Genomic DNA, 54,704 nt, shown 5'->3' with positions numbered 1-54,704 from the left:
GCGCCCTGTTTCTGGCAATGGCCGCAACGGTCGGGCGCGGCGACAAGGTCGCCATTGTGCAGCCGGACTATTTCGCCAACCGCAAGCTGGTGCAGTTTTTCGATGGCGAAATGATACCCATCCAGATGCATTATGCGGACGCCGACGAAACAGAAGCTGGCCTTGACCTTACCGAACTGGAAGACGCCTTCAAGGCAGGGGCAAAACTGTTCCTCTTCTCGAACCCCAACAACCCGGCTGGCGTTGTCTATTCCAAGCAGGAAATCGCCACCATCGCCGCACTCGCCGAGCAATATGGTGCAACGGTGATTGTCGACCAGCTCTATTCGCGCCTGCGCTACAGCGGAGCAGCCTACACCCATTTGCGGGCAGAGCCGGTCAATCCCGAGAATGTCATCACGATCATGGGGCCATCCAAAACCGAATCTCTTTCCGGCTTCCGCCTTGGCGTTGCTTTTGGCTCCAGTAAGATTATCACCCGCATGGAAAAGCTGCAGGCAATTGTCAGTCTGAGGGCCGCTGGATATAGTCAGGCAATTCTGCGCGGCTGGTTCCATGAACCGGCGGGCTGGATGGAGGATCGCATCCGTCAGCACCAGGCCATCCGGGACGATCTTCTTGCCCTTTTCCGTGCCGTTGATGGCGTGAGCGCGCGCACCCCGCAAGCTGGCAGCTATCTGTTTCCCTCTCTTCCCGAACTCGCCATTTCCTACGGCGACTTTGTAAAGATCCTGCGGCTTCAGGCGGGTGTTGTCGTCACGCCGGGAACGGAATTCAGCCCCCACACAGCAAACAGTGTCCGGCTCAACTTCTCGCAGGACCACGCAGCCTCGGTTGCGGCAGTGCAGCGCATGGCAACCCTCATTGAAAGATACAGAGCATGACAACTGAAAAAACAGTCGCAATCGCTGGCCTTGGCACAATCGGCCTTCCTGCCGCACGCTGGCTTGATGAGGGCGTTCCGGGATTGAAACTGGTCGCCGCCTCTTCTTCCAGCCTCGAGAAGGTGCGCGACCTCACCGCCGGGTTTCGCAATCCACCCAAGCCAATGCTCAACAGCGAGTTGGCGTCCGTGGCTGACATCGTCGTCGAGGCCCTGCCACCAGCCTGCTTCCTTGAAGTGGCAAAGCCCGCGATAGAGCAGGGCCGGACACTTGTGATCGTCACATTGACCCAGCTACTGGCGAATTACGAACTCGTGGACCGCGCCCGCGAGACCGGGGCACATATCATCGGCGCCACCGGCGCGCTTGTCGGCTTTGATTCTGTTCGTGCTGCGGCCAAAGGGACGGTGCATGAGATCGTGATGAAAACCCGGAAGCCTCCCAAGGGTCTCGCCAATGCCCCCTTCGTCAAGGAGCAGGGGATTGATTTGCTCTCGTTGACCGAGCCCCTTTGCCTCTATCGCGGCTCCGTTCGCGAAGCGGCACAGAAATTTCCATCCAATGTCAACGTCGCGGTGGCTCTGTCACTGGCGGGCGTAGGGCCGGATCGCACGGACTACGAAGTCTGGGCCGATCCGACCATTGATCGCAACACACACACGGTCGTGGTGGACGCAGATTCGACTCACTTCGAGATGTCCATCGCCAATGTGCCGAGTGAAAACAACCCGATAACGGGAAAGCTCACGCCTCTCTCCGTTATCGCCACGCTGGAACGCTTTGTGGCAACGCTTACCGTTGGTTCATAACAGGCAGGGCTCTCCAGATCTGTAGGGGCCGTGAGCCCTGACATTGGCAACCTGCCGGGGACAATCGCACGATCAGGTGCCTGTTTGCGGCAAGACGGATACTGTCTCAAGGCCCTCGCATCACTCCGGTGCGAGGGCCTTGATATGTCGGGTTATCAAACCCGGAAACAGGGAATCTTTACCCCCTGTCCCAAGCATGCAATCCCCGCTGTTTGCGCTTCCGAATTCTCTCTCTTTTTTCTCCGGTTTTGAGCTCTTCGTGCACGCAATTTGCTTCCTCTTGTGAGTGGCTCTCCCGCATCGGTTTGTGTTCCCATAAAAAAATAGACAGTGCGAAAGCCCTTGGTACAAATTCCATTCACTGCCGCATCTTGTATTGAGAAATATTCTTAAATATTTGAAATAAAGGCATTAATTTTGATAACTTACAAAAGTTACTTTTGATTTGACAAATGAACAATTCCGATGGTATCCCTAAAGACGGGAAAGGCGAGTGGAGGCTCGCTGGAGGATTGGAGGAATTTATGACCCAGACTCTTTTGGAGGTTATGGGGCTGAAGAAGCATTTCGGTGGGGTGGCCGCGTTGAGCGATGGCCGGTTCACCTTGAAGGCTGGTTCAGTTCACGCGCTTTGCGGAGGGAATGGAGCTGGCAAATCCACGTTTCTGACCATCGTAATGGGTATTCAGCAGCGCGACGCCGGTGTCATCAAGGTCCAGGGCAAGGAAGTCGTCTTTGACAAACCGTCGGATGCACTCGCCGCTGGTATCAGCATCATTGAACAGGAGCTGAGCCCCGTTCCGGCAATGACCGTTGCCGAAAACATGTTTCTTGGCCGCGAGCCTGTGGCCGCCTTCGGGCGCGTTGATTTCGCGACAATGAACCACAACGCTCAGGCCATTCTGGATGAGCTGCAGTTTGATATTTCGCCCAAAAGCCTGATGATGGACCTGACTGTAGCCGAGCTGCAACTGGTGGAAATCGCCAAGTCGCTGTCCTACGACGCCGAAGTCATCATCATGGACGAGCCGACATCTGCGCTGGGTGGCGCTGAGGTCGATCAGCTCTTCACTGCGATTGAGCGTTTGAAGGCCGCAGGCAAGGGCATCATCTATGTCAGCCACCGCCTCTCCGAGATTTTCGAGATTGCAGACAGCTACACGGTCTTCCGCGACGGGTGCTTCGTCGGGGAGGGGGAGATCTCCGATGTTTCCCGTCAGGACCTGATCCAGATGATCGTCGGTCGCCCCATGACCGAGGAGTTCGTCAAGGAAAATACCCCGACCGATGAAGTGACACTGACCGTAACCGGGCTCAATGCCAAGGACTGGGTCAAAGACGTCAGCTTCAATGTTCATCGCGGTGAAATCGTCGCGCTCTACGGCCTCATGGGCTCAGGGCGCAGCGAAATCTTCGAACGCCTGTTTGGATTGAGTGAGGACAAGGGAGGGGAGATCACGCTTTTTGGCGAAACCGTCCGGATCAATTCTCCCTCGGAGGCTATTGCCAAGGGTCTGGCCTTCGTAACGGAAGACCGCAAGGGCTCGGGTCTGGTGCTCTCCGGCGATGTCCGTTCCAATATCTGTCTGGCACAGCTTGACCTTTTGTCCACGGGCCCGGCAATGAACAGCTATCGTGAGGCGGCCGCTGCCTCCCGCATGATCGACATGTTCAAGATCAAGACAACCTCGGACCGGTTGCCCGTTTCCGGGTTGTCGGGCGGCAATCAGCAAAAGGTTGTTCTTGGCAAATGGTTTCTGACTGCCCCCAAGGTTCTGCTTCTGGATGAACCGACACGTGGTGTCGATGTGGGTGCAAAGCGCGAAATCTATCGGGTCATGTCGAATTTTGCGCAATCGGGTGGAACTGTCGTGATGATCAGTTCCGAAACAGATGAAGTTCTTGGGATGGCAGATCGGGTCGTCGTCATGCGCGATGGACGCGTCAGCGGTGAATTGGTTCGCTCCGAACTCAAGGCTGAAACCCTCTTACATTTGGCGGCCTAATCATGAATACCAAAGGAGACACCATTATGTTGGCAGCATCGGGCTCTTCCCGCGACTATAAGGCATTGGCCGCAAAATACGGCCAGAAATACGGCATTCTGTTGGCGCTGGTTCTGGTTTGTGTCGTGCTGACATTCGCAAACGAGTATTTCCTCACGACGCGCAATATTCTCAACGTCCTGAGGCAAACCTCGATCAACGGCATTCTCGCCATTGGCATGACCTTTGTCATTCTGACACGCGGTATCGACCTCTCGGTCGGATCTGTCGTGGCCTTGGCCGGTATTGTGGCCGCCTCTATGGCGACGACGTCCCAGGCTGCTGCCTTCATGGGCGCGCCATATCCGGCAGCAATTGCCTTCGCAGTCGGTATTGGTGTTGGGCTGATCTGCGGATGGGTCAACGGCATTGTCGTCGCCCGGTTCAATGTGCCTGCCTTCGTCACAACGCTGGGCATGTTGTCTGCAGCCCGTGGTCTGACTCTGCTCTATGCCGGAGGCCAGCCTGTTCCTGCCCTGACAGACAGCTTCCGCTTCATCGGACGGGATGACATTTTTGGTATTCCCATGCCTGTCGTTCTCTTCGCTCTTGTCTTTATCGTATCCTACTGGGTGCTGTCTTCCTCGCGGTTTGGCCGCAGGGTGTATGCAGTCGGTGGTAACCCGCATGCAGCGCGCGTATCCGGTATCAATGTCCGTCGCGTCATCATGACTGTCTACATCATCTCGGGTGGCCTTGCAGGTCTGGCTGGCATGATCCTGGCAGCCCGGACCGGCTCGGCTCTGACACAGGCAGGCATCGCCTACGAGCTGGATGCAATTGCTGCGGTCGTTATCGGCGGCACCTCCCTTCTTGGAGGGGTGGGACGTGTTACCGGTACTTTGATCGGCGCTCTGCTTATTGCTGTCGTCAACAACGGCCTCGATCTCATGGGTGTTGAATCCTACTACCAGCAAGTCATCAAGGGAGCTCTGATCGTCGCAGCTGTCATGCTCGACCAGGCTCGTCAGAAGAACGCTTAACTTACTAGAATATCCCGGAAATTTGGAACCCGAAGGTTCGGGTTATCAGATGAACTGTGCAAACTTTGGAGGAGAAGCACAATGTCTAAACTGATAAAATCCCTGGCAATTGCCGCCGCATTGATGTCCAGCACCGCAGCCGGTGCGAAGGACATGCCAAAGATCGGTGCGGCTGTTTACGGCCTCAACGCAGAATTCATGCAGATCTGGGCTCACGCACTGGAAGAACACCCGGCAGTTAAACAGAAACTCGTTGATCTGACCATCTTCGACGGCCGTTACGACGCCCTCGTACAGCAGGAACAGTTCGAAACAATGATCACGCAGAATTTTGACGCGATCATCTTCGTGCCAATCGACATTGAAGCCGGTGCTGCTGCCGTTCAAGCCGCCCATGATGCCGGTATCCCGGTCTTCGGCTCCAACACCCGCGTTAACAGCGACCTGCTGAATTCCTATGTGGGTTCCAATGACGTTGAATCCGGCTACATGGAAGCCAAATATGTGCTCGACAAGATCGGCTGCAAGGGCAATGTCGTCATTATTGAAGGCCCGATTGGCCAGTCCGCCCAGATCCAGCGCCTCGAAGGCAACGAAAAGGCACTCGCAGAATGCCCGGACGTAAAGGTTCTCGAAAAGAAAACCGCCAACTGGTCGCGTGCAGAAGCACAGAACCTGATGGAAAACTGGTTGACCGCACACCCGGGTGACATTGCCGGTGTCATCGGCCAGAACGACGAAATGGCACTGGGTGCCATCGAAGCGATCAAGTCCGCAAGCCTCAAGGTCGAAGACTTCGCCATTGCCGGTATCGATGGCGTGACCGACGCTCTGATGGCAGTCAAGAACAACGAAATGGCTTCCATCCTTCAGGACGGTGCCGCACAGGCTCAGGGTGCTCTCGATCTGGCCATCAAGGCTGTCCAGCCAGACTACGAACCGATGTCGGAAATTTGGAAACAGTATCCGGACATGCCTTGGAATGGCGGTAAAGACGCAGAATACAGCGTTCCCTGGACCCCGGTCACCCTCGACAATGCCGACGCCCTGCTGGCTAAACGTCAGTAGTCTGACCTGAACCATACGGAATAACGAAACCTGTCCGGAAAGAATAGGTCTTTCCGGACAGGGCCCAAACCCACAGGGCATAGAAATTACCAAAGGATATAGCCATGTCATCGGGACCTGAAACCCTCGATTTCGACTTCCCACTAGCCGGGAAAACCGCTTTCGTGACCGGAGCAGCCTCTGGTATCGGAGCTGCTATCGCCGATGCATTGAACGCAAAGGGCGTGCGCGTTGCCATTGTTGATCTGAAGGAAGAGGCGGCGTCAGCCAAGGCGAAGGAGCTCAAAGATGCCATCGCTGTATCCTGCAATGTCGCAGACGCTGCATCCGTTGAAGCTGCGGTCAAGACCGTTGTCGACGCCTTCGGACGCATTGACATTCTGGTCAATAGCGCCGGCATCGTTGCGCTGGCTCCGGCTGAAGAGCTGAGCCTTGACGCATGGAAGCGGACCATGGACGTCAACCTCACCGGCAGCTTCATCGTTGCCCAGACGGTTGGCAAAGTCATGATCAAGCAGGGCGGCGGACGCATCGTTAACATCGCATCGCAGGCCGGTTCTGTTGCTATTGACGAACATGTTGCCTACTGCGCCTCCAAATTTGCCATTCGCGGCATGACCAAGACGCTTGCCCTTGAATGGGGCAAATATGGAATCAACGTCAACAGCGTGTCCCCGACCATTGTCATGACCGAGCTGGGCAAATCGGCCTGGGCCGGACAGAAGGGCGTCGACGCCATCAAGCAGATCCCGGTTGGCCGGTTCGCCGAGCCTTGTGAAGTTGCTGCTGTTGCTGTCTTCCTTGCATCGGATGCAGGAGCCATGTTCAACGGCGCCGACCTCGTCATCGACGGCGGCTACACCATCAAGTAAGGGCAGTATCATGCAACGTTTTATCAATAACCCCGATGACATCGTTGACGAAACCGTCGCCGGATTTGTCCGGACACACAACGACGTTGTACGTCTTCACGAAGGAAACAACAGGGTCGTGGTTTCCAATTTTGCTGCTGAAAAGGGGCGTGTCGGTATCGTTACCGGCGGCGGTTCCGGTCACGAACCGGCCTTCATCGGCTACACTGGCAAGAACATGCTTGATGCCGTGGCTGTTGGTGAGCTGTTCTCGTCTCCAACCGCGAAGAGCTTCCTTGACGCCATCAAGGCGGCAGACGGTGGCGCTGGTGTGGCCGTGCTCTACGGCAACTATGCTGGTGACAACATGAATGTCAAAATGGCCAGCAAGATGATCAAGAAGGACGGCATTGAGGTGGCAACCGTTGTTGCCAACGACGACGTCTGCTCGGCTTCTGCGGAAGAACGCGAAAAGCGGCGCGGTGTGGCCGGTGAAATCTTCATGTGGAAGATCGGCGGCGCCAAGGCAGCAACCGGCGCCTCTCTGCAAGAGGTGATTGCCTCCGCTCAAAAGGCCATCGACAATTGCCGCTCCATCGGCCTTGGTCTTGGCCCGTGCACCTTGCCAGCCGTCGGCCATCCGAACTTCCTGATCGAACCGGGCAAGATGGAAGTTGGCATCGGCCACCATGGCGAGCCTGGCGTCCGCGTGGAAGACCTCAAGTCAGCCAACGAGATTGCCGATGACATGGTGAAGGTCGTTCTTGATGACCACAACCTGCGTGCTGGCACCGAAGTGGCCGTTCTTGTTTCCGGCCTCGGCGCCACCCCTATCAATGAGCTGTATGTGCTCTATGATCGCATGGCGACCAAGATCGAAGAACGGGGCCTCAAGATCCACAAGGCTTTCGTGGGCAACTATTTCACATCGCTCGAGATGGTCGGTGCCACGCTGACGGTCATGGCGCTCGATGATGAGCTCAAACCGCTGCTGGATACCGAGACCAACTGTCCGGGCTTTTAAGGGAGACGATAGGATGCAGGGAATTCCGAACAAGGGTGCAGGCAAGATCGTTGCAGACATTGCCGAAGTGATTGTGTCCAACAAGGCTTATCTGTCAGAGATCGACGGGAAGATCGGGGATGGCGACCATGGCATCAACATGGCCAAGGGCTTTGGCCGTGCAGCCGAACGTCTGGATCCTGATGGGACACTGACCGAGGCCATGGAGATTCTCTCCGATGTACTCATGTCCGAGATCGGAGGTTCCATGGGTCCCCTTTACGGCATGATGTTCTCGGATATGGCCGAGGCGCTCGGCGACTCCGAGACCATCGATGCGGAAAGCTTCACCGCCATGCTGCAGGCTGGTCTTGATGGTATTCAGGGCATCGGCAACGCAAAGGTTGGTGACAAGACGCTGATGGATGCCTTGTCTCCGGCACTGGATGCCCTCAAGGCCGCCAACGCCGGGGGCAAAAGCTTCCCCGAAGCGCTGGACGCCATGAAGGCAGCCGCTGCGGTTGGCCGGGACAGCACAATCGACATGGTCGCCAAACTCGGGCGGTCCGCCCGCCTTGGTGAGCGGTCCCGAGGTGTACTCGATGCTGGGGCAACATCCTGCTGCATGATCCTGACAGCGTTTGCCGACAGCATCACGGCCCGCCTTGATTGAACCGGAAGGCAACCGGCTTCCGTAACACCCTCAGGCGTCGCGCTTGACGCGGCGTCTCTTTCCACCTGTTTTGTCTGAGAGATCTGGTGCAAATCTGCACGCCCGGACGCAGTTTTGGGTCGTGTGTCTGTTGCGGAGCAGACGCCCTTGGGATATAAAATCTTGCATGAAACAGGTGGAAATTGACGATATCGTTGCGTTTCTCAGAGAAGCGGCGACGCGCATGAAAGAGGCGGCCGATTATCTCGGTCAGCTCGACGGAGAGATCGGCGATGGCGATCATGGCTACACCATGTCGCGCGGCTTTTCCGCCATTGTCAGAGCATTGAATGAAATCGATGTTCAGTCCCATGACATGTCGACGCTCTTCAGGTCCTGCGCGGAGAGCTTTCTGGAAGCGGTTGGTGCCACTCCCGGCCCCCTTTATGCTTCCGGCCTGATAGCAGCCGGGGATTTCGCGGGCAATCGTTCGGCGCTGGATGCAGACGAAGCGTTGATGCTTCTGGTTGCCATCTCTGACGGGATCGGTGCGCGTGGCAAGGCAATTGCGGGCGACAAGACCATGATGGATGTATGGCTTCCTGTAGTACAGACAATCAAGAACCTCAGGCAGGAGAATGCGCCGCTTGAGGTCATTCTGTCTGAGATCCGGGCTTCGGCCAGCCGTGGCGTGGAGAGTACCCGGTCCATGGTCGCCATGCGCGGACGCGCGGCGCGCCTCGGCGGGCGCAGTCTGGGTCATATTGATCCGGGCGCGGCTTCTGCCGCCATCCTCATTGAGAGCTTTGCAAATACACTTGAGCAGAGGGCGCTATAATGCCCCCAAAGAAGCGGCTGAGTGCCGCTCGCCCCGAAAAGACCGGCGCCGAGCCCGAACTGGTCATGCCATTGCGATTTGGCAATGATCCGTTGCTGTGGGCCAGCTGGCTCTATTATGAAGAGGGCATGACGCAAGGCGATATCGCGCGGACCATTGGCGTTTCCCGCGCCACGGTGATTTCCTATCTCGCCGACGCCCGGACGCGTGGTCTGGTCAACATCTCCATTGAAACCGAACACCTCAAGACCCTCTCGATCTCCAAGGCGCTCAAGGAGCATTTCGGGCTAAGGGACTGTCTGGTCATTCCCGGTGAAGGTGGTGACCGGTCGCTGATTGACCGCCTTGGTGCCGCTGGGGCTCAGGTCTTGCAGGGCATTTTGAGGTCAGGCGACACGGTCGGTGTCGGCTGGGGGCGGACGGTTCTTGCATCTGCTCAGGCACTCAATATCGACAATCTTCAGGACGTGAGAGTTATTCAGGCTACAGGTACCACCTCCAGCCATGTGCCATTCACGCCCGCCGCCTGCGCAACAAAGATGGCAGCAGCCATTCGGGCTGAATGCGTACCGATTTCTGCTCCCGCGATTGTATCCAGTCCAGAATTGCGCGACATTTTGACCAGCGAACAGTTGGTAAAGGAACAGCTTGCAAGCCTTGACCAGTTGAACTGCATTGTCTTCGGCATTGCATCTCTGAGACCCAATTCCACGTTGCACAGCTCCGGTTTCTTCCATGATGACCCCAAGCTTCGGGATGCCTATTCGACCGCCGTCGGTGCCATTGCCGGGCGCTACATCAATGAACGCGGCAAGCTCGTCAAGGGGCCTCTGGAAGACCGCACGATCGGTATCACCCTTGACCAACTGGCAAGGGTCAAGCAGCGGATTGCCATAGCCGGAGGCACGGACAAGGTGCCGGCCATTCTGGCGACCCTGCACGGCGGATACGTCAACATTCTCATAACCGATGCAACGACCGGCCTTGGTATTCTGAGCGCCGATGGCAAGACAGGGTCGATCCGTCCTGAAAAGACAGTGACTGAACCGGCAGAATCCATCAAACGCACCCGGGTCAAGAAATTCCTCAACGAACCCGAAGATGCAGTTGACGAGTCACTGGAAGGGGCCGTTCTCGAATATGCCCAGTATCTGAAGCCTGCGCGCAAATCCAACCGCGCATTGGTGGCACAGGATGGCCCACGCGCTGGCAAGGTCGGTCTGGTCATCGGCGGTGGCGCCGGACACGATCCTTACTTCTATGGCTATGTTGGCAAGGGCCTTGCCGATGCCGTCGCAATCGGCAACATCTTCGCGTCGCCGCCGCCCATGCCCATTCTGGAATGCACCCGGGCAGCAAATGGCGGGGCAGGGGTCGTCTATCTGTTCGGCAACTATTCCGGCGACATCCTGAACTTTGAAATGGCCGCAGAGATGGCCAAACGAGAAGGTATTGACGTGCGCACGGTCATCACCACGGATGATATTGCGTCCTCTCGCAAGGAAGACCGCGAAAGCCGCCGCGGTGTCGCTGGCAACGTCTTTGTCTTCAAGATCGCCGGTGCCGCCTGCGATCAGATGCTACCCATCGAGAGGGTCGAGGAACTGGCACGCAAGGCCAACCGCGAAACCTATACCGTCGGCGTGGCGCTGGAACCCTGTTCCATGCCGGAGACGCGGCGCCCGACCTTCCTGATCGGCGAGAATGAAATGGAAGTCGGCGTGGGTGTTCATGGCGAACCCGGCATCGCTCGCCAGCCTCTCGTCAGCGCCAATGACACCGCCGACATCATGGTCGACCGCATTCTGGCAGAAATGGCCCCCGAGCGTGGCGATGAAGTGGCGCTGCTGGTCAATTCTCTGGGAGCGACACCAATGATGGAGCTGCTCATTATTGCCCGCCGCGTTCGTCAACGGTTGAAGGCGCGCAATGTCCAAGTCGCGCGGAGCTGGACCGGAAGCTACTGCACCTCCCTCGACATGTCCGGCGTGTCGATTTCCATGATGAAACTGGATGCAGAGCTGAAAGCCCTGCTGGACCATCCCTGCAACGCAGCTTCTTTCCAGATACGCTAAGACGCCAAATTCCCTCGTGCCTGAAGCGCTTTCATTGCATATGAAAAAGGAAGCCTCAAGTAAAGGCTTCCTCGTTTGTCGATCCATTCAGCACTCTCTGGCAAAGCCTGCGAACGGGGTGGCTACGAGCCTGCCATGCTACTTGCGTAGCGCCTTGGCAAGAGCCTCGCCCAACTGTCCCAAGCCTTCGCTTTTGCCCTTATCCTTGCCTTGTCGGTTTGGAGGCGTCTTTTGCTGCGAACGCTGCTCTGGCTTCCGGCCACGGAATGTTTCGCCAATTTCCGGTGCCGACTTCATGGACAGGCTGATGCGTTTGGCCTTCACATCGACAGACGTGACCACGACCTTGACCACCTGACCGGCCTTGACGACCTTGGACGGATCAGAGACATAGCTGTCGGACAATTGCGAGATATGCACCAGCCCGTCCTGATGGACGCCAATGTCGACAAACGCCCCAAAGGCGGCGACATTGGTCACTGTGCCCTCAAGCCGCATACCCGGCAGTAGGTCGGAAATCTCGTGAATGCCTTCCATGAATGTCGCCGTCTTGAACTGCGGACGCGGGTCGCGACCCGGCTTGCGCAATTCCTCGATGATGTCCTTGATCGTCGGAATGCCGAACTCTCCGCTGACAAATTTCGCTGGGTCGACATCCTTGAGGCTGTTGGCATCGCCCATGATGTCCCTGAGATCGCGACCGCAGTCGGCGACGATCTTTCGGGCCACCTTATAGGCTTCTGGATGGACAGCTGACGCATCAAGCGGTTCGGATCCTCCGATTACGCGCAGGAACCCGGCGCATTGCGAAAAGGTTCTGTCGCCAAGCCGCGGCACCGACTTCAGCTCGGACCGCTTGGAGAAGACGCCGTTGCTGTCCCGGTAGCTGACGATGGATTCGGCAAGCGACGGCCCGACACCGGCAACATAGGACAACAGGGCAGGGGATGCGGTGTTGACATCAACCCCGACGGCATTCACCACATCCTCGACGGCCCCAGCCAGAGCCCGCGCCAGTCGTGTCTGATCCACATCATGCTGATACTGCCCAACGCCGATGGCCTTGGGATCGATTTTCACCAGCTCGGCCAGCGGATCCTGCAACCGGCGTGCAATGGAAACCGCCCCGCGCAGGGATACATCCAGATCCGGAAACTCGCGCGAGGCAAATTCCGACGCCGAATAGACCGAAGCCCCGGCCTCGCTGACAACAACCTTGGTCGGCTTCTTGCCATCAATACCCTTCAGCAGTTCGGCCACCAGCGCATCGGTTTCCCGCGACGCCGTGCCGTTGCCGATCGCGATCAGCTCAACGCCGAACCGCCGGACGAGTGCTCCGAGCTCGCTAAGCGTCCCCCGCACGTCATTACGTGGCGCGTAAGGGTAGACGGTGCTGGTCGCCAGAAGTTTGCCCGTGGCATCGACAACAGCCACCTTCACGCCGGTACGAATACCCGGGTCAAGCCCCATCGTCGCCTTCATGCCCGCCGGTGCGGCCATCAGCAGGGCCTTGAGGTTGGTGACGAAAACATCAATGGCTTCCTTCTCTGCCCGTTCCCGCATCTCTCCGGTCATTTCCGAGATAAGTCGTGTGGTAAATTTTACCTTCCAGGTCCAGTCTACAACCTTGTCAAGAAAGGCATTGCCAGAGGGAACCTTGTTGTCATTGACAATGGCCGACTTGGAAAAGGCAACCGCCTCATCGTCGAACTCGATATCAAGGGACAGGAAGCCAGCCTCCTGTCCGCGCATCATCGCCAGAATGCGGTGACTTGGTGCCTTGGTCCAGTTTTCTGTGTGGTCGAAATAGTCGGCAAACTTGTTGCCTTCCTCTTCCTTGCCACTCACAACCGAGGCTTTCAGACGAGCGGTCTTCTTGGCGACAGGGCGAATCTTTGCTGCGGTATCAGGATGGAGGGAAAACCGTTCAGACAGGATGTCACGGACGCCATCAAGAGCCGCCTTGATGTCGGCAACCTTCTCACCGATGAACGGTTTGGCGAGCGCTTCGGGGTCACTGGCGGGCTTTCCAAGAATAGCATCGGCAAGCGGCAGCAAGCCATTGTCGATTGCCTTCTGTGCTCTGGTCTTCACCTTGACGCGGAACGGAGCATTGATGTCCTCCAGCTCGGCCTTGGTCGTTGCCTTGGCAAGGCGGGCAACAATCTCGTCCGTCAGCTTGCCCTGTGCCTCGATTGCGCTACGGACAGCTTCCCGACGCTTTGAGAATTCACGGAGGTAAATGAGTCGCTCATCCAGCTTGCGCAACTGGATATCGTCAAGGCCACCGGTCACTTCCTTACGATATCGCGCAATGAATGGAATGGTGTCTCCATTGTCGATGAGCTCGACTGCTGCGATGACCTGTTTTGCCTGACAGCCGATTTCGGCTGCGATGACAGATGGGATGGACATTTCTTCGATCAAATTCATAATCCGTACCTTGTTTATCTCCGGCCAGATATTGCTGCATTTGGGCGCGATAGGAAAGGGCCATTCAGCATCACCCAAAACTTCTTGCCACCACTCTATCGCGCTGTGGGCTTTGCCTTACGGGGCTGCTGGCCGTGGTTCCCATCTGGTCCCATTTTGCATAGGCTGAGGTAATGTCTGATAATAAGGAATTGCGCCATGGATATGTCAAAGCTTGAGGAATGGATCGGAAAAACCGAAACCCGCGAAGAAGTTATTGCGTCCTTTCCCGCCAACGCGCTGGCCGCCACCCTTGATCGGGACGATCCGGACTACACGATCGGAACGGCCTTGCCGCCGCTCTGGCACTGGTTGCATTTCCTGCCGATTTTCAAGCTTTCGGAAGCTGGTTACGATGGACATGCTGCCCTTGGCGGCTTTTTGCCGCCGGTGGCCCTGCCACGCCGGATGTGGGCTGGTAGCCGTCTCAAATTCCTGGCGCCCATGCTCATCGGCAACCGGCTTCGCAAATCGTCGACCATTAAGGCCATCAAGGCCAAGTCTGGTCGCTCCGGTCAACTGGTTTTCGTGACAGTGGGCCATCAGGTGTTTGACGGCGACACCTTGGGCATAGATGAAGAGCATGACATCGTCTATCGCGAAGAGGTCACTCCCGGTGCAACTCCACCAGCACCGCCAAAGGCGCCGGTGAACAGTGCTTTCTCGCGAGAAATCAATCCGGACCCGGTGCTACTGTTCCGCTATTCAGCGCTCACCTTCAACGGCCACCGCATCCACTATGATCACCCTTTCTGCGTCCAGTCCGAGGGCTACAAGGGGTTGGTGGTGCATGGCCCGCTGATCGCGACCCTGCTGCTTGATTTGCTGAGAAGAGAATATCCGTCCGCTACGGTGCAGAGCTTCCGCTTCCGGGCTGTCTCAACCATTTTCGACTCAGAGCTATTCTCCGTGCATGGAAGCCCTCAAGGGAACTGCAAGAGTTTCAAGCTCTGGGCGAAAAGAGGGGACGGGGCGCTGGCAATGGAAGCAACGGCAGTCATTGCTTAGCGAAATTGTTGTCGGCAATCATGAGCCCCCGCCATCGCAAAAGGGGCGAAAACTGCCATTATGGCTTCGATCGAATACGTGAGGTGTTCGAAGCCCTCTCGACAGCATTATGTTTCGTTTTCGAGATATTGGATAAAAAATTCTCAAATATGAGAATTGTCTTGACCGGTCCCGATTTTGAGGGGTAAGCTCTCACCTTAGCAATACTGGAACTAGGAACAAGAGATGACTCTTCCCTTTTCGAGCTTTTGTCGCGGCGCCGGGCATCCGACGCATACAGTGCAGACTGTGCGGATCTGGTGTATCAAATCGATCCAGAAACAGAGCCTGATGCTTGCTTCCTCTCTTTCCATGCTTCCATCCATGGTCCGCCGCAAGGCTGACCGCATCGCATTGACCTGTCCATCTCGCTTGCACCTGCATCGAGCGAGCGAGCGCCGATGGTGCCTGGCTCTCCGTTTCTGATCGTCTGCCGATCATCCCATTCAAAACATGTCCCCATTGTCAGCTTTCTTCGTTTCAAACCCGGATTTGAAGCGAAGTGAGACCCGTTTTCTATTTCAGAGAGAAAAATGACCATCGATATTGGATTCAAGCGCATTTACGAGACATCCTGTGTTGTCAAAAGCAACATGGCGATCAATCGCGAATACCAGCTGATGGTACTCGATGCTCCCGCGCGAATCCTCGATTGCGAGCCGGGGCAGTTCTTTCATTTGCTCTGCCCGTCCAAGGGCGACCTGAATCCCTATTTTCGCCGCCCAATGAGCATCTATGGATACTATCCGGACGCCGGTGAGCTGCATTTCCTCTACAAGATCGCTGGCGAGGGCACTGCCGCCCTTGCGTCTCTGGAGCCGGGTGAAAACCTGAATGTTGTCGGCCCGCTTGGGCATGGTTTTGAAATTCGGGATGACTGGCAGAACTTGATGGTTGTTGCTCGTGGCGTCGGGCTGGCTACACTGGCGCCACTTGCCTTGAAAGCCCAACAGTTGGGGCGCAAACTGACCGCCATTTGCAGCGCCAGATCGCCCGAGGTGCTGATGTCGATCGATCATTTCCGTGAGCTCGGCGCGAAGGTCATCCCCGTCACGGACAGCGAAGGCACATCCAGCGTACAAAATCTTGAACGTCTGATCGAGCAGCAAATCACAAACGTGGGTGTAGACGCCTTCTATACCTGTGGCTCCAGCCGGATCCTTCATCTGTTGCAGTCCATGTGCGCCCGATACGACATCCCCGGCCAGATTGCCCTTGAGCAACAGATGGCCTGTGGCGTTGGCATGTGTCAATGCTGCGTCCGGTCGTTCCGCCGCAACGGCGGAATTGTCAATGAGCGGGTCTGCAAGGAAGGCCCGGTATTCGATCTTCAGGAGGCCATCGCATGACAAATCTTTCGGTAACCGTCGGTTCTTTGCGGCTCGAAAACCCGATCATGCCGGCCTCCGGAACCTTCTCGGAAGATCTGGCAAAGATTTTCGACATCGGTGTGCTAGGAGCACATGTGACCAAGACGATCACGCGCGACATTCGTGGAGGCAATCCAACGCCCCGTGTCTGCGAGGTACGGGGATCGATGTTGAATTCGATCGGCATTCCGAGCAAGGGCGTCGACTATTTCAAATCCGAAGTCATTCCCTTTTATAACCAGTATGACACCCCGCTGGTCGTAAGCATCTCGGCGGGCAGTGCCGACGAGTTTGCCCGCCTGTGCGAAGACGTCAGCGTTCCGGGTGTCGCCGCCATAGAGGTCAACATCTCGTGCCCCAACATTGAGGCCGATGGCAAGGCCTTCGCCATGCGCCCGTCAACCACCGAAGAGGTCATGAGAAAGCTCAGGTCTGCTACGGATCTGCCGCTATGGGCCAAGCTGTCACCGAACACTGGCGAGACGACCGAGGTCGCGCTCGCTGCGGAAGGGGCAGGGGCTGACGCCCTTGTCGTCGCCAATACGCTTCTGTCGATGGCCATCGATATCCGCTCCCGCAAACCGAAGCTCGGCAATCTGATGGGAGGCCTTTCCGGCCCCGGCCTAAAACCCATCACCCTTCGCATGACCTACCAGTGCGCAAAGGCCGTCGATATCCCGATCATCGGCTGTGGCGGCATTTCGACGGTCGAGGACGTCATTGAATATCTCATCGCTGGAGCATCTGCGGTTCAGGTCGGAACCGCAACCTTTATCCGCCCGACTGCCATGGTGCAGATCATTCGTGACCTTGCGGCCTATGTCGAAAGCCAGGGCCTTGCCAGTGTTTCGGACCTCACAGGCTCGATCCGCGACGAGGAAGCCTCGGACGGCATCGTATTTCTGGAGGCTGCACAATGACCGCATTGTCCCTGTCCATGACACCAAGCAACACCCGCACCGACTATCAGGCCATTGCGTCACATCTGTTTGACGAAATAGCAGCCTTTTCAGCGGATGTGCAGGGCATCAGCCGACCAGCCTTCTCGGCACTGGAAACACGCACGCTGGCTCATCTGGCGGATTTTGCCGAGAGCCATGGCCTTGATGTTTCCTATGATGCAGGCCAGAACGCCGTCTTTACACTACCATGCGACACAAACGCCGAGGCCTTCGTGATCATCGGCTCCCACGTCGACACAGTCCCACAAGGCGGAAACTTTGACGGGCTGGCCGGTGTCATCTCCGGCCTGATGTGTCTTGTTCGGGCGCAGGACGAGGGGGAGCGTTTCGCCCAGCCGGTAAAAGTTCTGGCCATGCGCGGCGAGGAAAGTGCCTGGTTCGGACCGTGCTACATCGCCTCAAAGGCATTGCTTGGTCGTCTGACGCCAGAGGAACTGCGAGCCCGTCACAAGGGCGACAGGAAAACGCTCGACGAACACATGGAAGCCGTCGGGATCGACATGGCTCCGGTTCGGAATGGCAAGCCGCTGCTCGATATCAACTCTGTGCGCGCCTATATCGAGCTTCACATCGAGCAAGGCCCGTTGCTGGTACAAAAGGACATGCCAGCCGCTGTAGTTTCCGGCATTCGCGGCAATTTCCGCCATCAGAAGATCCGCTGCGTTGGTGAGGCCGGGCATTCCGGTGCAGTGCCCCGGGCCTTTCGCCGAGACCCGGTTCTGGCACTGGCCGACCTTCTGACCCGCCTTGATGAAAGCTGGCTGACCATCCTTCAGAAGGGCGACGATCTGGTCCTGACAAGTGGCATTGTCTCAACCGACGTTGAACGCCACGCCCTGTCTCGCATACCCGACTGGGTGGATTTCAGCCTCGACATTCGCAGCCAGAGTTCTCATGTGCTTAAGGCCATGCAGGAGCTGCTGGCGCAGGAAATGCGGACGATCGAGCGCGAGCGCAGAGTAAGTTTCGAACTGGACGACACTCTGCTTACCGCGCCAGCACTCAGTGACCCGGCAATTGTCGAGGGGATGAAAACCGCCATGGAAACCATCGGTCTGGAGCCATTTGTGATGGCTTCGGGCGCAGGCCATGATGCCGCCGTTTTCGCCAATGCCGGCGTGCCGACGGCCATGATTTTCGTCAGGAACCGCAACGGCTCTCACAACCCCGCCGAAGCCATGGACATCCCGGATTTCATGATCGCAACGGAGATCATCTACACCTATCTCATGGAGGCAAAGAGTTGAAGAACAGCCAAAGTCTCCTGATTACGTCCCCGCAGTGCAGGGCCCGCCCTGCATCAATGGCCGCAAGGTCTCTCAATACTCAACAAACCGCACCCTAGAGCCACACATACGGAAAGGCAAAACAATGTTCAAAGAACTACTCGACATCCTTATCGAAGGAAGCAAGGGCGTCAGCGCCTACAAGAAATGTGCCAGCGTCGCCCGCGAAAGGGCCGTGTCAAACCCCGACCATGCCGTATGCTACTTCCTGTTCGGCATCATCGCACAGGATTTTGCTGACAAGTTCGACCGGGAACCCCTAAGCAGTGCTGTTGCCAAGGACCAGTTTGACCGTATCGAAAACTACGCCAAACTGCTTGGTGAAGCCTTTGGTTCCGGTACAGCCGAGGAACAGGTGGCAGCACTCAACAGTGTCGCCAAAGACATCGTTCCGCAGATTTCCTGATCAACAGATAACGTCTCTTCCCGGAGCCGTTTGGTGGCTGGAAGGCGATCCCCTTGCCAAGGATCGCCTCAACAGCGCCTTGCAACCTTCGCCAAGGCCAGGCCCGCCACGTTAGGCAAGCCTTTCAGGATCGCCTAGAGAAAACGATCCTCAACCCGTCGGCGGCCATAATCGAGGATGGCGAACAGCGCCCAGCCGACGAAGGACAACAGAATGACCATGCCCATCACCGTGGCGGTGTCGGCATTTTCCTGACCGGTTGCCAGAACAAATCCCATGCCCTTGTTTGCGCCCATCAACTCGCCAATGACGGCTGCTGTCATCGCCAGCGTGGTGGCGACGGTTGCTCCGGCGAAGAGCGTCGGAATGGCGGCTGGCAATTCGATGTGCCAGAAACGCTGCCATGGGGACAGTCTCAGAACAACGGATAGGTCTGAATAGGATTTGTTCATGTAACGAATGCCCGAGAGCATCGCGGTCATGACGGGAAAGAAGGTGACGACGGCCACAAGCGCAACTTTGGGCGAAGCACCAAGGCCAAGCCATAACAGCAGGAGTGGTGCAATTGCGATCTTGGGAATGGTCTGTAGCAGCAGGATGAGCGGCGTCAACACCCGCTCGACAATGGGAAAGCGCGAGAACACCAACGCGGCTGCGATACCGACGACGGCACCCAGAATGAACCCGCCAAAGACTTCCGAAAGCGTCACATAGATGTGCCACGCCAGATCACCCCTTTGAAACAGGAAGATGATCCGCTCAGCCACCTCAATGGGACCGGGAAGCAGATAGTGTGGCACATCGAAAATCGGAACCGCCACGCCCCAAAGCACGGCGATTCCAACGAGGCCTATGATGGCTTTCAAGAACATGATCGACTACTTGATATCGGAAGGATCGACAACAAAGTCAGCGGCTTTCGCACCACCGGAGATGACTTTGTACTCGGTCAGAATATCAATGTTCTTCTGCCATGCGTCTAGGTCAGCTGCGCCGAGGCCCTTTTCCTTGGTCAGAGCGCTCTGCCATACGGAAGCAACGAAGGTCTTTTCGAATGCCGTCGACAGCATGGCCTTCTGGTCGGTCCAGGTCGGAGTGTATTTGTCCATGGAAATCTGCAGCGCATCATCGATGTGGCCATCAATGACCCATGCATAGGATGCTGTAACAGCGTTGGTCATGCGCTTGACCAGATCGGGATTGTCAGCCAGCAACTTCGCGCTGGTGACGAGCACGTTGCCAAAGGACGGCAGGAAGTCGTTGGACAGGATCATGTTGACTTCGAAACCATTGGCTTCCAGAGCATATTTGCGCAGCTCGGAGAAGATGATGGCGTCGACATCGTCAGACTGCAGCGTCTGGACAATCGCACCGGAAGAAACCACTTCAACCTTGACGTCATCGAGGGTAAGGCCAGCTTTGGCAAGGCCGACCTGCAGCTGCAGATAGTTCGGGCTGCCCAGAGAGGTAACGGCAACAGTCTTGCCTTTCAGATCAGCGTAAGTCTCGATACCGCTCGAGCTTTTGGTAAGCAGGGCACCGATGCCGCGCTGATAGGTGGTGTGAACAACCTTGACCGGCAGGCCATTGGAAGCAGCGGCCACGACAGCGTCGCCGTTGGGGAAGCCGAAATCAACGTTGCCGGCAGCGATGTTGGTCAGAATGTCGGATGCGCCGCCATAGAGAAATTCAACTTCGATACCCTGATCTGCGAAGAAGCCGTTTTCAACGCCAGCATAGAGCGGTGCATAGAATGGTACAACGTTACCGTCGATCTGCAGAACGACCTTGTCCTCGGCAGAAGCGCCCGTGGTGAAGATGGATGTGGCAACCAGAGCAAGGGTTGCTGCAAGTCCTCTGATGGTGAAAGACATTATTGTTTTTCCTTTGCGGTTTGGTGATAGTCGGAAGTTCTGGCCAACGCGGTGCCAGCTATGTCGAGAAGTTTGCGTTGCGTGGGTTCGTAATCAACGAGCCAGTCATTGGTTGCCCGATTGCCGTGAACGCCCAGAAGGCAGGCGCCCTTGAGCCCGAGGCTGGCGGCAACAGACAGCACCGTCTGGCATTCCATATCGACACCGACGGCTCCCTGCGCCTGCAGCTCCTTGAGATAGCTGAACGTGGGAAGCTTGGCGGTGGATGTCGCCACTGAGCGGTCCTGACCGAAATAGTAACTGTCTGTGCTGCCGACCATGCCGGAATAGATCCGTGTATCGTCGCCAAGTTCAGTGGTCATCAGGGCCTCATGCAGATCCGGGTCGGCAAGCGCCAGCCCATCCTCACCACCGGAATAGAGCCGCGCCACGGAAGAATAGCCGGTTGCCTTGTCGACGCAGAGGAAGGAGCCGGTCGGGATTTCCTTGACGAGAGACGACATGCCACCAACGCGGATGACCCGTTTGGCGCCGAGCAATGACAGCTCGATAAGGGCAATCTCGGTTGACGACCCGCCGATGCCGGTGGAACATATGGTCAGCGGATGGCCGCGATATTTACCCGAAATTACCGCAAACTCGCGCTTGCGGCCAAAATCCTGAACATCATCCAGTTGATCCGCCAGCAGGGCCACACGATCCGGGTCGCCGGGTAGAAGCACATCGGGATAGACATCCCCGGGACCACAGGGCAAATGGGGCGGACGTCCATTGGTAAATGGATGTTCGGCGGTCGGGGTTGACTTACTGCTCATCAGGCGTGCTCCAGGCGAGATAACGCGCTTCGATTTCGTTCAAAATCGCGTGCATGGCGAGCCCAAGGAACGCAGTCATCAGGACCGCGCCAAAGAGCAAAGGGGTTTTGTAGGTGGCGGTTGCAAATGTCATCAGATAACCAAGCCCGTCAGACCCGGACATCCATTCGGCCAGAATGGCACCAACCAGCGCCTGAATGGCCCCGATCTTGATGCCGACAAAAATGCCGGGAAGGGCGGCTGGCAAATCAATGCGCAAAAAGCGTTGGGTACGGGACAGGTTCATCAGCAGCGCAAGGTCATGCAGACGGCTGTCGATGGATCGGAACCCGGCAAGCGCCCCGGCGAAAACTGGAAAGAAGACAAGGCTGAAGATCAGCACTATCTTTGCGGTGAGCCCCAGCCCGAACCAGATGATGATCAGCGGAGCGATCGCGATCTTCGGGGCAGTCTGAATGACCACCAGCGGGCCTTCCAGATAATCACTGAGGGATGGAGTCTTGAAAAACATGTAGGCCAGCAGGACACCAAAGACCGTCCCGACAATCAGACCAATCAGGATATTCTGAACCGTAAAGGCCAGATGGGGCCACAGCTTGCCACTGAGGATCATGTCCCACAGCAGCGAGCCAACCGACGCCGGGGAAGGCAACAGATAGGCGGGCATACCCATCGGACCGCTGACATACCACCACGCAGCAACCAGAACCAGAAGGGCACCGCTATACTCAAGTACGGGTTTGATGCGCCCCTTCATGAGGTCATCTCCCGCATGAGCGTCCTCAGCTCTGAGACAAGGTCGAGGAATTTCGGATCCCGCTTCGTGCATTCACCGCGCGGCAGAGGAAGATCGACTTCATAAGTTACCTTGAGCCTGCCTGGGCGCGGGCTCATCACCATCACGCGACTGCCGAGATAGGCGGCCTCTTCGACGGAGTGGGTCACAAGCAGAATGGTCTTGCCGGTCTTTTGCCAAATCCGGCTCAGTTCATCGTTGAGCGTTTCTCGCGTCAACAGATCAACAGCGGAGAAGGGCTCATCCATCAACAGGATGGGGGGATCATCGGCCAAAGCGCGGGCAATGGCAGCGCGCTGGCGCATGCCGCCGGACAACTGCTTGGGCAGGGACTTCTCGAACCCCTTGAGGCCAACCAGTTCGACCAGTTCCTTGACCTTCTCGTCGGCCAGCTTGCGCGGAACACCACTGGTATCGAGCGGGAAACGGATGTTATCAGCGACAGATTTCCATGGCAGCAGAACCGCATCCTGAAAGACAAAACCAACAGGACGTTTCAAGCCGGCAGTTTCGAGCGTAACGCGCCCGGAGGTTGGCGCTTCCAGATTGGCAATCAAGCGCAGAAGGGTTGATTTGCCACAGCCGGAAGGGCCGATGATGGAGACAAACTCACCTTCATTGATCGTCTGGTCCAGTGGTTCCAACGCCACAACCTGACCGTCACCCTGCCCATATGTCTTGCTGAGCTTTTCAATTTTAATCAATGCAGTTCTCCCGCGTTCGTTCTGGGTGCGACTGTTTTGAGTTGGAAGGCACCTTGCTAGAGAGGTCTTGCCACTTTGGCCATGTTTTCCATGATCCATTCTCCATGTCAAGAATATTCTCAATATTGAGAATTACTGTCAAAACATCTGGATTTATGCGAAATTTTGTGCAGATTTATAATGCGTGTTAGGGTTGTTTCTCGAAGATAGCTTTCACCCTACAATAAACCGCGAGCGGAGGACTTTTGGCATCTTCAGCTTGCAAATACGTCAGGCTGAGACTATTTCAGAAAAATCAGCAAGAAAGAAAGACCAGATGGCAAAGCAGTACGAAACGGCTCTCGATATAGGGGATCGCTTGAGATTGGTGCGCGTCGGCAAAGGCCTGACGCCAGAAGAAGTTGCCACAGCCACCGGGATCTCGCGAGCCGCAATCTATCGCTACGAGGCAGGCAACCCGATCCGGGTCGACGCTCTGGGCAAGATTGCCGATTTCTTCGACGTTTCAATTGCATCCCTGTTTGGTGTCGGTTCCGAATTCATTGCCTCTGCAAAAGACTTTTTCGAAAGGATGCGACAGATCGAGGCTGTAGCAGACCAGATCACAGCCTTGTTCGGCCCGGTTGCTTTCCTGCTCACCACGGACAACTTTGACAGGCTCCTCAAGCAGCTTCTCCATGAAAGTGTGCCAGAGGCCGCACCGAATCAGCAAAGCCTCGACAAGGAAATCGAACAGATCCTGAAGATCCTCTATGAGCGGAAATCGGCCTATCAGTATCGCAGGCCGAACATTGTCAGTCTGGTGTCTGCCGCCGAGCTGGAGCAGATGCTGTTGACCGGGCTCGTAGGGCGCTACGGCCTGTCGGAAGACATCGTCGCAGAGCGCAAGGAAGCCGCAATGATCGAGGCCGAGAATATCTTGCGCCTGATGACGGACCAGCCGATGGGCGTGCAAATCGGGCTGGTCGAGGATTCCTTGCCCGGGGCCAGTTTTCAGATATTGAAGAACGGCCCAAGTTCTGTTGTCGCCGTCAGCCCGTTCCGGCTTGGGCTCTACGCCAATATCCGGGTAGGGGTCGGCACAATCACGTCAGCTCATGAATCTGTCGAGCTGCATCAGAAAGTTACTGCCGACTTGTGGCATAACAGCAAAAAGAACGTCGACGCCGTCGAGCGTGTCAAGCAAATCATAAAACAGCACTCCAAATAGGCTTTCCGAAAAAGCGACAGGGAGTTGAAGGGAACATTCCGTTTCCACAGGTCCAGTCTGTGACTGAAAAAGACGCTAGTTTCATCTGACACCGATTATTCATGTGACATTTCAATCTGGGTGCGTATTCTAAAGAGACTACCCAGAATGGAATTTGTCAGATGTCGGCAATGACTGGTATTGAAACAACAATACAACGCATTCAAAGCGCAACGACCGTCGATGCGGCCTTTGAGGCATTCAAGACATATCTTGGTGATCTTGGTTACGACAATGCCGTCTACACGCTGCTGACTGATCATCCATCGATTGGCAAGCGTGCCCTTCATGGCGTCGCGACCGATTATCCGGACGACTGGATACGCTACTATATCGAGCAGGGCTATCAGCAGGTTGATCCGGTTTGCATATATTCCTTGAAACGCCCGGTGCCCTTCTTCTGGAAGGATGCGGTTGAAAGCCTTGAACGTGATCAGCATATCGACCCCGCGCTGTTGGCTCGCTCATCTCTGGTGATGGATCAGGGCGCCGAAGCCGGTGTCGCCGATGGCATCGGCATGTCGTTTATCAACCGGTATGGCGAGATTGCAGGCTTCGGTATTTCACGAGAGAGGGTTGAACGCAATCATGACTACCACGTGCTCAGTACGATCTATCTGGCTGCAGCCCTGTTTCACGACAAATTCCTGAGCCTGCATTCCAGCATTGTCACGCCGAGCATGACAGAGAGGGAGAAGGATATCTTGGCCTGGGCGGCGGAGGGAAAATCGGATTGGGAAATCGCAACGATACTGGGGATCAAGCATCCCACGGTGCGCTATCACTGGAGCAACATTTTCAAGAAACTGGATGCGACAAACAGATTGCTGGCAACGGCCATCGCCATCCAGAAGAAAATAGTCACCCCACAGTCCGTTCGGCTGTAGACATGAAAACGGGTGATCTGCACAAGACAGACCACCCGCATTTGGTGATAAAAAAGGTTTAAAAAAATCTCACCTATTCAAATCGGATGTTCGTTGCGGTCCCCACACACTTGAAAACCTGACATTGTCATCCTTGCTAAAACTTTAGCTGACCATGACCACCAGATCCACTATCAACTTTGATAGGGGAAGCCCCGGTTTGGTGCAAAACCGGAGGAATAGACACCAGTATAAGCATGGCTATGCGCCTGATCCTTCTTCTCGATCTGCGGATTGACATCACACAGTATCGATTAGCTCGAAGCTCAGGGCCTTATGGAAAACCATAGACAGGAATTCGGTTACAGAAGAGGGTGCCCAAATGCTCTGATACCTGAAAGCGGACTTTGTACTGAGTCAGAGCGATAGTGAGTCAGGGCGATAGGCTGACAACAAAAAACCCCGATGCGAACACCAGGGTTTCAATCGAATTTCAAAGCCATTAATGGATGTTAGATCGCTTTAACCAAGCACTTTCAGGTTATCGGCATTTTCCTTGCCATTGCGACCTTCAACCATTTCATATTCAACCTTCTGACCTTCGGTAAGGGTTGTTAGGCCGGAACGTTCAACCGCGGAGATATGCACGAATGCATCCTTGCCACCTTCAGCAGGCTCGATAAAGCCGTAGCCCTTGGTCGGGTTGAACCACTTAACAGTTCCGGTTGCCATTTCAAATTTCCTCTTGACTTAAGGGTCTTGTCCTTGGGTACCTCATATACTCCAAGGGGTTGTCATCATCATCGTCTGGCCCTGCGCAGTCATTTGAACCAAACGACAAACCAGACAGATCAGAAAAACCAACGGTGAAAGATTACATCAACAAAAACAAAACCGGAAGAATAGATTTTTATCTCTATGGAAATTTCACATTAATGTTACAAAACTTTATCTTCAACATCGTGTGATCTAGGCTAATGCAATGATATACATGATTAAATGAAATTTATTGAAGTCTTTCTTATTGGCTTGATTTAAAGAAATTTAAAAATTTTGCATATTTTAAATTTTTGGAAACGCCGATTTTGACGCATTTATCGCCACAAAATGACCGAATTTGCTCGAATTTCAAGCACAAAGCGGGTTTGGCATTTTTTACAATGATGTAGGCATGGTCCCCTCAGATCCGGCGCACGCAAAGTATACTTCAACTATTGTATATATAAATAAATATCTCCAGCCCACAGAATATCCATCGAACCACTTTAGCTGGTAGGTTTTACACGTAGAAACCGTTCATTTTGCCTGACCTCTTGAGCTTCCCAACCGGAGTCGACGAGATGCAAACCAGTCTGAAGTGGTCTTCAGATGTCAGGCTCATTTCCTTCCTGTCACGACCTTTGGTCTAACGTAGAACGTAGAGAGCATGTTGAACGCCTGCACCTAATCCGACGCAGTTTGAATTTCAGCTCTCCTCTATCATGGCGACGCGGGGGAAGCTGCCTCCTGCTGGCAAAGTTCGATCTGGCGGCGGCGCATTTCCAAATGCACTGCCACTCACATACGCCCAATCAGCTTTTGCAAACAAACCAGAATAGCTTGACATGCGGAAGATGTTGCAGTTCCCGCAAGGCGCGCAAACAGCAGCGTGGGACATCTCGCTTGTGTTGAACCGACTAGGCCAGAAATATTGAGTGTAGTATTTTCTTGGCATAAGAAATAATTATGCAAAGATAAAATAATGATTAGCTAAATATTAGGTGAAAACCGGTGGTAACCTCAAATACCCCAACAGCAATCACCACCGGTTCCAAAGCTCATGGTCTGATCGGCGCAGCCAGCATCATGCAATGGGAAGGGCGCAAAAGAAAACCCGCCGGATGGGGCGGGTTCATTCATTCTCGATTTATCGGCGGAGATTGCCAAAAACTATTCAGTATAGAATTTCCGGCGAGCATCCTGCTCAACACCCAAAACCATCTGCAGCTCAGCCAGTTTACGGAATTCCGCTTCTTTTTCTTCTTCCGTCTTTGCTTCGCTGAGCCGTTCGAACTGTTCGGCAATAGCCTTTTTCAATTCGATTTCACGAGGCATGGCGCCTGTCTCTTCCAGAATGCGATATCCAGCCTTCAAGAAGGTATCGTCACTCTGTTTGGGCGGCTTGGGTTTCCGAGCGCGTTGATAGCCCTCAAGCAAGCCTTCCGACTTGACTTTCGCAATTAGATATTCGGTGACGTCTTTGTTAGGCATCATTTACTCCATCAGACCGTTCAGGCCCTTTAAAGATAGGGTCAAATTCATGACTATTCAATCAGTAGAAGGTTTTGTGGACGGCATGTTGCTGTTGCATATCCGCCGCCCGTCCAACCACGATCAACCAAGAAGTGCCGCGTAATCGAGGTCTTCAAGTCCAGCGGCGCGGCGCGCGGCGGTAAGTGTGTTGGCCATAAGCAGGGCGATGGTCATCGGCCCGACGCCACCCGGCACCGGCGTAATGAAGGCCGCATTCTCGGCTGCGCTGTCATAATCGACATCACCGACAAGACGGGTCTTGCCTTCACCGCGCTCCGGGGCAGGAATGCGGTTGATACCAACGTCAATCACGCAGGCGCCTTTCTTGATCCAGTCGCCCTTGATCATCTGGGGGCGCCCAACAGCTGCCACAACGATATCCGCCGCCCGGACAACATCCGGAAGATCCTTGGTGCGGCTGTGCGCAATGGTAACCGTGCAGCTTTCCGCCAGCAAAAGGGCCGCCATCGGCTTGCCAACAATGTTGGATCGGCCAACAACCACGGCGGACTTGCCCGAAAGATCCCCAAGGCAGCGCTTGGCGAGAATGAGAGACCCGGCAGGTGTGCAGGGCACCATGGCCTTGTTGCGAGCACCGGCGGTCAGCAGGCCGACGTTGATCGGATGAAAGCCATCGACATCCTTGTCGGGCCGGATGAGTTCGAGCACCTTGGATTCGTCAATGTGGCCGGGCAGGGGAAGCTGCACCAGAATGCCATGAATGCTGTCGTCATCGTTAAGCTCACCAACCAGCGCTAGAAGCGCTTCCTCGCTGGTGTCTTCCGGCAAGGAATGCTCGACCGACTTGAAATTGCATTCCCTGGCGGCCTTGCCCTTTGAGGCGACATAAACCTTGCTGGCAGGATCCTCACCGACAATGACCACCGCAATACCGGGCACGACGCCAGTCTCATCGATCAGCTTTTTGCCTTCCAGGGCAATCTTTTCTCTAAGCGTGGCAGCGATCGCCTTGCCGTCTATGCGTGTTGCGGTCATGGGAAACTCTCTTTCAGAACGTGTGATTCTATACGCTTTCTGGCTGAATTTGCACCAGCTATAGACTCGTTAGAACAAGCCTTCAATCTCGCCTTTGTCATTAAGGTGGATAGATAGGGCCGCAGGATGCCTCGGCAAGCCCGGCATGGTCATGATCTCGCCGCAGATGGCGACGATGAAACCGGCACCAGCAGACAGCCGCACCTCTCGCACGGGCACGACGAAACCTTCCGGCGCACCGAGCAGCTCCGGATCGGTCGAGAAGCTGTATTGGGTCTTGGCCATACAGACGGGCAGATGGCCATAACCGCCATTCTGCCAACGCGCAAGACGCTCCCGTACCTTGCGATCAATGATGACGGTGTCGGCGCGATAGACCTCTTTTGCGACAACATTGATCTTCTCTATGAGCGTCAACTCGTCACCATAGAGCAGTTTGAACGGGGCTGGTGCTTCTTTGGTGATGGCAACAACAGCTTCCGCCAACGTCACAGCCCCCTTTGATCCGTCCGCCCAATGGGTGCAGACAATAGCCTTGCTGCCGAGAGCCTCGACATAGTCTTGGACCGTAGCCGTTTCCTCTGCCGTATCCGACGTGAAATGGTTGATGGCGACGATAACCGGCACGCCGAATTTGCGCACATTCTCGATATGCCGCCCAAGGTTGGCGCAACCTGCCAAAACGGCCGCGACGTCGGGTCGGTCAAGATCCTTTTTGGCCACGCCACCATTCATCTTGAGCGCCCGAACAGTGGCCACAATGACAGCAGCATCAGGCGTCAGACCGGCCTTGCGACATTTGATGTTGAAGAATTTCTCCGCCCCCAGATCAGCGCCAAACCCGGCTTCGGTAACCACATAGTCGGAGAGCTTGAGAGCGGCCTTGGTGGCAATCACCGAGTTGCAGCCATGGGCGATGTTGGCAAATGGTCCGCCATGCACGAGTGCGGGATTATTCTCGATGGTTTGCACCAGATTGGGCAGAATAGCCTGTTTCAACAGGACAGTCATGGCGCCATCCGCACCAAGATCGCGGCAGTAAACCGGGGTCAGGTCGCGCCGATAGGCAATGATGATATCGCCAAGCCGCCGCTGCAGGTCATCAAGATCTTCGGCCAGACAAAGAATGGCCATCACCTCGGAGGCAACCGTGATGTCGAACCCGGATTCCGCCGGAAAGCCATTGGCAACCCCACCCAATCCAGTGGTGATCTGGCGCAGGGCGCGGTCATTGAGGTCCACAACGCGCCGCCAATGGATGCGTCGCGTGTCAATGCCCAGCTCATTGCCCCAATAGATGTGGTTGTCGATCATCGCAGCAAGGAGATTATGTGCCGTGGTGACGGCATGCAGATCGCCGGTGAAATGCAGGTTCATCTCTTCCATCGGAACAACCTGCGCCATGCCACCACCGGCCGCGCCACCCTTGACGCCAAAGCAGGGACCCAGAGAGGCCTCGCGAATGCAGATAGTCGCCTTCTTGCCGATCGCGTTCAAGGCATCGCCAAGCCCGACCGTCGTCGTCGTCTTGCCTTCGCCTGCCGGTGTCGGGCTGATCGCCGTGACCAGAATGAGCTTGCCATCAGGCCGGTCTTTCAAATCCTCGATACAAGCTTGCGACAGCTTGGCCTTGTCATGGCCAAATGGGATCAGCTTGTCGGTGGGGATGCCCAGCCTGTCACCAATCTCGACGATGGGCTTGAGACTGGCGGCACGGGCAATATCAATATCGGCTGGCATCTATTAAACGGCTTTCTTGAATTCGATGGTAACCTGCGCAATGGCTGATGTTCTGATTTTGGTGCGCAGGAGATGATTTATTGCGAACACTGGACAAAAATCAAGCTTGCGCGACCACAAATGGCATACTTTCGACAAGTCATGCCCAATCACCTTGCGACTGTAAAAAATATCGGTATACCAATAGAAAACAATACATAAGGGAACAGCATAATGTCGCACATTCATTGGCTCGGCGCAGGTCTTTCTTCTGTGCCCGGTATTCGCCGACTCATTTCCAGAAAACACGAAATCACCCTTTGGAACCGTACAATATCAAAGGCAGAGGCCGCAACCGTCGGGCTGGAGGGCTCTTTTGACGTCAAGGCCTTCACTCTGGATGCCCTCAAGGCAAATCTCAAGGCTGGCGATGTGGTCGTCTCCATGCTGCCTGCCACCATGCATCTGGAAATCGCGCAAGCCTGTCTGGAAGCGGACTGTCACTTTGTTTCGTCATCCTACGTCAGCCCGGAAATGACAGCACTTGACGACAAAGCAAAAGCCAAGGGCCTGACCTTCGTCAATGAAGTGGGGCTCGATCCTGGCCTTGACCATCTTCTGGCTCACCTGCTGATGACCGACTACAAGGCCAGCGCCGTATATGATCCGAAGAACAGCCACGAATTCTGCTCCTTCTGCGGCGGCTTTCCAGCCATTGCCAACGATTTCAAATACAAGTTCAGCTGGTCACCACTGGGCGTACTGAAAGCGCTCAAAAGCCCGGCCAAGGCAATCCTTGGTGGTGAGGTTGTTGCCACGCAAAAGCCATGGGATGCGATTTCCGACTATTCCGCCAATCTTCCGGGCGGATCGGAAGTCTTCCAGTCCTATCCGAACCGCGATTCCCTGCCATTCATGGAAACCTACGGGTTTGGTTCCGACTGGAATGTTCACACCTTCGTGCGCGGAACCCTGCGGCTTGATGGCTGGTCCGATGCCTGGGCTGACATTTTCCATTTCGTTGAACATGAATTGGCTGGCCCCGACGGCGACGCCAAATTGGCAGCCATGAGCGAACAGCTCTGGACCGACTATGCCTACGACAAGGGCGAGCCGGATCGGGTGGTTCTGGTGGTTGATCTCAAGGTCAGCAAGGGCGGAAAGGTCGTGTGGCACAAGGACTATGCGCTTGATTCCAAGGGCGATGCCGAATTCTCGGCCATGTCGCGCCTTGTCTCCATTCCGGTCAGCCTCGCCGTCGAAACGGTCCTTGAAGGTCGCCTTGCTGCCGGGGTAATGGCAGCCCCGTCTGATCCGACGACCATTCATCGCTGGTTCGAGGAAATCAAGGCGCATGGCGACGAGTTCCATCTCAGCGAGCACGTCTCTTGAGTAGCTCTCCTGAACCGCAGGGTATTTTGAAATGAATACAGAAGGCCCGGATTCGTCCGGGCCTTTCTTTTGAGCCCGTCTCGTCCATTGGATAAGAGCTTTCGGGCAAGGCATGTCTTCAACTATCGAATAATGCACAGAGCACAAAAATTAGGCATGCCTATTTTGCCGTCATTTTAGCCAACTTGACGATAGAAGGGAGCATTGTGCCGAAATTGGCCGTCATTTTGCCGAAACAGCCAATTCATCCTCTTGCAGGCGCCTCCGGTTAGCGCAAAGGTCGTACAAAAGCCAGCATCAAACCGCCTGGCACCCTTCCGCTGGAGCAAAAAAATGAGCGCAGAAAGCAAGAAAATCCACTGGCTCGGAGCCGGTCTCGCCTCCGTCCCGGGTATCCGGAGACTGATCGCCAAGGATTATGAATTCCATCTCTGGGAGCAGGATCTCAACAAGGCGAAAGCCGCCACAAAAGGGCTTTCCGGTAATTTCGCGCTGCATCAGGCTGACACCAGGGCCATGGCCGAAATGATCGCTCCGGGCGACATTGTCGTGTCCATGTTGCCCGCCTCCATGCACCTTGCCATCGCCAAGCTCTGCCTTGAAAAGAACGCCAATTTCGTTTCTTCCTCCTACATCAGTCCGGAAATGGCTGCGCTCGATGACGAAGCCAAGAAAAAGGGCCTTGTCTTCATCAACGAAGTCGGACTCGACCCCGGCATCGACCATCTGCTCTCGCATCTGCTGGTGGAAGAATACAAGGCCAGTCCACAGTTCGACCCTGCCAACGAGCATGACTACCAGTCCTATTGCGGCGGCTTCCCGGCCATTGCCAACGACTTCACCTACAAGTTCAGCTGGTCACCGCTTGGGGTTCTGAAAGCGCTCAAGAACCCGGCCAAGGCAATCGTTGACGGCAAGGTCGTCGATATCGCCAAACCGTGGGAGGCCGTGAAAGACTATGACGTTGCCCTTGAAGACGGCATGGAAACCTTCCAGTCCTATCCAAACCGCAACTCCGTTGTCTTCATGCCGCATTATGGCATTTCCGAAGACTGGAACATGAAGCGCTTTGTGCGTGGCACCCTGCGTCTGGCGGGTTGGACTGAAGCATGGAAAGACATTTTCAACACCATCGAAATGACGCCTTCCGACATGGTGGATGCGGAGCTCGGTCCACTCAGTGACAAGCTCTGGGCTGACCATCGCTACGAAGAAGGTGAATTTGACCGCGTTGTCCTGACTGTCGAACTGAAGGTCATGCGCAACGGCATCACCATCTGGCACAAGGCAAAGAGCATCGATAGCCTCGGCACTCGCCACGCCAGCGCCATGGCGCGTCTGGTCTCCAACACGGTGAGCCTTGCCACGGAAGCCGCCTACAAGGGCCAACTGAAGCCGGGCGTACAGGCCGCGCCTGCCAATCCGTCCGTCATCCGTGAATGGCTCGAAACGATTGCCGAATTGGGCGACGCCGTGCATCACACCGACTATTGCGTCCAGTCCCGCATCATCGCGGCCGAATAGAACCGGACCGCGACGGCACAAACAGAAAGGGAGGATGGCATCCATCCTCCCTTTTCATATCTCATGAAACCTTTTTGATGACTTCCTGCCGCGCTTGCTGCTTGGTCAACAGCTTGCCCTGTTCATTCTTGGCAAGCAAATCTCGGGCCTTTTCATATTTCGGATCATTCCAGAAGATCGTGCAGCCGTTACAGCCACGACCACAGCAGCCCTCTGTGCCGAGGCGCGGGCTCTTGGTCGAGCGCTTGGTCTGGTCCGCATCAATCGCTGCCTGCAACTTGACATTCTTGCGCTCATAGAGCCCCTGATCGCCGGTGCCGAGTTCCAGCTCATGAGCTTCGGAATCGTGCTTGAGGCGAGCCCATTGTGCCGGCGTCAAGGCGCGTTCCTTGCGGACCACTGTCATCACGGGAACATGCTTGGCCAACAGGGCCGGGTCCTCATGATCGAACAGCGAGAAGGGCACGCGGATTTCCGGATTGGTGCCCGGGTTGACAACGTCCGTGATCTTTCCGGTCTTGGCATCCTCGAATTCGTAGAGACGGATCGGAATGGGCGAACGCAGGTGAGGAGAGACGAACTCGAAAACGTCGCCGGCTTCCAGCTTGTTCTTTACCAGCACGATGAACGCATCATCACGCACTTCCTTGACCATGCCGGCAAATTCCCATTCGGCAAAGGTCGACGTTTCTTCATAGCCATGGGCATAGTTGGTCAAACGGCCTTCATGGAACGCCAGCGTGTAGCCGCGGTTCGGCACCGTGGCCAGCTCTTCCATATAGGCCTCAGGGTCCCAGCTCTCCGGGTCGGCGTACCAGTCATCGATCGCCATGCGATAGGCGCGCGCCACGAGCGCCACATAGTAGGGACTTTTGCCTCGACCCTCGACCTTCAGACTGTCGATGCCGATTGACAGAAGGTCCGGCAGTTTCGGCATGATGCAAAGGTCGCGACTGTTGAGGATGTAGGAACCGCGCTCGTCTTCGACAATCTGCATCAGTTCACCGGGCCGCTGTTCTTCCTCGAGGAAGAAGTCGAACAGCTCCATGTTTTCTTCCGAAAGCTTCAGCTCGCGCACGGTGCCATCACGCATTTTCATGTGCACCTTGTATTTCCAGCGACAGCTGTTGGCGCAGGAGCCCTGATTGGCACCGCGCTCGGCCATGAAGTTGGACAGGAGACAACGACCGGAATAGGTCATGCACATGGAACCGTGAACGAAGGCTTCGAGCTTCACATCCGGGCATTTTTCACGCACCTCGGCAAGCTCCGGATAGGAAACCTCACGCCCCATGACCACCAGACTGGCGCCCTGGGTTTCCCAGAACTGAACCGACTGCCAGGAGCAGACGTTGGCCTGCGTCGACACATGCAGTTCCAGCTCCGGCGCCTGCGACTTGACGAACATGAACACACCAGGGTCAGCCACGATCAGCCCATCCGGCTTCACCTTGCGCACCGTTTCGACATACTGCGGCAGCTTGTCGATATCCTTGTTGTGCGAAAACAGGTTGAGCGTGAGATAGACCCGCTTGCCATGAGCATGGGCAAACTCGATCCCCTCAACGACATCGTCCAGTGTCATCTGCGACTTGGTTCTGAGACTCATGTCCGGCGTGCCCATGTAGATCGCATCGGCGCCATAGAGAACAGCCATCTTGAGCTTTTCCAGATTGCCTGCGGGCATCAAGAGTTCGGACCGTTCCGGTCTTTTTGCTTTCTGGTTGAGAGGCGACATCAGGAAACCCTTCATTATTAACGCCGGATCAGTTTGAGGGGTGACCAATAGCAAACAAAGACAGCGCATTCCAGTCTGTTAATCAGGCAAATTTCGTACTTTTTACCGACTACATCTGTACATATTCAGTTATTATGGGAATAACATCAGGATAAAGAACAAAAACCAACGCCTGTCGAGCAGAAACCAGCACAAATCAAACCTGCCGCGACAGATCTTCAGGACAGAACCATATGGCATTTTCAGGAGAATATCGCCTATCGGCCGACTATAGAGCCATCAAGAAAAAGCTCAAGGATCCCGTCTACATCCAGCACAGCCTGCAAAACTGCATTGAGACCGAACAACTTTCACAAGACACCGTTCTGGCTAAGATCGTGAGCTCAACCCTGGACGGCCAGATCGTTCACTACATTTTTCGTTTTATTGATCAAGACCCTGACTTGCCGTATCTTGAAGTAGACTGGCAGGGGACAGATCCCCATGCCCTTATGCCAAAGGGTCATCATCGGATCTGGTTCCGAAAGGAAGGCCGCACAACTATTATGAAGATAGAGAGCGAGCTGCACACGACATTGAATGGCAAACTGGTGTTCAATGATCCAGAAAAGACCAATGCCATCATGTCCGACTATTTTTCGCGTTTCGTCGATGAATTCAATCACCCGAAGGAGCGGACAATGAAAAACGACAAACCTGAACTGGACGAAGTACTCAACGAAGCCAAGAACGCCGTAGAGGAGCTGGAAGTCGAAGCCGAAAGCGCCGCAGCGAAGGGCTTCCTTGGCGGTGCCCAGATGTGGGCATGGATTGCGCTGGCGATCCTTGTCATTCTTCTGTTGGTCCTTTACTGATTAAAGTGATATTTCATATATCACTTTAATTCAGATAAGGTGCTATGATCCATGACCTCCTGCATTTCCGTGTTCAACGGCTCAACTTTTGTTGTGCGCGTCGTCCGACCGGTACTTTTGGGGCTGGCCGCGATGGCCTGTTTCCTGACCACAGAGACCTTTGCGGCAGAGCCGCTGGTGACACCGGACTGGTTGCAGGAGCACCTGTCCGATGACACGATCACCATCGTGGACCTGCAACCCGCAGCGGGCTATGCGCGTATCCATATTGCAGGCTCGGTCAACAGCGACTTCAACAAATGGCGCCAACCCAAGCCCGTCAAGGGTATGTCTTTGCCAGACGAGCGTTATCTCAAGGAACTGATCGGCTCTCTTGGCATCTCGCGCAACAGCCATGTGGTGCTGGCCCCGGTCGGCGTCAATGCAGGCGAAATTGCCGTTGCAACGCGCATTTACTGGACCTTCAAGGTCCTCGGTCACGACAACATCTCCATCCTTGACGGTGGCCTGATCGCCTACAGCCAGCTGAACGATGCCAAGTGGTCGGACCAGCCAACGACAATCACAAGGCAGAATTATCAGGCAAACGCCGACCTGAGCCTGGCACCGGAAGCAAGTGAAGTGCTTCAGGCATGGAAGGACGGCATTTCCTTTGTCGATTATCGTTCGGAAGGCGAATATTTCGGCAAAGCCGGTGGAGATCGCCCCGGAACGATCCCCAATGCAAAAAACCTGCCCTTTGAATTGCTGGTGGAGCCCGTCAAGGGTGGACGTTTCCTGCCGCTGGACAAGATAAAGGCGCTGTTCACCGCTCACAAGGTTCCAATGCAGGGCCAGCAGATTGCCTTCTGCAATTCCGGCCACAGAGCATCCCTTGGTTGGTTCGTTTCCCACGAGCTTCTCGGCAACAAGGATGTTCGCCTCTATGATGGCTCCATGGCCGAGTGGACAAAACTGCCGGATTACCCGATCGCCATACCACAGGCAAATTAGGCGCGCCTCGCTGAATAGTATCGCGGGCAGGGCGGACAGAGATTGCGCGGCTATTTGCTGACGGCAATCTTTTCGCTCGGCTTGCGAACTGGCTCGATGCGTGGCAGCGTGGGCTTGCCTTCGGCCACAAGCGCAGCATCACAGAGAATGCGTTCCAGATCCTGCTGACGCACCTCTCGCTCTATCTCGACAATGCGTTCCGTGGAAAGCCCCAATTGGTCAAGTGCCTCACGGCCAAAGGTGATGCCGCTTTCGAAGGTTTCACGAATGTGATAGTCGACCTCGCTCATAGCCAGTTGAATGGCGTGAGCCCGGTCGGTCGCCCGGCAGAAGATCTTGGCCTTGGGAAAACAATGCTTGATCAGCTCGATTGACTTGGCCATCACCAGTTCATTTTCGACACACAGAGCGATCAACAAGGCCTCTCCGGCGCCGGCTGCCCGCAGAACATCTTCCCGCGTCGCATCACCATAATAGACCGGCAGCCCCAATCGGCGTGCCTGAACAGCCCGGCGGGCATTGTTGTCGATCGCCACGACGCCAAGCCCGTTCGACATCAGCATCTGGGCAACGACCATGCCAAACCGCCCGAAGCCAACCACCAGAACCTGCGGCGCCTGGTCGTCGAATTTTTCCGGCACCACATCGGGCTCATGAGTCGCCTGTCTTCCCTTGCGCTTCTGCCAGGCAACATGTGCCTTGCCAACAAACGGGGTCATGATCATAGAAAGGATGACAACAGCGGACATGACCGTGAAGAGATCGCTTTCATGCCCGGCCGAGGTGGCGGCGGCAAACAGGACAAAGGTGAACTCCCCCGCCTGAGGCAGGGCGGCGGCGATGCTCACGGCATCGGAACTGGACGACCCGGTGAGCTTGGCCAGCAGCCACAAGATGAGGCCTTTCATGCTCATCACGACGACGACGCCAACGATGATCTGCCACAGATAGGCGAGCGTGACCGGCAAATTGAGCGTCATGCCGACAGTCATGAAAAACAGCCCCATCAGCAACGAGCGAAACGGAAAGATATCGGCTTCCAGCGTGTGTCGGTAGCTGGACTCGGCCAACATGATACCCGCCAGAAAAGCCCCCAGTGCCATCGACAGACCGGCCCAGTGCATAAGCGCCGCACTGCCAAGGGCAACCAACAAGGCAGCTGCAAGCATCATCTCGCGGGCCTGTGTATTGGCCAGAATGGCAAACAGGTGGGAAAGCAGATATCGCCCGATGACAATCACCAGCAACACGGCAACAACCGTGATCCCGATCTGCTCCCAGACCGTGCGGTCCGCTTGTGAAGCGCCATCCGAGACCAGAATGTCGACCATTGCCAACAGGGGAACGATGGCAATATCCTGCATCAACAATATGCCGAACGCCCGCTGGCCGTAGGCAGAGGAGAAATCGCCCCGATCCTTCAGGATCTGCACAGCGAAGGCCGTTGAGGAAAGGGCCATGCCAAACCCGCCGATTATGGCGACCGGCCGATCCAGTCCGATCATGGTCATGATCCCGGCAAGAACAAAGCCGGTCAGAAGGATCTGACTTGTGCCGAGCCCGAAAATGTCGCTTTTCATGCGCCAGAGCCGGTTGGGATTGAGTTCCAACCCGAGCACGAACAACAGCAATACGACCCCAAGCTCGGCAATCGGCTGGATTTTCTCAACCGAATGAATGGCTCCCAGACCAAACGGCCCAATCACCATCCCGGCGATCAGATAGCCGATAATGGCACCGACGCCGATCCTCTTGGCAATCGGAACCGCAACAACTGCCGCGCCCAGAAAGACAATGGCTTCGGAAAAGAACAGGGGTTCGGTAGGATTGGCCATGAGAAAACGAGATCCGCAACGAGGTGACGACGTCAGCTGCATACAAGAAAATACTGATTCTTCACCATTATAGACCGGGCGGGTTCAGTTTTATATCCGATGCCATCGAATTGGCCCTGCGACAGTTTGCTATGTAGGGGATCATGATGGTCAGCCGCATTGGCAATGGCATTCCTCCAAACAAAAAGCCCTCCCGCCGAGCGAAAGGGCCTTGTCTTTTGTTTCTGTCTCCGAACTACCGCAAAGCGGTTACCATTTGCCCGTATTCTGCATGGATGCCCATGGCTCTGCCGGGGGAAGCGGATCGCCCTTCTGCAAGAGTTCAATCGAGATATTGTCAGGAGACCGAACAAAGGCCATATTACCATCACGGGGAGGGCGGTTGATAACCACGCCCGCATCCATCAGCTTTTGACAAAATTCATAAATATTGTCTACTTCATAAGCCAGATGGCCAAAATTGCGGCCCTCACCATAGTCTTCAGGATCCCAATTGTAAGTCAGCTCAACGCAGTTTTCCAACTTGCCGTCAACCGAGAGGAAAATGAGAGTGTAGCGACCATTGGCATTCTCTGAACGGCGGACTTCTTTCAGACCGAGTTTGTTGCAATAGAAATCAAGAGATTCTTCAATGTTGCTGACACGCACCATCGTATGGAGATACTTCATATGAATGCTTCCCTGAGCTGAATGAATTATTCTGCCCAATAACTATAGGATCGATGAAATGGATTTCAATAGCCCAAAATTGATTGCCGATGAGCTCATGACCCTGATCGAGCACTCCGATCATATCGTCGCCTTTACCGGGGCAGGGATCAGCACGGAAAGCGGCATTCCGGATTTTCGTTCCCCGAAGGGTCTCTGGGCACAGATGGAACCGATCATGTTTGATGATTTCATTTCAAGTGAAGAAACGCGCCTTGAGGACTGGAGAAGACGTTTCATTCAAAATGAAGAGTTTTCAAAATCAGTGCCGAACGAAGGGCACAAGGCACTCGTCCGCCTCCAAAAGCGAGGGAAACTGAGCTGCACCATCACCCAGAATATCGATGGGCTCCACCAGCGTAGCGGTCTGCCGACCGACAGGATCATTGAAATCCACGGCAACGGAACCTTCGCCACATGCCTTGATTGCCACGCTGTCATGACGCTGGTCGAAGCGGAACACCACATCAAGGCGCACGGAACATCGCCCACCTGTCCCCATTGCGGAGGTCTCGTCAAAACCGCGATCATCAATTTTGGTCAGGCCATGCCGGAAGAGGAAATGCGGCAGGCCATGCATCAGGCTGGGGATTGCGACCTGTTCATCGTTCTGGGATCGTCGCTCGTCGTCTACCCGGCAGCCGGACTTCCCCAGATCGCCAAACAGCATGGCGCCAGGCTGGTGATCATCAATCGCGACCCGACTCCCCTTGATGAACTCGCCGACATCAGCATTCAGCACGAAATCGGTGATATCATGCAATACATTGCATGAGTGCCATCATTCCGACGCAGTTTAATTTCTGAGCATTGCCCTGTTCAACAAAACGGCAGATGCCCATCCTTTGGATTATCAAGGACATCGCACACCTGCAGATAGCCTCTCTCGCGGGGAATCGCTTTAAAAGTTAAAAATTTATTGATGCAGTCTCTGATCAAGATGATATCCTCAGGCCGAGAATCGACCAGTGTATTGAGTCGGGAACGAGGCTACGAATAGCATTGAGGCAAGGCTATGGGGGTGAAGTTAGTACCAGAGCAGCAACCTTTGGAGATCGCCGCATCGGACGATGCTGCTTTGGATGTCACGCAGATTGCGGGCAAGATCAAATGGTTTGATGTCGCCAAAGGCTTCGGCTTTATTGTGCCGGACGATAACAGCTCTGATGTTTTGTTGCACGTGACCTGCCTCCGCCGAGATGGGTATCGCACTGCCTATGAGGGCGCGCGCGTTGTTTGTGAAGTGCTTCAGGGGCCACGTGGCCTGCAGGCCTTGCGTATCCTTTCCATGGATGAAAGCACCGCAATCCATCCCTCCCAACTGCCTCCTGCCAACACCCACGTAAAAGTCAACCCGACCAGCGAGCTGGAAAAGGCCTGGGTCAAGTGGTTCAATCGGGAAAAGGGCTTTGGCTTCCTGACACAAGGAGAGGGGTCCGAGGACATTTTCATTCACATGGAAACCCTGCGCATCTATGGCCTTACCGAGCTGCGGCCACATCAGGAAGTGATGGTACGTTATGGCCCGAGCCCCAAAGGCAAGATGGCAACGGAAATCCGTCCTTCCACCGGCGCTCACATCCCGTCTTCCCATTGATGGATTGAAGTTGAGGTGCGGCAGGAGTTGTTCTGCCTTGCCAAGGTTTACTTTGTTGATCTCCGCGGGCAACCGATATGTCCGTCGCCAAGTCGTTTCCGATATTTGCTTAACTGCCCGAATATCTGCTCGGGCTTCTATTTCGTCTACATATCCGCGTCTTTTCCAATGTCTTTGCCGCTGAGGCCACACGATTGCCACAGCGCCAGACGAAAAAGCGCTTGGAAAGCTTCCCTGCAATAGCCGTTTTCTGGCCATGTGAGGTATCTGATGCCATTCATCCGACACGCGAAAGCCGCTTTGGCGTTCATTCTTCTCACGGTCAGCTTCAGTCTGATCGGAGTGCATGCGACTTTGGCAGTTGAGCCCGCGGGCTCAATCAAACCACTGGAATCCGTTCCGTCCGATTCAGTTGCGGAATACCTCAGCGATCAGACCCACCTCATCATCAAGAGCGCAAACGGCAACAGTGCCTTTGTTGTCGAACTGGCCCTTGACGATGCAACACGCATGAAGGGGCTGATGTTCCGGACCAGTCTGGCGGACGGTCACGGCATGCTGTTTGACTTCGACGCAACAGAGCCTGTGTTCATGTGGATGAAAAACACCTATATTTCGCTCGACATGATCTTTGCCGAAGAAGACGGAACCATCCACCATATCGTCAAGGCAACGACCCCCTTGTCGGAATCTGTGATCGGCTCTGCCGGGCCGGTGCGCTATGTTCTGGAAGTTCCAAAGGGGACAGCAGACAAGCTGGGGATCAAACCGGGAGACAAAATGCTCCATCAATTGTTCACACCCAAATCATCTAAATAAGCAGGGGATACCTATTTGCACTTGCCGAGCCAAGGTGCGATTGCTATGCAAACGCCATTCTTCATTGGGTAACCTGTTGCCCAATGACCAGTACGGAGCGTAGCGCAGCCTGGTAGCGCACCTGATTTGGGATCAGGGGGTCGGAGGTTCGAATCCTCTCGCTCCGACCATTTGGAAGTGGGTTTTCGTTCGGCATTTCAGCCAATGAAGGGCTCCCGGAAAGGGCTTCATGACAAAAGCGAGAATTTTCAGACCCGCCAAGAATGCCATGCAGTCCGGTTTGGCAACCAGCCAGAACTGGCATCTCACGTTCGAACCAGAGACTGCAAGGAACAAGGATCCGCTGACCGGCCATATTTCGTCATCTGACACCCGCCAGCAGATCAACATGTCGTTCCCGACAAAGGAGGCCGCCGTCTCCTATGCCCAGCGACATGGCGTCGATTTTCAGATTCTGGAACCCAAGGCGCGCAAGAGAATTGTCAAAGCCTATTCGGACAATTTCTCCTTCGACCGCCAGGAAGGAAACTGGACCCACTGAACACCTCAGCTCCCGATTGCTGATGGTTACTTTCAAAGGGCCACAAGCCCCAAAACACTCTGGCCCCTTAGCTCAGTTGGATAGAGCAGCTGACTTCTAATCAGCAGGTCGCAGGTTCGAATCCTGCAGGGGTCGCCACTTTCTTTTAGTGCAAACCATTGATTTAATTATCTAAATTCAGATTTTCAGCAATCAATAAGCAGCCAATTTGCAATTTTGTACTACTTACTGTACTACAGATTGTACTACATTCATTGTGCAGGCTGCTTTCTCATGAAGCTATATATTCAGCAACGCGGCAAAAGATTCTACTACAACAGGCGTGTTCCGAAACGGTTGCGCGATATCGAGGGGCGAGGGGATTTGAAAATTTCCCTCAACACCGATTCGTATGAAGAGGCAAAAGCCAAGGCCGCGAACATCAATTCCAAGATTGAAAAGCGGTGGAATGCCCTTTTGGCATCGGACAGCGACAAGGCGGCTGAGTGCTGGCAGGCGGCACACGATATCGCCAAATCCTATGGCTTTGCCTTTGTCAGTGCCGACAAGCTGCTTGACCCGAAAAACATCCAGACCCTTGCCGACCGACTGGACGCACTGGAGACGGGCCGCAAGGTGGCCCACAAGCCAACGGTGCAAGCCTTGCTGGGGACGGCCAAGCAGCCAGACATAACGCTGTCTGATGCTCTCGACCGCTATTTCAAGCTGACCGGGGAAATCCAGACCCGCAAGAGTGAAAACCAGATCCGCAAATGGAAAAACCCGCGCATGAAGGCGGTGACCAATTTCATCAAGTTGATGGAAAGGGATATACCGATTGAACTTATCACGCGGGAAATGGCGCTGGACTTCCGCGACTGGTGGCTTGATCGAGTGTTGAACGAAGGCCGGAAGCCGGACACTGCAAACAAGGATATCCAGCATCTCAACTCAATCACAACCACGGTGTGCGAAGCGCTGCGGCTCAAGAGTGCCGAACCGTTCAAGGGATTGCGGCTCAAGGCTGGCCAGAACGAGCGCACACCGCCATTCAGCAATGGTTTCATATCAGGACGCCTGCTTGATCAAAACGCGCTGTCCGGCCTTTCTGAAGACCATCGCATGATTTTATACATGTTGATCGAGACAGGGGCGCGGCCTGGCGAGATTGTCAACCTGCAGCCAGAGAACATCAGGCTGAAAGACAAGATACCGCATATCCGGATCCGGTCTATTTCAAAGCGGGAAGTGAAGACGCGCAATGCAGAGCGAGACATTCCATTGGTTGGAATTTCACTCTGGGCCGCAAAGCAGAGGCCGGGCGGGTTTCCTGCGCTGGCTGACAAGGAAGACAGCGTCAGCGGCAACATCAACAAATTCCTGCGCAACAACGGCCTGAAGGAAACGCCAAGCCATCGGCTCTATTCGTTGCGCTCGGCCTTTCAGGACCGCATGATTGCGGTGCGCCATCCAGACCCGGCGCTTGGGCAGATGCCGGAACGCATGCAGGCAGACCTGTTCGGACACGGCATCGGCAGGCCGAAATATGGGGTGGGGTGTTCATCAAAGAATGAAGAGATTTTTGAGCAGGCTTGGCGCTACATGAAGCACATGGCCTTTGCCTTGCCACATTGGGCGGATCTGTCAGACCTCGCTTGAGGCGAATTGCAAGGCTGTCTCCAGCTCGGTTGCCTGGCGCTCGATGCGCAGGATTTCATCATGGAAGACATGGAAGAAAGGCAGATAGTCCTTGCCATGCAATTTGACAAGGGTGGCCGCTTGCGCCCGGTGGCGCTTCAGCTCTTCCAATGTCATGTTGTGCTCTGGCATGAGTTCCTGTTCCTAATGACCAAACGGGGGATCTCCTGCAAGGCCGCATCCCTCGTTTGGCGGTTTCCTTTCCAATGAAATTACCTGCTTGCCAGTCTTTCACGGCTATTGACCCAACGGTGCTTGCCATAGCTCGAACCATGACAATTTTTGCGCGCCTGCGAGACTGGCCTTTTTTCACCCCGCCCACGCAGGTCGGGCAGGGTCGTTCGCGGCACCGCTTCGGGATGGGTTATTCCGCTGCTACCTGGCTTTCGCCGGGCTTCGCAGACTCAACAAAAAACGGGAGAGAGACCCGATCAATATTCAAACGCATTGGCATGAGCATGCCAAACCAGTCGATTGTGTTATGAAGGACCAGCGCGCCACCTTGGCCATTTTGAAGCAGCCTGATTGCCTTGTGTTCCTGACTGTTGCCATAGGCGGCAATGATCAACTGGCCGAAAGAAGACAGGTATGGACAGCTGAAACTGTCGGACTGTTGTTGCTCGATTGTCGACCCCGGAATGATCGCTTTCCAATCCGGATAGGTGCCATCAATCTCGCTGAAGATAGAAACATGAACTCTCACTGAAGGTTCTTCTTCAACGATGTTTTCGTAAAGATGGATCAGGTCACCATCGGCCATCAGTTCGCGCTTGCCAGCCTTGGCAGAATACTTGCAGGCATCAAACAGATGCTTAGGCACCGGCAGAATGTGGGGCTTGTCCGTCATGCCATCCGGATCGCGAAAGACGACCAGGCGGTGACCGTCTGTTGCAACAAGGAAGATGCCGCCGCGCGGGTCAGGTTCGATCAGAACGCCATTCAGATAGTATCGCAGCCCATCCTTGCTAACGAAAAGCGAGGCTGCAGCAAGGAACTCAGGGCGAGTGATGATGATTTCGGTCATGATGATTGCTCTTGTTGAAAGGGTTGCTCTCGTTCATTTGCAATGAACTGGCGCGCTACGCTTGCGGTCGGCGTCGGCTTTCGCCTTGCCTTCGGCGGCGAGCGCTATTCGCTCTTGCCTGCCATACCCAAGGCATGGAGGTAAAGATCAATCAGGGCTTCCATTTCAAGGCGCACGTTGGTGTCCAGTTTGCGCAGGCGGATCAGTGCTCGCATGGCCTTGACGTCGAAACCGTTGCCCTTGGCTTCGGCGTAGACGTCTTTCACGTCATCCGAGATGGCTTTCTTTTCTTCTTCCAAGCGTTCGATCCGCTCGACGAACGCGCGCAGTTGGTCGGCTGCGACTCCTCCGGTGTTGGACATGGTCTTGCTCCTTAAGGTGCCTTTTAAAAAGCTTCGGGTTTGAGGATTGCTGCCCAATGAAGAAGGGCGGCGGCAAAGGTGATCAGGGAGCTGATTGCCAGCAGTTCACGCAAGACAAGCGCTTGTTTTAAATCGGAAAACACTTGGTGCATGGCATTGCTCCGAAGGTGTGCGTTTTTGTCGCTGAAAAAGATATCAACGGATTTGGGTGGCCTTGCTGAGTCGCAGTGAAAAGATATCAACCAACTCAAAATCGCTGTCAGACTTGGATTTGATGAGTGCCGGACCCGCTGCGAAAAGGTCCGGCACTCTGTCCCATAACGTTTGTTTTTCAAGGAGATTTGCTATGGAACAAATTCAAGTTACTACCCAGTGCCCACACTGCGGGGGAGCCGTCATCCAAGTAGCCAACGGCAAGACCGACGAAGCTATCGCTGTCTGCAAGAATTGCGGCGTCAGCTTCGGACGCTGGGCTGATGTGGAAGAGAGGGCAAGGCACTTTGTCATCGAAGATGCTCGGCGACAATTTCTGCGAACCGTCAAGAGCTGCAGAAGAAAACTGAAATAGAAATCTTTCAACCGTCGGCATTTTCTTGCCCCTTTAAAAATGCGCAAGGGATGAGTGGGAGGACGGCTCACCCCTTGCGCTTGTTCGCCTGTGGAGAGGATGACACAGGCGGTTAAGACAATAGCAATATTTTCCACTAAATTTGGAATGTCAAGTGATATTCCAAATTTTGTGGATTTATAACTCGCGTTGCCTGATGGGGTGTTGCTGTATGGTGCGCAGGAGAAGGGCTAGTTGTTGCCAGAGCGACTGTCTGTTTGGGCTTGAGGCGTGTTAATCTGAATTCTGTCTTGAATAGCCTTGATTTCCTGAAGCGCCGTGTGGAGCGCGTAGGTCAGAATGGGCTCTTCCAAGGCTTCGGCTTCGCTGCAGGCTTCTTTGATCAGCTTTTCCAGATCGTGCAGCCTTTTCTTGTCCTTGTTTGACATGGGGTCGTTCCCTGAGTGGCTTTCATTCTGGAGCGATGCATACGGCAAACTGTTCTGGTCCTTTACCGCTGCGGCGGTCGGCTCTTTGGGGTCTTTCAGGATCAGGTAGACCAACAACAGGGCGCACAAGAGAGCGGCAATTTCCAATGAAATGAAAAGCAATTGACTAGACCTGGAGACTGAGCTGATGGAAGGAGTTATAGATTATTCCTATAACGATAGGGTTGCAATATTTACGCCTCGTTTCACCATAAGTTGATGACTGGTTGTGGCTGATTTCTGCGAGAATTGGGGTTGGATCGTTGTTGTTTCATTGGTTTGCAGTTGGTGTGGTTTTGTAAATCTGTTGGATAGCGGAAAATCCCAAGTTGCAATGTTTCTATTTTGTTCTCATACTGTCGACAATTGAAAGGCGTGGTATGTGTGAGAGCGAAGCCAGATTGCAAATGATGATTGATGCCTGTCAGGTGTCAGGGTTTTCGCTGGATTTTTTGGAGCTGTTGACACGCGGACTTGAAAGCCATGCTGTCCGCATCGTGTGTTGTAATGTGTCAACTCTTCCTAGAAATAGAAAATCCAAAGATACCCCATAAACCTGACCAAGACGCAACCCTCCTGTCAGGGAAAGGCGATTGTGCGCGCGCTCCCAGTTGTTCCATTGAGTGGTCTTGACGCCGATGCTTGAAGCTATCTCGGTCTGTGAAAGGCCAAGATAATCGCGAAGCCATTGGAGGCGAAGCGCGACCGACTCGGCAGAAGGGTTATCTCTCTGTTCCATGTCGTAAAAGTTACACGCTCCACAAAATTTGGAAATTAATGAGTTGTGGTGTTGACAATTTCCACAAATTTTGGAAATTGTTATGCATGAGCACAGCTAGATCCATTGTGAGTGATTTGGGGGCAGGGGCCGTGGCGGTTCGGTTGGGCGTTGGTGCGTCTGCCGTTTCCAACAATGTTGTCATCGGTTCCTTTCCCGCGTCCTGGTTCGTTCCTCTCTTTCTTATGGGGTTGGAGCAGGGCGTTTCTGTTCCTGTTTCCCTTTTCCGCTGGCGCTCGGTTGATGCTCACAGTCTGCAAGACTGTGAGGTGCGTTTCCATGTTTCAAGCGCGGCGGATGGCTCATGAGCGGCGAACACAGGCTTTTGGCGAATTTCAACGGGCGCGACATTTATGGCGAGTTGCTGGCAGCAAGCAAGCTGGACGTGAAAACCGTTGGCAGCGATGCGCTTTCAGAGGTGACCGGCTATCGCAAGCAGAGCGTTGACCGCTGCTTGCGGCACCGCTCCGGTCAGGATGACATGCGGCAACAGTCGCTTTCGCTGTTCATGCTGGCGGACCTGATCGTCTTTTCCGATGGTGAAGCCTTGCGGGTGCTGCGGCTGCTTCTGGAGCTGGCCGGGCTTCAGGCTGTGCCGCGTTCGGATTGCAATCCGGTGCCTGCCGGGGTTGGGGCTGTGGCCGGGGTCAGCTCGGACTTTGCCGGGCTGCTGGCTGGCATGAGCAAGGCGCTTGAAGATGACGCGCAAATCTCGGTTTCGGAAATCCTGAAATTTGACCTGATTGAAGCGGCGGACCGGCTGCACATCGATGCGCTATCGCTGAAGGAAAGCTTCAAGGCGCGGGTGGCAAAAGCAAGAAGCGGGGACACTGGATGCGGGGGTGGGGATGACGATTGAGCCGCTGAAGACAAAGCCGCTGGAGCTGCAACTGAGCTTTGATGCACTCGGGTTCGGGCCGGACATGCTCGGCACCGTTCCGCATGAGTTCAAGCGCAAGCGCAGCCGGACAACGGGCATTTCTCGCACCTGCATGGCCGACCCTTACGGGCTGTGCGCCTTGCGCTGCCAGCGCCAGCTTGGGTTTCGTCGCTCCTACTCGCTGGGCGAATATGCCTCGGCGGCGCTGCAACACACCGCCTTGCCAGAGGGCAAGCGCTTTCGCGATTTTGCCTATTGCGTGATTGCTGCCTATGCCGTGGCCGGGCGGTATTTTCTCAAGCCGGACGAAATTTTCGTTGAACGGCGGGATCTGGTCGAGATCAGCGGGGCGCGGCACATAGCGCAGCACCTGGCGGTGGAGATTGGCCGGTGCTCGACTGTGATGGTGGGGCAGGTGTTTGACCGGCATCACGCCAGCGTGCGCAACGCGGTGGACCGGGTGGCCGTTTTGCGGCTGGCAAGCCCGGCGCTGGAAGCGGAAGTCAACAATCTGGAAAACGTCATTCTTGACCTTTGGGCCTTGGCTGACGAGGGCGAAAGCCTTCGCAAGCGCATTGCCGTGATTGCGTGAGGGAGGTCAAACGAGTGAAACGAGAGCCGACCATGCCAGCACCAACACAGGCAAGGCCTTTGGCCGACGCCGAGCATTGCAACGCAATGTGTGAGAGCGACCATCAGAGCTGCATCGCCGATTTTGGGGTCGATATCGACGCGGCAATAGAGCATTTTCATTATTTGCTGGAGCCCAAAATAACCAATGTGAGCGGGTTTTCTGTTGACGTTTCCTATGTGCAAAGCGGGCTTGGAAACCGCGAAGAAAAGGCGCTGCGGTTTGATAGCAGGACAGCCTGCGAGGCCTTTGTCGATCAGCTTGCGCAGCGAGCCGTTGAGGGGCGTGGACGATGCTGAAAACAAACCGGCGCCCATATCGCCCTCCTGTCGACCGGCTGGAAACGCGGCGCATTCAGATCAACCTGATCGAACGGCGCGGGTTCAACCCGCCAGTGGTGACCATGCACGGGCCATGGAATTCGCCAGACTGGCGCGAGCGCAATCTCTTTTTACATGAAGCAATCGCGGTGCGGGACCGGCTCAACGAGCTGTTGCCGCCAGAGCAAGGGAGTTTGGCCGATGAGTAGGGACCGAGGGTGCTACGCGTCTGCGCTGCAGTCTGGCGGCGTGCCGCTGATGGGGCCGGATCTGAACGGGGTTGCTCCAAAGCGGGTGCAGGAGCAGGTGAGGCGCGAGCGCGCACAAGGCACAGGCCGCAGCCACGACGACAAAGGCCGGGTTCAGCTCTGCTACACCCGCATGCAATGCGGCAACGGCGGCGGGGTAAACAGGGTTACTCTTCCGCGCTTTGTGGCGCTGGGTCGGGTGCGGGATGTGTAGAATGCAAGAGACTGTTACGAAATGGATTAATGCATTCGATCAGGAAATAGTCGCCTTTATTAGTGGCTTTCCACATAGTGCGATCAAGAGAAAGTGTAGCCAGTGTTTGGTGATCGATGATCATGCATTCCAGTCTCGCGTCATCGAATGTTGCACCACTGAAATTGGTTCTTTTGAAGTCAGCCCCTCTGAGATCAGATTCGAGAAAGTTGGCGTTCTCAAAGGTTGCACATTCAATCCTCGAATTCACAAAGCAACTTTTAAACAAATCTGCATTCGAAAAGTTGAGGCGGATCCTGTCTTCATAAAACCGTTTGAAATGTGCTCTTCCCAGTGGAGGTCTCCATCCTATATCTCTGTCTTTTCCCAGATCGTTGCGCAGTTGCGAAATCACTCTCATAGCGGTTTTAAGGCTGCTGGAGGCATCATATTCACTTTTGTAGCGACGGCTATAGTTCCGAATGAACGAGCAGAGCACGTCTTGTACGGTTTGGTAGTAAGCTTCTGGGTCTGCGCTGGCAATTTCCCGCAAAGCAAATATTCCGGCTTCCCCGCCTGCTACGTCTTTTTCGGTCAGCATCGCTGCCGCTTTTGTGAAACGGTCAGCGAGCTGTCCTTCTTGAAGCAATTCAATTTGCTTTGCGGTGTGTTTAGATTGTTCAATGGCTGTTTTTGCTTGGCTGGAAGCAACGACAGAGCGCCAGATCGCGAGAGGCAAGCCGATGACGCCGAGCAAAAGAAGACCGAGATTTCTTGCTATCTCGCTAAACTCCTTCCAAACGCTCGCTTCTGCGCTTGCTACATCGTTGAAAATGAGCCACAAGCCAAAGCCCGAGAAAAGCAAAACAAAAGCGCCCAAGTAGATCAAATGCCTTCTCAGCCAAATTCCGGCTGGTGTAAGGAACTTGATGATTTCCCTGTCATTCATCGTGCTTTTGCCTTTGCTGATCGTCTTGAACCAGCAAACGACAATCTGTCCACGTTTGCAACTGGAAGGCGCAGTGCGTCACCAGCCTTTTGCGAGGTGGCGTGATGGCGAAGGTGCTTGTTGCCTGCGAGTATTCTGGGATTGTGCGCAATGCCTTTCTAGACCGGGGTCATGATGCCTGGTCTTGCGATCTGTTGCCGACCGAGAACAGGCCGAATAGGCACATTACCGGCGATGTGCGCGACGTGCTGCACGATGGTTGGGATTGTCTGATCGTGGCGCATCCGCCTTGCACCCGGCTTTGCAATAGCGGTGTGCGCTGGCTGAGCAAGCCACCAAAGGGCAAGACGCTGGCTGAGATGTGGCAGGAGCTGGAAGAGGGCGCGGCGCTGTTCTCGGCCATGTGGAACGCGCCTATCCCTCATGTGGCCGTTGAAAACCCGGTGATGCACAAGCACGCCAAAAAGCTGATCGTGAACTATCAGGAATTCAGCCAGTCAATCCAGCCTTGGCAGTTTGGCCATGGAGAGGTCAAACGCACCTGCCTTTGGCTGCGCAACCTGCCCAATCTTGAACCGACCGATATCGTCAATGAGCGGGTGGCGCGGGTGCATCGCATGCCACCGGGACCAAACAGGGCAAGAGAGCGGTCGCGCTTCTTTACTGGCGTTGCTGAGGCGATGGCAGTGCAATGGGGGCCAGAGATCGATAAAGCGGCAAGGAGGGTGGCGTGATGCAACTAAAGAACAAAATTCAAAGGCCTATCCGCAATCATCTGCAAATCGGAGCGCTGTTTCCAGAGTTGAAGAGAAACCGACTCGAATGCGCTAACAACTTCACCTCTCGCGTGCCGTACTGCTTTGTTAAGTGCGGCATTCACAATACTGAGTTCGTCTCCTGTACATTGCTGAGCGTCAAGAGCCAGTTTCTCAAGAGCCTCAACCTGGCTAGCGGTCAGGCCGACCAACTGAATGTGCAGATACTGAACGAAATCATTTGTAGAGCTAGGATCGAGTTCCTCAAAAACATCAATCACTTTGTTAGTGTACGAGCCATACCCATTGAAAACCTCTTGTGGCGATACTCCAATCTGAAAGACTGGCGGTTCGATACGCATGATTTTTTGAATGATATTCGCCATAACCTCGATTTGTACCCCGATAGTTTCAAGTCGATCTGCGGCTCTTACACTCGCGGCCTGAAGCTGCATCATCTTAAGCTGAGGCCTGACAACAAGATAAGCAACAATAGCAGCTACCCAACCGCTCAGAGCGCCAATCCACTCTCGGGCGCAGGTGACCGGCGTTTCGGTGGGGCTTCCTGCTGCTTCGAGTTTGCAGAAGCCCATGTTGCCATCCAGCCCATAGCCGATGAACAGCATCAAGATGAGCGTCACGCCAGCGCCAAGGCTGAAGGCGTATATGTGGGAGGGTTTGAACATAGGTTAGCTGCTTCGTTTTGCCGCTTGAGTTGCGGCGCTGACCGCACTTTCAAGCACGGATATGGGGACGCCATCATCATTGTGAGTAACGTTTCGAGGTTTGAACATGGCTTCAAAGACTATCCGCTTTTGATCTGCTGTCAGTTTGTTGTCGGTATCAATGTAAGAATAAATTTCAGACAAGGCTGCACGGTAGTTTGCATCATTCCGAATGTTGAAGCTCTGAACGAAAATTCTGCTGAAGTGCTTGAGTATCCACATAAAGAACAGCGCAGGAACAGTAACAAACACCAAACTTGTCCATGGGGCGTCTTTGAGCATCATCGCGTAATGCTGCAAAGGAGTGGCGAAGATTTCCTTGCTGCTATCACTTTTGGAGAGAAGCAGAAGAGCATCTTTGGTTTCTCTAAGGGTTCTTTCTGCTTGTTCGATTTGAGGAGCGAGTTCTTTAGGCGCCCCCGTTATGTTGGACAGTTTCCAGAGTTGATCGCTAGCAGTGACGACTTTGTCCAATGGCGATTGTGTCAAGCCGGTCAAAAATTCACCGATGCTTCCCCAATTCCACAGAAGCATGATTGGAATGATGATGAAGGGAGAAAGTCCGATCAAAGCCATGAATGCATTGTTTCTTGCGTTAGTTTGCCAGCTTTGGTTTGCTGGGCGAAGCTTCAATTTGTTTTCAGCACGTTGAATTGCTGTAATAGCAGCAATTCTTGCTTCGGCCAGATCTGCATTATAATAAATGTTCGCCTCGTTTCGGTCAAAATCGTTCGAAGCCAGTTCAACGGTCACTTGTCCGATCAATGTGGAAATTTCGCTTCCGCTAACTTTAGTGAGCTTCTCCCGCAAAGCAGACTTTGCCACTTCGATAGTATCTATCGGAGAATGGGGCCACCCTCCATGTTGGCTCGCTTTGCTGAAGTCTATTCTCGACAAATTAGCCACGGTAATCAAACGTTTAATCGCTGGAATGCGCTGGTCAAAAACGTAGTTTCCAACCAGAGTGTCTGGCAATATAATGCCGTTATCTTTTATAATTTGGGCGAGGCTTCGGCATCCTTCCGTTCCAGAGTTTTGCTTGAGCTCCAGTCGAGCTTTGTTGATAAAATTTGCTGCGTGGTCAACAAGTTGGCCCCATTGGCCATCATCTGTAAGGCTTTTCAAACTTGCTGTTCTATTGGAGAAACCTTCAAGCCAATCCAAAAGCTCTTCAGCACTCGAAAATTGCTTGTAAAATGGCCGTCCTGTAATTTCAAGGAAAGCTGGAAACTTGGGAGTTTTTTGCCAATCAGTGATAGGTGTTGGCGGCTCAAGGTTTGGAAAGCTCTCAACATATTCTGCTCCCTTGCTCTTCTCTATAAGACTTACAAGTATGTCACCTGTGAAGCGCAATATTCCATCATTCATTTTGGCGATGAAGGTGATTATTTGGGTGTCGAAGCTCATTCTGCTAATTTCCGAGGCAAAAGAAAATCTAATTTGTACAATTATAAATTGTTGTACTTAGCTTCGCTCGATTTGACAATCCTATCAAAACAGAGCATGATTCAGGGTGAGGCGTCAGAACCTCTTTTGCTAGCGGACACCGCACCCGAAAGTCAGCGGTATTTTTGTGTTCGGAATCCGGAAAATGGCCGGATTGCGTGCGCACTCGCCTATGGGCGGGAGGGCGGTGAATACAATACCCGAAAGGGGAATAAGCCCGCCTGTCTAGCACAGGTTCTGAACCTCCCGCTCACCAGTGGGTCATCAGAAGCTTTCTGGGAGTGGTGTTTAAACGCCATGCTAGAGGCTTTTATGATGACTTGCCATTCCTCAAGGCAGAGGCGCGCTTGCGCTCTGTCTCATTCCCTAGACCAGATAGACCTTGCGCTGGAGGCCGAACGCACGCTGATTGACGCGATGCTGTTCGTTGCCAATGAAACGCCCTTTACGGGCCGCGAAAGCCAGATGCTGCACGGTCTGCTCTACCTCCTCAGCGAACACCAAGCCAAGACCGAACAAGCCGCCTCAGAAGCCCATAGAGCCTTGAGAGAGCAAAGAGCCGCGAGGGCGTCGGCATGAAGAGCTACAACGCGGGGCTTGTGCAGCGGGCCAACCGGATCGGGGTTGTCACCGAGGCGGCGTTTCTGGATGCCTGCCAAGAGGTTTTGGACGCCCGGACACTGGTTGACCTTGGCAGTGTGTTTTCGGCTCACCTGGGCACTGTGAGGCTGTTTGGTGACGATGCCGTGCGGCTGTTCACTGAGGTTCACACATTCAGGAAAGGCGAGCTGGAATGCGCAATGCAGTGATTGTGGTTTCTGTGGTGCTGCTGTGGGGCTTTCTTGCGGCTGTGCTGATCGGCGTTCCTGTTGTGGTGTTCTTCTGCCCTGACGGGCTGCTGAGCGAGCCTGAGTGGGTAACTGGCGTTGTCCGGTTGGTTGGCTACGGTGTCTTTGTGCTCTGGCTGCTTGGCACTGAGGTTTATCTGCGGGTTCATAAGGAGGGCGCACAATGAGTGTGAAGGTTTCTAAATGGGCTTGTCGTTTACCTCAAACCAAAAAGGCCCGCCACAGGGCGAGCCTCATTGTTTCCGAGGTCAAATTCATCACTTGTTCAAGCGTTGAGCATGGCTTGGCTGGCGCTGGCAACAAAGGCAGAGCGGGAAATGCCTCTCGCCTTGGCCTCTTCATCAATGGCGGTCAACAAGCCTGCATCAAACGTGAGATTGGCGCGGACGGTGCGCCCGGTCAGCTCGATGTAGGGAATGGCCACCAGAGTGGCGCCTTCGGCCAGATCGGCTTGAACATCTTCCAGCGCGCGCACTTGCTCCATAGACCAAGGGGCAGGACGCTCGGCGGGATTGTCTTCAAAGAAGAGCTGCAAGGCCTCGCTGGCGTTGCGCGTGGCTTCATCAAAGCTGTCACCTGCGGAGAAGACGCCTTCCAACTGCGGAAAGCTCACTCCATAGGCGCTATCAGGGTCTTTCTCGATCACAGCGATATAGTGGATCATGACGGGTCTCTCTCATGCTGCGGTTTGGTGAGGATGGGTTTAAAGCCATCCTGCCATTTTGGCTATTTTGCGGGCCGTTCCAAGGGGAAGGTCTTTCTTGGGGTGC

60 protein-coding genes and 2 tRNA genes (2 of these 62 cut by a window edge) are annotated in these 54,704 nt (G+C 54.8%); 38 read left to right on the top strand and 24 right to left on the bottom strand.

Annotated features, from left to right (window positions below; genetic code table 11):
• The 10 genes from DSL70_RS19785 to DSL70_RS19740 form a co-directional block, all read left to right on the top strand.
• Window positions 1-884, top strand: partial view of a pyridoxal phosphate-dependent aminotransferase gene (locus tag DSL70_RS19785; protein ID WP_119309705.1) — the 3' portion only. The gene continues 334 nt to the left of window position 1, outside the view; the window shows 884 of its 1,218 coding nt (coding positions 335-1,218); its start codon lies beyond the left edge, outside the window; its stop codon occupies window positions 882-884.
• Window positions 881-1,693 (top strand): aspartate dehydrogenase, encoded by an 813-nt coding sequence (locus DSL70_RS19780; RefSeq protein ID WP_119309704.1) that lies wholly within the window; start codon window positions 881-883, stop codon window positions 1,691-1,693. Before DSL70_RS19785 ends, DSL70_RS19780 begins: the two co-directional genes overlap by 4 nt.
• Before the next feature lie 524 nt (window positions 1,694-2,217).
• Entirely contained in the window at window positions 2,218-3,699 is a 1,482-nt protein-coding gene (locus DSL70_RS19775; protein ID WP_119309703.1) for a sugar ABC transporter ATP-binding protein, read from the top strand.
• 26 nt (window positions 3,700-3,725) lie between these two features.
• The gene (locus DSL70_RS19770) at window positions 3,726-4,721 is read left to right on the top strand and encodes an ABC transporter permease (RefSeq protein WP_119309734.1); all 996 of its coding nucleotides are present in this window, start codon (window positions 3,726-3,728) and stop codon (window positions 4,719-4,721) included.
• A gap of 81 nt (window positions 4,722-4,802) precedes the next feature.
• Complete coding sequence (locus tag DSL70_RS19765; RefSeq protein ID WP_119309702.1) at window positions 4,803-5,789, top strand: substrate-binding domain-containing protein; 987 nt, start codon at window positions 4,803-4,805, stop codon at window positions 5,787-5,789.
• 104 nt (window positions 5,790-5,893) lie between these two features.
• A complete protein-coding gene (locus DSL70_RS19760; RefSeq protein ID WP_119309701.1) occupies window positions 5,894-6,661 on the top strand; it encodes a GolD/DthD family dehydrogenase in 768 nt (255 codons plus the stop codon).
• A gap of 10 nt (window positions 6,662-6,671) precedes the next feature.
• The gene (locus DSL70_RS19755) at window positions 6,672-7,664 is read left to right on the top strand and encodes a dihydroxyacetone kinase subunit DhaK (protein ID WP_119309700.1); all 993 of its coding nucleotides are present in this window, start codon (window positions 6,672-6,674) and stop codon (window positions 7,662-7,664) included.
• A 13-nt stretch (window positions 7,665-7,677) separates the two neighbouring features.
• On the top strand, window positions 7,678-8,316 hold the full coding sequence (gene dhaL, locus DSL70_RS19750) for a dihydroxyacetone kinase subunit DhaL (RefSeq protein ID WP_119309699.1): 639 nt from the start codon (window positions 7,678-7,680) through the stop codon (window positions 8,314-8,316).
• Between the two features lie 166 nt (window positions 8,317-8,482).
• A complete protein-coding gene (dhaL, locus tag DSL70_RS19745; RefSeq protein WP_119309698.1) occupies window positions 8,483-9,133 on the top strand; it encodes a dihydroxyacetone kinase subunit DhaL in 651 nt (216 codons plus the stop codon).
• Window positions 9,133-11,208 carry a bifunctional sugar-binding transcriptional regulator/dihydroxyacetone kinase subunit DhaK gene (locus DSL70_RS19740; RefSeq protein ID WP_119309697.1) on the top strand — a complete coding sequence of 692 codons (2,076 nt, stop codon included), beginning with the start codon at window positions 9,133-9,135 and terminating at the stop codon, window positions 11,206-11,208. The genes dhaL (DSL70_RS19745) and DSL70_RS19740 overlap by 1 nt, the downstream gene beginning before the upstream one ends.
• Before the next feature lie 138 nt (window positions 11,209-11,346).
• On the opposite strand, the gene DSL70_RS19735 is transcribed toward DSL70_RS19740, so the two are convergent.
• Window positions 11,347-13,641, bottom strand: a complete 2,295-nt coding sequence (locus tag DSL70_RS19735; protein ID WP_245418297.1) for a Tex family protein — start codon at window positions 13,639-13,641, stop codon at window positions 11,347-11,349.
• A gap of 198 nt (window positions 13,642-13,839) precedes the next feature.
• Between DSL70_RS19735 and DSL70_RS19730 the strand changes: the two genes are divergently transcribed.
• From DSL70_RS19730 to DSL70_RS19710, 5 genes are all read left to right on the top strand, one after another.
• A complete protein-coding gene (locus DSL70_RS19730) occupies window positions 13,840-14,688 on the top strand; it encodes an HTD2 family dehydratase (RefSeq protein ID WP_119309696.1) in 849 nt (282 codons plus the stop codon).
• Window positions 14,689-15,260: 572 nt separating this feature from the next.
• The gene (locus DSL70_RS19725) at window positions 15,261-16,076 is read left to right on the top strand and encodes a dihydroorotate dehydrogenase electron transfer subunit (protein ID WP_119309695.1); all 816 of its coding nucleotides are present in this window, start codon (window positions 15,261-15,263) and stop codon (window positions 16,074-16,076) included.
• Window positions 16,073-17,017 (top strand): dihydroorotate dehydrogenase, encoded by a 945-nt coding sequence (locus tag DSL70_RS19720; RefSeq protein WP_119309694.1) that lies wholly within the window; start codon window positions 16,073-16,075, stop codon window positions 17,015-17,017. Before DSL70_RS19725 ends, DSL70_RS19720 begins: the two co-directional genes overlap by 4 nt.
• The gene (locus DSL70_RS19715; protein ID WP_245418296.1) at window positions 17,014-18,306 is read left to right on the top strand and encodes a Zn-dependent hydrolase; all 1,293 of its coding nucleotides are present in this window, start codon (window positions 17,014-17,016) and stop codon (window positions 18,304-18,306) included. Before DSL70_RS19720 ends, DSL70_RS19715 begins: the two co-directional genes overlap by 4 nt.
• A gap of 124 nt (window positions 18,307-18,430) precedes the next feature.
• On the top strand, window positions 18,431-18,751 hold the full coding sequence (locus DSL70_RS19710; RefSeq protein ID WP_119309693.1) for a hypothetical protein: 321 nt from the start codon (window positions 18,431-18,433) through the stop codon (window positions 18,749-18,751).
• Window positions 18,752-18,885: 134 nt separating this feature from the next.
• On the opposite strand, the gene DSL70_RS19705 is transcribed toward DSL70_RS19710, so the two are convergent.
• The 5 genes from DSL70_RS19705 to DSL70_RS19685 are packed head-to-tail and all read right to left on the bottom strand — an operon-like array spanning window position 18,886 to window position 22,940.
• A complete protein-coding gene (locus DSL70_RS19705) occupies window positions 18,886-19,623 on the bottom strand; it encodes an ABC transporter permease (protein ID WP_119309692.1) in 738 nt (245 codons plus the stop codon).
• Between the two features lie 6 nt (window positions 19,624-19,629).
• On the bottom strand, window positions 19,630-20,625 hold the full coding sequence (locus tag DSL70_RS19700) for an ABC transporter substrate-binding protein (protein ID WP_119309691.1): 996 nt from the start codon (window positions 20,623-20,625) through the stop codon (window positions 19,630-19,632).
• Entirely contained in the window at window positions 20,625-21,440 is an 816-nt protein-coding gene (locus DSL70_RS19695; RefSeq protein ID WP_119309690.1) for a nucleoside phosphorylase, read from the bottom strand. The genes DSL70_RS19700 and DSL70_RS19695 overlap by 1 nt, the downstream gene beginning before the upstream one ends.
• The gene (locus DSL70_RS19690; protein WP_245418295.1) at window positions 21,430-22,197 is read right to left on the bottom strand and encodes an ABC transporter permease; all 768 of its coding nucleotides are present in this window, start codon (window positions 22,195-22,197) and stop codon (window positions 21,430-21,432) included. The genes DSL70_RS19695 and DSL70_RS19690 overlap by 11 nt, the downstream gene beginning before the upstream one ends.
• Complete coding sequence (locus tag DSL70_RS19685; protein WP_245418294.1) at window positions 22,194-22,940, bottom strand: ABC transporter ATP-binding protein; 747 nt, start codon at window positions 22,938-22,940, stop codon at window positions 22,194-22,196. The genes DSL70_RS19690 and DSL70_RS19685 overlap by 4 nt, the downstream gene beginning before the upstream one ends.
• 316 nt (window positions 22,941-23,256) lie before the next feature.
• On the opposite strand from DSL70_RS19685, the gene DSL70_RS19680 reads away from it, so the two are divergent.
• Together DSL70_RS19680 and DSL70_RS19675 are read left to right on the top strand one after the other, a co-directional pair.
• Complete coding sequence (locus DSL70_RS19680; RefSeq protein WP_119309688.1) at window positions 23,257-24,150, top strand: helix-turn-helix domain-containing protein; 894 nt, start codon at window positions 23,257-23,259, stop codon at window positions 24,148-24,150.
• Between the two features lie 170 nt (window positions 24,151-24,320).
• Entirely contained in the window at window positions 24,321-25,076 is a 756-nt protein-coding gene (locus tag DSL70_RS19675; RefSeq protein WP_162916931.1) for a LuxR family transcriptional regulator, read from the top strand.
• Between the two features lie 501 nt (window positions 25,077-25,577).
• Here DSL70_RS19675 and DSL70_RS19670 read toward each other — a convergent pair.
• The 4 genes from DSL70_RS19670 to DSL70_RS19655 all read right to left on the bottom strand — a co-directional run bounded on the left by DSL70_RS19670 (window position 25,578) and on the right by DSL70_RS19655 (window position 30,083).
• A complete protein-coding gene (locus tag DSL70_RS19670) occupies window positions 25,578-25,787 on the bottom strand; it encodes a cold-shock protein (RefSeq protein WP_119309686.1) in 210 nt (69 codons plus the stop codon).
• Between the two features lie 1,197 nt (window positions 25,788-26,984).
• Window positions 26,985-27,305 carry a DUF1992 domain-containing protein gene (locus DSL70_RS19665; protein ID WP_162916930.1) on the bottom strand — a complete coding sequence of 107 codons (321 nt, stop codon included), beginning with the start codon at window positions 27,303-27,305 and terminating at the stop codon, window positions 26,985-26,987.
• 123 nt (window positions 27,306-27,428) lie between these two features.
• The gene (gene folD / locus DSL70_RS19660; protein ID WP_119309684.1) at window positions 27,429-28,343 is read right to left on the bottom strand and encodes a bifunctional methylenetetrahydrofolate dehydrogenase/methenyltetrahydrofolate cyclohydrolase FolD; all 915 of its coding nucleotides are present in this window, start codon (window positions 28,341-28,343) and stop codon (window positions 27,429-27,431) included.
• A 69-nt stretch (window positions 28,344-28,412) separates the two neighbouring features.
• On the bottom strand, window positions 28,413-30,083 hold the full coding sequence (locus tag DSL70_RS19655; protein ID WP_119309683.1) for a formate--tetrahydrofolate ligase: 1,671 nt from the start codon (window positions 30,081-30,083) through the stop codon (window positions 28,413-28,415).
• Window positions 30,084-30,296: 213 nt separating this feature from the next.
• Here DSL70_RS19655 and DSL70_RS19650 point away from each other — a divergent pair, with 213 nt between their 5' ends.
• Together DSL70_RS19650 and DSL70_RS19645 are read left to right on the top strand one after the other, a co-directional pair.
• A complete protein-coding gene (locus DSL70_RS19650) occupies window positions 30,297-31,454 on the top strand; it encodes a saccharopine dehydrogenase family protein (protein WP_119309682.1) in 1,158 nt (385 codons plus the stop codon).
• 333 nt (window positions 31,455-31,787) lie between these two features.
• Window positions 31,788-32,978, top strand: a complete 1,191-nt coding sequence (locus DSL70_RS19645; protein ID WP_119309681.1) for a saccharopine dehydrogenase family protein — start codon at window positions 31,788-31,790, stop codon at window positions 32,976-32,978.
• A 61-nt stretch (window positions 32,979-33,039) separates the two neighbouring features.
• Here DSL70_RS19645 and DSL70_RS19640 read toward each other — a convergent pair whose 3' ends face one another.
• Window positions 33,040-34,731: a U32 family peptidase C-terminal domain-containing protein gene (locus DSL70_RS19640; RefSeq protein ID WP_205563389.1), complete on the bottom strand. Its 1,692-nt coding sequence runs from the start codon at window positions 34,729-34,731 to the stop codon at window positions 33,040-33,042.
• 218 nt (window positions 34,732-34,949) lie between these two features.
• Between DSL70_RS19640 and DSL70_RS19635 the strand changes: the two genes are divergently transcribed.
• Window positions 34,950-35,570 (top strand): hypothetical protein, encoded by a 621-nt coding sequence (locus DSL70_RS19635; protein ID WP_119309680.1) that lies wholly within the window; start codon window positions 34,950-34,952, stop codon window positions 35,568-35,570.
• A 51-nt stretch (window positions 35,571-35,621) separates the two neighbouring features.
• On the top strand, window positions 35,622-36,563 hold the full coding sequence (locus DSL70_RS19630; protein ID WP_119309679.1) for a sulfurtransferase: 942 nt from the start codon (window positions 35,622-35,624) through the stop codon (window positions 36,561-36,563).
• Window positions 36,564-36,613: 50 nt separating this feature from the next.
• Here the strand turns inward: DSL70_RS19630 and DSL70_RS19625 are convergent, their stop codons facing one another.
• Window positions 36,614-38,398 (bottom strand): monovalent cation:proton antiporter-2 (CPA2) family protein, encoded by a 1,785-nt coding sequence (locus tag DSL70_RS19625; RefSeq protein WP_119309678.1) that lies wholly within the window; start codon window positions 38,396-38,398, stop codon window positions 36,614-36,616.
• Between the two features lie 249 nt (window positions 38,399-38,647).
• Entirely contained in the window at window positions 38,648-39,067 is a 420-nt protein-coding gene (locus DSL70_RS19620) for a VOC family protein (RefSeq protein WP_119309677.1), read from the bottom strand.
• Between the two features lie 58 nt (window positions 39,068-39,125).
• Here DSL70_RS19620 and DSL70_RS19615 point away from each other — a divergent pair, with 58 nt between their 5' ends.
• From DSL70_RS19615 to DSL70_RS19585, 7 genes are all read left to right on the top strand, one after another.
• Window positions 39,126-39,881 (top strand): SIR2 family NAD-dependent protein deacylase, encoded by a 756-nt coding sequence (locus DSL70_RS19615; RefSeq protein WP_119309676.1) that lies wholly within the window; start codon window positions 39,126-39,128, stop codon window positions 39,879-39,881.
• 240 nt (window positions 39,882-40,121) lie between these two features.
• Complete coding sequence (locus DSL70_RS19610) at window positions 40,122-40,703, top strand: cold-shock protein (RefSeq protein ID WP_119309675.1); 582 nt, start codon at window positions 40,122-40,124, stop codon at window positions 40,701-40,703.
• Between the two features lie 270 nt (window positions 40,704-40,973).
• Entirely contained in the window at window positions 40,974-41,522 is a 549-nt protein-coding gene (locus DSL70_RS19605) for a DUF192 domain-containing protein (RefSeq protein ID WP_119309674.1), read from the top strand.
• Window positions 41,523-41,615: 93 nt separating this feature from the next.
• Window positions 41,616-41,692: transfer RNA gene (locus tag DSL70_RS19600), tRNA-Pro, on the top strand.
• A gap of 59 nt (window positions 41,693-41,751) precedes the next feature.
• A complete protein-coding gene (locus DSL70_RS19595; protein ID WP_119309673.1) occupies window positions 41,752-42,063 on the top strand; it encodes an ETC complex I subunit in 312 nt (103 codons plus the stop codon).
• Window positions 42,064-42,124: 61 nt separating this feature from the next.
• Window positions 42,125-42,201 (top strand) — tRNA-Arg (locus DSL70_RS19590).
• Between the two features lie 135 nt (window positions 42,202-42,336).
• Entirely contained in the window at window positions 42,337-43,701 is a 1,365-nt protein-coding gene (locus tag DSL70_RS19585) for a DUF6538 domain-containing protein (RefSeq protein WP_119309672.1), read from the top strand.
• Here DSL70_RS19585 and DSL70_RS19580 read toward each other — a convergent pair.
• From DSL70_RS19580 to DSL70_RS22355, 4 genes are all read right to left on the bottom strand, one after another.
• Window positions 43,687-43,872, bottom strand: a complete 186-nt coding sequence (locus DSL70_RS19580) for a hypothetical protein (RefSeq protein WP_119309671.1) — start codon at window positions 43,870-43,872, stop codon at window positions 43,687-43,689. The two genes, DSL70_RS19585 and DSL70_RS19580, sit on opposite strands and share 15 nt — an antisense overlap.
• A 232-nt stretch (window positions 43,873-44,104) precedes the next feature.
• Window positions 44,105-44,764: a beta clamp domain-containing protein gene (locus tag DSL70_RS19575; protein ID WP_119309670.1), complete on the bottom strand. Its 660-nt coding sequence runs from the start codon at window positions 44,762-44,764 to the stop codon at window positions 44,105-44,107.
• Window positions 44,765-44,868: 104 nt separating this feature from the next.
• Window positions 44,869-45,126 carry a DUF2312 domain-containing protein gene (locus DSL70_RS19570; RefSeq protein ID WP_119309669.1) on the bottom strand — a complete coding sequence of 86 codons (258 nt, stop codon included), beginning with the start codon at window positions 45,124-45,126 and terminating at the stop codon, window positions 44,869-44,871.
• 23 nt (window positions 45,127-45,149) lie between these two features.
• Window positions 45,150-45,461 (bottom strand): hypothetical protein, encoded by a 312-nt coding sequence (locus tag DSL70_RS22355; RefSeq protein ID WP_162916929.1) that lies wholly within the window; start codon window positions 45,459-45,461, stop codon window positions 45,150-45,152.
• Between the two features lie 11 nt (window positions 45,462-45,472).
• On the opposite strand from DSL70_RS22355, the gene DSL70_RS19565 reads away from it, so the two are divergent.
• The gene (locus DSL70_RS19565) at window positions 45,473-45,694 is read left to right on the top strand and encodes a hypothetical protein (RefSeq protein WP_119309668.1); all 222 of its coding nucleotides are present in this window, start codon (window positions 45,473-45,475) and stop codon (window positions 45,692-45,694) included.
• 230 nt (window positions 45,695-45,924) lie between these two features.
• Here the strand turns inward: DSL70_RS19565 and DSL70_RS19560 are convergent, their stop codons facing one another.
• Window positions 45,925-46,284 carry a hypothetical protein gene (locus tag DSL70_RS19560; RefSeq protein ID WP_162916927.1) on the bottom strand — a complete coding sequence of 120 codons (360 nt, stop codon included), beginning with the start codon at window positions 46,282-46,284 and terminating at the stop codon, window positions 45,925-45,927.
• A gap of 301 nt (window positions 46,285-46,585) precedes the next feature.
• A complete protein-coding gene (locus DSL70_RS22910; protein WP_119309666.1) occupies window positions 46,586-46,900 on the bottom strand; it encodes a helix-turn-helix transcriptional regulator in 315 nt (104 codons plus the stop codon).
• Between the two features lie 86 nt (window positions 46,901-46,986).
• On the opposite strand from DSL70_RS22910, the gene DSL70_RS19550 reads away from it, so the two are divergent.
• The 6 genes from DSL70_RS19550 to DSL70_RS22350 are packed head-to-tail and all read left to right on the top strand — an operon-like array spanning window position 46,987 to window position 49,232.
• Window positions 46,987-47,247 carry a hypothetical protein gene (locus DSL70_RS19550; RefSeq protein WP_119309665.1) on the top strand — a complete coding sequence of 87 codons (261 nt, stop codon included), beginning with the start codon at window positions 46,987-46,989 and terminating at the stop codon, window positions 47,245-47,247.
• Entirely contained in the window at window positions 47,244-47,798 is a 555-nt protein-coding gene (locus DSL70_RS19545) for a hypothetical protein (protein ID WP_119309664.1), read from the top strand. Before DSL70_RS19550 ends, DSL70_RS19545 begins: the two co-directional genes overlap by 4 nt.
• The gene (locus DSL70_RS19540) at window positions 47,788-48,411 is read left to right on the top strand and encodes a hypothetical protein (RefSeq protein ID WP_119309663.1); all 624 of its coding nucleotides are present in this window, start codon (window positions 47,788-47,790) and stop codon (window positions 48,409-48,411) included. The genes DSL70_RS19545 and DSL70_RS19540 overlap by 11 nt, the downstream gene beginning before the upstream one ends.
• Before the next feature lie 59 nt (window positions 48,412-48,470).
• The gene (locus DSL70_RS19535; RefSeq protein ID WP_162916926.1) at window positions 48,471-48,749 is read left to right on the top strand and encodes a hypothetical protein; all 279 of its coding nucleotides are present in this window, start codon (window positions 48,471-48,473) and stop codon (window positions 48,747-48,749) included.
• Complete coding sequence (locus DSL70_RS19530) at window positions 48,743-48,979, top strand: hypothetical protein (RefSeq protein WP_119309661.1); 237 nt, start codon at window positions 48,743-48,745, stop codon at window positions 48,977-48,979. Before DSL70_RS19535 ends, DSL70_RS19530 begins: the two co-directional genes overlap by 7 nt.
• Window positions 48,972-49,232: a hypothetical protein gene (locus DSL70_RS22350; RefSeq protein WP_162916925.1), complete on the top strand. Its 261-nt coding sequence runs from the start codon at window positions 48,972-48,974 to the stop codon at window positions 49,230-49,232. Before DSL70_RS19530 ends, DSL70_RS22350 begins: the two co-directional genes overlap by 8 nt.
• Here the strand turns inward: DSL70_RS22350 and DSL70_RS19525 are convergent.
• Window positions 49,186-50,160: a pentapeptide repeat-containing protein gene (locus DSL70_RS19525; protein ID WP_119309660.1), complete on the bottom strand. Its 975-nt coding sequence runs from the start codon at window positions 50,158-50,160 to the stop codon at window positions 49,186-49,188. The genes DSL70_RS22350 and DSL70_RS19525 overlap by 47 nt on opposite strands.
• A 104-nt stretch (window positions 50,161-50,264) precedes the next feature.
• Between DSL70_RS19525 and DSL70_RS19520 the strand changes: the two genes are divergently transcribed.
• Window positions 50,265-50,894, top strand: coding sequence for a hypothetical protein (locus DSL70_RS19520; RefSeq protein WP_119309659.1), 630 nt, complete (start codon window positions 50,265-50,267; stop codon window positions 50,892-50,894).
• 5 nt (window positions 50,895-50,899) lie between these two features.
• Here DSL70_RS19520 and DSL70_RS19515 read toward each other — a convergent pair whose 3' ends face one another.
• Both DSL70_RS19515 and DSL70_RS19510 read right to left on the bottom strand, forming a co-directional pair.
• On the bottom strand, window positions 50,900-51,601 hold the full coding sequence (locus DSL70_RS19515) for a hypothetical protein (RefSeq protein WP_119309658.1): 702 nt from the start codon (window positions 51,599-51,601) through the stop codon (window positions 50,900-50,902).
• Window positions 51,602-51,604: 3 nt separating this feature from the next.
• A complete protein-coding gene (locus tag DSL70_RS19510) occupies window positions 51,605-53,047 on the bottom strand; it encodes an SAM domain-containing protein (RefSeq protein WP_119309657.1) in 1,443 nt (480 codons plus the stop codon).
• 614 nt (window positions 53,048-53,661) lie between these two features.
• On the opposite strand from DSL70_RS19510, the gene DSL70_RS19500 reads away from it, so the two are divergent.
• Both DSL70_RS19500 and DSL70_RS19495 read left to right on the top strand, forming a co-directional pair.
• Window positions 53,662-53,895 carry a hypothetical protein gene (locus DSL70_RS19500; RefSeq protein ID WP_119309655.1) on the top strand — a complete coding sequence of 78 codons (234 nt, stop codon included), beginning with the start codon at window positions 53,662-53,664 and terminating at the stop codon, window positions 53,893-53,895.
• Window positions 53,880-54,101, top strand: coding sequence for a hypothetical protein (locus DSL70_RS19495; RefSeq protein ID WP_119309654.1), 222 nt, complete (start codon window positions 53,880-53,882; stop codon window positions 54,099-54,101). The genes DSL70_RS19500 and DSL70_RS19495 overlap by 16 nt, the downstream gene beginning before the upstream one ends.
• Before the next feature lie 98 nt (window positions 54,102-54,199).
• Here DSL70_RS19495 and DSL70_RS19490 read toward each other — a convergent pair whose 3' ends face one another.
• Both DSL70_RS19490 and DSL70_RS19485 read right to left on the bottom strand, forming a co-directional pair.
• Window positions 54,200-54,598: a type II toxin-antitoxin system HicB family antitoxin gene (locus tag DSL70_RS19490; RefSeq protein ID WP_119309653.1), complete on the bottom strand. Its 399-nt coding sequence runs from the start codon at window positions 54,596-54,598 to the stop codon at window positions 54,200-54,202.
• Between the two features lie 39 nt (window positions 54,599-54,637).
• Window positions 54,638-54,704 carry the end of a type II toxin-antitoxin system HicA family toxin gene (locus tag DSL70_RS19485; RefSeq protein ID WP_119309729.1) on the bottom strand. Its footprint extends 116 nt past the window's final position, so the window shows 67 of its 183 coding nt (coding positions 117-183); its start codon lies off the right edge, out of view; the stop codon is at window positions 54,638-54,640.

The organism is Cohaesibacter haloalkalitolerans (genome assembly GCF_003574655.1).
GTDB classification, from domain to species: Bacteria; Pseudomonadota; Alphaproteobacteria; order Rhizobiales; family Cohaesibacteraceae; genus Cohaesibacter; species Cohaesibacter haloalkalitolerans.
The sequence above is the reverse complement of the archived record's forward strand: the minus strand, read 5'-3'. Positions and strand labels throughout refer to the sequence as shown.

What these genes read in the sequence shown, in the direction of transcription:
- dhaL (WP_119309698.1), top strand. Translation starts at nt 8,483, where the DNA reads ATGAAACAGGTGGAAATTGACGATATCGTTGCGTTTCTCAGAGAAGCG.
- DSL70_RS19520 (WP_119309659.1), top strand. Translation starts at nt 50,265, where the DNA reads ATGGCGAAGGTGCTTGTTGCCTGCGAGTATTCTGGGATTGTGCGCAAT.
- DSL70_RS19735 (WP_245418297.1), bottom strand. Translation starts at nt 13,641, where the DNA reads ATGAATTTGATCGAAGAAATGTCCATCCCATCTGTCATCGCAGCCGAA.
- DSL70_RS19610 (WP_119309675.1), top strand. Translation starts at nt 40,122, where the DNA reads ATGGGGGTGAAGTTAGTACCAGAGCAGCAACCTTTGGAGATCGCCGCA.
- DSL70_RS19725 (WP_119309695.1), top strand. Translation starts at nt 15,261, where the DNA reads ATGACCATCGATATTGGATTCAAGCGCATTTACGAGACATCCTGTGTT.
- DSL70_RS19710 (WP_119309693.1), top strand. Translation starts at nt 18,431, where the DNA reads ATGTTCAAAGAACTACTCGACATCCTTATCGAAGGAAGCAAGGGCGTC.
- DSL70_RS19705 (WP_119309692.1), bottom strand. Translation starts at nt 19,623, where the DNA reads ATGTTCTTGAAAGCCATCATAGGCCTCGTTGGAATCGCCGTGCTTTGG.
- DSL70_RS19665 (WP_162916930.1), bottom strand. Translation starts at nt 27,305, where the DNA reads ATGCCTAACAAAGACGTCACCGAATATCTAATTGCGAAAGTCAAGTCG.
- DSL70_RS19605 (WP_119309674.1), top strand. Translation starts at nt 40,974, where the DNA reads ATGCCATTCATCCGACACGCGAAAGCCGCTTTGGCGTTCATTCTTCTC.
- folD (WP_119309684.1), bottom strand. Translation starts at nt 28,343, where the DNA reads ATGACCGCAACACGCATAGACGGCAAGGCGATCGCTGCCACGCTTAGA.
- DSL70_RS19575 (WP_119309670.1), bottom strand. Translation starts at nt 44,764, where the DNA reads ATGACCGAAATCATCATCACTCGCCCTGAGTTCCTTGCTGCAGCCTCG.
- DSL70_RS19545 (WP_119309664.1), top strand. Translation starts at nt 47,244, where the DNA reads ATGAGCGGCGAACACAGGCTTTTGGCGAATTTCAACGGGCGCGACATT.
- dhaL (WP_119309699.1), top strand. Translation starts at nt 7,678, where the DNA reads ATGCAGGGAATTCCGAACAAGGGTGCAGGCAAGATCGTTGCAGACATT.
- DSL70_RS19620 (WP_119309677.1), bottom strand. Translation starts at nt 39,067, where the DNA reads ATGAAGTATCTCCATACGATGGTGCGTGTCAGCAACATTGAAGAATCT.
- DSL70_RS19715 (WP_245418296.1), top strand. Translation starts at nt 17,014, where the DNA reads ATGACCGCATTGTCCCTGTCCATGACACCAAGCAACACCCGCACCGAC.
- DSL70_RS19495 (WP_119309654.1), top strand. Translation starts at nt 53,880, where the DNA reads ATGCGCAATGCAGTGATTGTGGTTTCTGTGGTGCTGCTGTGGGGCTTT.
- DSL70_RS19530 (WP_119309661.1), top strand. Translation starts at nt 48,743, where the DNA reads ATGCTGAAAACAAACCGGCGCCCATATCGCCCTCCTGTCGACCGGCTG.
- DSL70_RS22350 (WP_162916925.1), top strand. Translation starts at nt 48,972, where the DNA reads ATGAGTAGGGACCGAGGGTGCTACGCGTCTGCGCTGCAGTCTGGCGGC.
- DSL70_RS19645 (WP_119309681.1), top strand. Translation starts at nt 31,788, where the DNA reads ATGAGCGCAGAAAGCAAGAAAATCCACTGGCTCGGAGCCGGTCTCGCC.
- DSL70_RS19565 (WP_119309668.1), top strand. Translation starts at nt 45,473, where the DNA reads ATGGAACAAATTCAAGTTACTACCCAGTGCCCACACTGCGGGGGAGCC.
- DSL70_RS19650 (WP_119309682.1), top strand. Translation starts at nt 30,297, where the DNA reads ATGTCGCACATTCATTGGCTCGGCGCAGGTCTTTCTTCTGTGCCCGGT.
- DSL70_RS19595 (WP_119309673.1), top strand. Translation starts at nt 41,752, where the DNA reads ATGACAAAAGCGAGAATTTTCAGACCCGCCAAGAATGCCATGCAGTCC.
- DSL70_RS19525 (WP_119309660.1), bottom strand. Translation starts at nt 50,160, where the DNA reads ATGAATGACAGGGAAATCATCAAGTTCCTTACACCAGCCGGAATTTGG.
- DSL70_RS19635 (WP_119309680.1), top strand. Translation starts at nt 34,950, where the DNA reads ATGGCATTTTCAGGAGAATATCGCCTATCGGCCGACTATAGAGCCATC.
- DSL70_RS19630 (WP_119309679.1), top strand. Translation starts at nt 35,622, where the DNA reads ATGACCTCCTGCATTTCCGTGTTCAACGGCTCAACTTTTGTTGTGCGC.
- DSL70_RS19775 (WP_119309703.1), top strand. Translation starts at nt 2,218, where the DNA reads ATGACCCAGACTCTTTTGGAGGTTATGGGGCTGAAGAAGCATTTCGGT.
- DSL70_RS19640 (WP_205563389.1), bottom strand. Translation starts at nt 34,731, where the DNA reads ATGAAGGGTTTCCTGATGTCGCCTCTCAACCAGAAAGCAAAAAGACCG.
- DSL70_RS19515 (WP_119309658.1), bottom strand. Translation starts at nt 51,601, where the DNA reads ATGTTCAAACCCTCCCACATATACGCCTTCAGCCTTGGCGCTGGCGTG.
- DSL70_RS19680 (WP_119309688.1), top strand. Translation starts at nt 23,257, where the DNA reads ATGGCAAAGCAGTACGAAACGGCTCTCGATATAGGGGATCGCTTGAGA.
- DSL70_RS19625 (WP_119309678.1), bottom strand. Translation starts at nt 38,398, where the DNA reads ATGGCCAATCCTACCGAACCCCTGTTCTTTTCCGAAGCCATTGTCTTT.
- DSL70_RS19500 (WP_119309655.1), top strand. Translation starts at nt 53,662, where the DNA reads ATGAAGAGCTACAACGCGGGGCTTGTGCAGCGGGCCAACCGGATCGGG.
- DSL70_RS19730 (WP_119309696.1), top strand. Translation starts at nt 13,840, where the DNA reads ATGGATATGTCAAAGCTTGAGGAATGGATCGGAAAAACCGAAACCCGC.
- DSL70_RS19690 (WP_245418295.1), bottom strand. Translation starts at nt 22,197, where the DNA reads ATGAAGGGGCGCATCAAACCCGTACTTGAGTATAGCGGTGCCCTTCTG.
- DSL70_RS19740 (WP_119309697.1), top strand. Translation starts at nt 9,133, where the DNA reads ATGCCCCCAAAGAAGCGGCTGAGTGCCGCTCGCCCCGAAAAGACCGGC.
- DSL70_RS19695 (WP_119309690.1), bottom strand. Translation starts at nt 21,440, where the DNA reads ATGAGCAGTAAGTCAACCCCGACCGCCGAACATCCATTTACCAATGGA.
- DSL70_RS19580 (WP_119309671.1), bottom strand. Translation starts at nt 43,872, where the DNA reads ATGCCAGAGCACAACATGACATTGGAAGAGCTGAAGCGCCACCGGGCG.
- DSL70_RS19760 (WP_119309701.1), top strand. Translation starts at nt 5,894, where the DNA reads ATGTCATCGGGACCTGAAACCCTCGATTTCGACTTCCCACTAGCCGGG.
- DSL70_RS19550 (WP_119309665.1), top strand. Translation starts at nt 46,987, where the DNA reads ATGAGCACAGCTAGATCCATTGTGAGTGATTTGGGGGCAGGGGCCGTG.
- DSL70_RS19770 (WP_119309734.1), top strand. Translation starts at nt 3,726, where the DNA reads ATGTTGGCAGCATCGGGCTCTTCCCGCGACTATAAGGCATTGGCCGCA.
- DSL70_RS19490 (WP_119309653.1), bottom strand. Translation starts at nt 54,598, where the DNA reads ATGATCCACTATATCGCTGTGATCGAGAAAGACCCTGATAGCGCCTAT.
- DSL70_RS19615 (WP_119309676.1), top strand. Translation starts at nt 39,126, where the DNA reads ATGGATTTCAATAGCCCAAAATTGATTGCCGATGAGCTCATGACCCTG.
- DSL70_RS19655 (WP_119309683.1), bottom strand. Translation starts at nt 30,083, where the DNA reads ATGCCAGCCGATATTGATATTGCCCGTGCCGCCAGTCTCAAGCCCATC.
- DSL70_RS19765 (WP_119309702.1), top strand. Translation starts at nt 4,803, where the DNA reads ATGTCTAAACTGATAAAATCCCTGGCAATTGCCGCCGCATTGATGTCC.
- DSL70_RS19720 (WP_119309694.1), top strand. Translation starts at nt 16,073, where the DNA reads ATGACAAATCTTTCGGTAACCGTCGGTTCTTTGCGGCTCGAAAACCCG.
- DSL70_RS19675 (WP_162916931.1), top strand. Translation starts at nt 24,321, where the DNA reads ATGACTGGTATTGAAACAACAATACAACGCATTCAAAGCGCAACGACC.
- DSL70_RS19570 (WP_119309669.1), bottom strand. Translation starts at nt 45,126, where the DNA reads ATGTCCAACACCGGAGGAGTCGCAGCCGACCAACTGCGCGCGTTCGTC.
- DSL70_RS19510 (WP_119309657.1), bottom strand. Translation starts at nt 53,047, where the DNA reads ATGAGCTTCGACACCCAAATAATCACCTTCATCGCCAAAATGAATGAT.
- DSL70_RS22910 (WP_119309666.1), bottom strand. Translation starts at nt 46,900, where the DNA reads ATGGAACAGAGAGATAACCCTTCTGCCGAGTCGGTCGCGCTTCGCCTC.
- DSL70_RS19700 (WP_119309691.1), bottom strand. Translation starts at nt 20,625, where the DNA reads ATGTCTTTCACCATCAGAGGACTTGCAGCAACCCTTGCTCTGGTTGCC.
- DSL70_RS19780 (WP_119309704.1), top strand. Translation starts at nt 881, where the DNA reads ATGACAACTGAAAAAACAGTCGCAATCGCTGGCCTTGGCACAATCGGC.
- DSL70_RS19585 (WP_119309672.1), top strand. Translation starts at nt 42,337, where the DNA reads ATGAAGCTATATATTCAGCAACGCGGCAAAAGATTCTACTACAACAGG.
- DSL70_RS19755 (WP_119309700.1), top strand. Translation starts at nt 6,672, where the DNA reads ATGCAACGTTTTATCAATAACCCCGATGACATCGTTGACGAAACCGTC.
- DSL70_RS19540 (WP_119309663.1), top strand. Translation starts at nt 47,788, where the DNA reads ATGACGATTGAGCCGCTGAAGACAAAGCCGCTGGAGCTGCAACTGAGC.
- DSL70_RS19670 (WP_119309686.1), bottom strand. Translation starts at nt 25,787, where the DNA reads ATGGCAACCGGAACTGTTAAGTGGTTCAACCCGACCAAGGGCTACGGC.